Here is a 57,113-nt window from a genome sequence, read left to right on the forward strand (position 1 = left end):
GTGGGTGGGGAATCCGCGTGGGTGGGGAATCCGCGTGGGTGGGGAATCCGCGTGGGTGGGGAATCCGCGTGGGTGGGGAATCCGCGTGGGTGGGGAATCCGCGTGGGTGGGGAATCCGCGTGGGTGGGGAATCCGCGTGGGTGGGGGCTGAGGGTGGCTGGGGTTTGTTGTTGGGTGCGGGTTTCCCCGTTCCCTGCCGCTTGATGGTGGCCGTCTCCGCTGCGCGCGTCAAGGTCGTCGCCATCGAGCGCTTCGCGCGTCGGTGGCGCTCCACCTTGACCCGCTTCGCTGCGACGGCGGGTCGGCGGCAGTCAGGAAACGGGGGACGTGTGGTCGGGGCCCCAAGGGGCCCTTCGGGCCCCGGGCCTTCGGCCCGAAGGGCCGGGCTTCGCCCGGTCCGGCCGTGACCGGCCGGATCCCTGCCCATCCGCCCGGCTTCATCGGCCAGCGCGTCCCAATCCAGTGACCAGCCAGCGACGAAGGACCCGAACAGGCCGGGCGCATGGCCGGGCGCGTCCCACCGGACTTTCGGTCAGGGGTGGGCCCCCTTTCCAACGATGATCTTGCCCCTGTCTCAACCCTCGACGGCCGAGGGTGGAGCTGGGGGCAAGATCATCGGGGATGAACCGGTTTCGGACGCAGCGGTCATCTTCGCCGGGCCGGTTTCGGACAGCGGGGCTGCCTCCGTGTGGGGCGCCCACCGGGGGCGCCCGCTACCCCCCCCCCACATGGGGGCGCCTGGGGCGCCGAGCCCCCGCCCAGAAGCACCCGGGCCAGTGAACCCCCTCCCTGGAGGCAATCTCGGCGCCCAAAATGACTCCAACAGGGGGGTTCGATGCCCTGGAACCCACACCCGACCGGTCCAACAGCACCACCCGCACCCGTATAGGCCACCCACCACCGAGCCGCCAGACCGGTGGGACGCGCCCAGCCACCCAAGCACCTGTTCGGGCCCTTCGTCGCCCACCGGCCACTGGATTGCGACGCGCCTGCCGACACAACCAGACCCACGGGAAGGAATCCGGCCGGCCACGGCCGGACCGGGCCGCAGGCTCGGAGCAGTTCCCGGCCGAAGGCCGGGGCATCCACGGCCCCGACCACACGTCCCCCGTTTCCTGACTGCCGCCGACCCGCCGTCGCAGCGAAGCGGGTCAAGGTGGAGCGCCAATGATGCGCGAAGCGCTCGATGGCGACGACCTTGACGCGCGCAGCGGAGACGGCCACCATCAAGCGGCAGGAAACGGGGAAACCCGCACCAGCGGGGAACCCCAGCCACCCTCAGCCCCCACCCACGCGGACTCCCCACGCGGGCTCCCCACCCACGCGGAAAGCGGCCCAGCCCAAGGGCTGGGCAACCAAACCCCCTTTGCCACCAGGCTCTACGACGGTGTTGGTCGCCCGGCCCGGCCCCGCCCCTTCCTCCGATACGTCTGATCCCGCCCCTTCCTCCGATACGTCTGGCCCCGGCCCTCCCGCTGCCCGGCCCTCCCGCTTCCCGACCGGGTCCACAGGCGAGGAAAAACACGTTGCGCCCACTTTCGCCCCTTGTCTAACGTCAAGGGGACGGATTCGAACACGCACGCGGGGCTGGGACGCCCCTTGGAAACGGACAGGTGAGTATGCCCCGGAACGCGCCGAGCGCGCCTCACAGCCGCGCGGGCCTCCGCCTGCCCCGAATCCCTTCGGACGCCTGACCGGACCCCGCCCACGTCGAGACCCGCTCGGCGCTCTTGCTGTTGATCTGTTCTCACTCTCCAGCAAGGAGTTTCCGGGTGTCCAACACCGAACCCAGCCAAACCTTCACCTGTCTTCTCTGCGGCCTCGGCGTGCACGCCCTCGACGGCGAACCGCGCGACCACTGTCCGAGCTGCCTGCACTCGCGCCACGTCCACGACCAGATCGACGGCGGCCGCTCCGACTGCGACGGACGCATGACACCCATCTCCGTCGTCGTTCCACGCGACGGCAAGTGGCGACTCGTCCACCGTTGCGTCCGCTGTGACGAACTGTCCGAGAGCGCCGTGGCCACCGACGACAACCCGCTCGTCCTGATGCGGATCGCAGTACGCCCGCTCGCCGAACCGCCGTTCCCGCTCGAGATGCTCGGGGAGGTGTGAGCGTGGGCCGACTCAACAACGACCGCCGCCACAGCGACCGGAACGGCTCGCGTGGCCGGCGCGGACGGCGCCGACAGCAGCGCCCCAAGGCCGCCCTACGGGCCAGGGGCGAACAGGGCCGCCGGTCCGGACCGGTCGCGGAGTCCTTCCGCTGCGCCCACTGCCGGCTCGACGTGCCGCTACGGGCACTGGGCACCGCACACCGCAACCACTGCCCGCACTGCCTCACCAGCCTGCACGTGGACGGTCGTGTCCCGGGTGACCGGGTCGCCGACTGCCACGGCCGGATGGCGGCGACCAGTGTCAGCGCCCGCCCCGACGGCGAGTGGCTGATCATCCACCGCTGCCTCTCGTGCGGAGAACTGAGCGCCAACCGGGTCGCGGGCGACGACAACGCCCGTGCCCTGGTCCGCCTGGCGGTACGCCCCCTGGCCGTGTCCGAAACGGCCCACCGGGCGCTGGTCCGCCTGTGAGCGGTGGCCGCGGGCCCGGCCCTGCCGGACCCGCGGCCCCGCACAGCCCCACGTGCCACCGGCCCCTCACCGATCCGTCACCGCCGCCTTTACCGCCTGTGGGACTCGTTCCGCCAGGGCGCGATTCCTTTAGTCTTGCTGGCGTGAGTGAGGACGTATCCCCCGCCCGAATGAGGGCCTCGAACAGCGACCGCGAACGAGTCAGCGAAGTCCTGCGCTCCGCTGTGACCGACGGCCGCCTCGACATGGACGAGTTCGAGGAGCGCCTGAACCAGGCGCAGGAGGCGAAGACCCTCGGCGAACTCCCGAAGATCACCGCCGACCTCATGTCCGCGGAGGAACAACCCATCCAGCTGGATCCCGAGCCGATGGTCAGCTGGTTCACCACCCTCACCCGCAAGGGACGGTGGGTGGCGCTCCCCGACGAACCAGCCGGGGCGGTCGCCGGACGCGCCGAGATCGACATGCGCGAGGCCCTGCTCACACACAACCACCACCGGATGTCGGCCAGCGTGTTCTTCGGCCGCGTCATCATCGACGTCCCCGAAGGCGTGGAGGTGCGGCTCACCGGCTGGTCCTTCTTCGGCAGGCGCAGCACCAACGCACGCCGCCCCACCCTGTCCAACCCCCCGGTCCTGGAGGTCGGCGGGTTCAGCATCTTCGGCAGCGTGCGGGTACGCGCCCCTAAGCGCCGACGCTTCCTGCCCCGACGGCGCAACCGGCCCCAGCTCAACTCTTAGGGCCATGACCTGGGACGACGTCAACATGACACGTGTAACAGCGGGAAGCCCGGGTGAGGTGCGATCTGCTCCGCCGCGTCTGGCAGGCTTTAGGTCACAGGTTTTCCCAGGAGAGATGGGTTGCAATGAGTGAGTTCCGTATCGAGCACGACTCGATGGGCGAGGTCAGGGTCCCGGCCGAGGCCAAATGGCGGGCCCAGACCCAGCGTGCCGTCGAGAACTTCCCGATCTCGGGCCAGGGGCTGGAGAACGCGAACATCGCCGCGCTCGGCGAGGTCAAGGCCGCTGCCGCCAAGGTGAACGCCGAGCTGGGCGTCATCGCCGACGACCTCGGCAAGGCCATCCGTTCGGCCGCCCTCGAGGTCGCCGAAGGGAAGTGGAACGACGAGTTCCCGATCGACGTCTTCCAGACCGGCTCTGGCACCTCCAGCAACATGAACACCAACGAGGTCGTGGCGAGCATCGCCAAGGAGCGCACCGGCCTCGACGTTCACCCCAACGACCACGTGAACGCCTCGCAGTCGTCCAACGACGTGTACCCGTCCTCCATCCATATCGCCGCCACCTCGGCCGTGCAGAACGAGCTGATCCCGGCGCTGCGCCACCTGGAGGGTGAACTCACCCGCAAGTCCACCGAGTTCGCGTCCGTCGTCAAGAGCGGCCGCACCCACCTCATGGACGCCACCCCGGTCACCCTGGGCCAGGAGTTCGCCGGTTTCGCCGCGCAGGTCCGCTACGGCGTCGAGCGCATCGAGGCCGTGCTCCCGCGCGTGGCCGAGCTGCCCCTGGGCGGTACCGCCGTCGGCACCGGCATCAACACCCCCGAGGGCTTCGCCCCCCGCGTCATCGCCGAGATCGCCGCCAACACCGGTCTGCCCCTGACCGAGGCCCGCGACCACTTCGAGGCACAGGGCGCCCGCGACGGCCTGGTCGAGCTCTCCGGCCAGCTGCGGGCGATCGCGATCGGCTACTGCAAGATCGCCAACGACATCCGCTGGATGGGCTCCGGTCCGACCACCGGCCTGTCCGAGGTCTTCCTCCCCGACCTGCAGCCGGGCTCGTCGATCATGCCGGGCAAGGTCAACCCGGTCCTGTGCGAGGCCATGCTCCAGGTCTCCTCGCAGGTCGTCGGCAACGACGCCGCGGTGGCCTTCGGCGGCGCCTCCGGCAACTTCGAGCTGAACGTCCAGCTGCCGATGATGGCCCGCAACGTGCTCGAGTCGATCCGCCTCCTCGCCAACATCTCCACGGTCTTCGCCGACCGCTGCGTGGCCGGTATCGAGGCCAACGAGGACCAGTGCCGCACCTACGCGGAGTCCTCCCCGTCGATCGTCACGCCGCTCAACCGGTACATCGGCTACGAGGAGGCCGCAAAGGTCGCCAAGCAGTCGCTGGCCGAGAAGAAGACCATCCGCGAGGTCGTACTGGAGCGCGGCTACCTCGAGTCCGGCAAGCTGACGGAAGCTCAGCTCGACGCCGCCCTCGACGTCCTCAAGATGACCAACTCCCAGTAGTTCCGGTCACCGGTCATACCCGCACGGGGCACCTCGCGCACGCGAGGTGCCCCGTGGTGTGGTCCCGACCGGCCCGGGCGACCGCCCGGGCCACCGCTCCCGCATACCGATGCGATACCTCTCCTCCACCACCACGAACCTTTCCTCTGCGGGGCACGTCGGACATTCTTGTCAGAGCACCCCGTATGGAGCCCGCTTCGAGAGGGCGATAGATGTCGAGTAACAGCGAACGCGCCATCGCGAACCGCTACGTCCTGCGCCGTGAGCTCGGCCGCGGCGGTATGGGCATTGTGTGGGAGGCACACGACACCGCCCTGGACCGCGTCGTCGCGATCAAACAGGTCCTCCTCCCCGGACACTTCACCGACGCGGAGCGCGACGACGCCCACGCCCGGGTGCGCCGGGAGGCGCAGTCGGCCGCGCGGATCGCCCACCCCACGGTCATCACCATCCACGACGTCTTCGAGTACGAGCACAACCCGTGGGTGGTCATGGAGCTCGTCGAGGGCGGTTCCCTCCAGGACATGCTGGGCGAGGCCGGTTCCCTGCCTCCCGAGCGGGTCGCGGACATCGCCGAGTCCCTCCTGCAGGCCGTGCGCGCGGCGGACGGGGCGGGTGTCCTGCACCGGGACATCAAGCCGGGCAACATCATGATGTCCTCGGACGGCCGGGTCATCCTCACGGACTTCGGTATCGCCACCATGGAAGGCGGTCCGAGCATCACCCGGACCGGGGCGCTGATCGGCTCGCCCGAGTACATGCCGCCCGAGCGCTTGGAGGGCGGCCCGGCCGAGCACCGGGGAGACCTGTGGGCGATCGGCGTCACCCTGTACGCGGCCGTCGAGGGGACGTCCCCGTTCCGGCGCGACAACATCACCGCCGCGATCGCCGCGGTCATCTCCGCCCCGCTGCCCCCGATGGAGCGGGCCGGGTGGCTGGAGCCGGTGATCACGGGCCTGTTGGACCGCGATCCTGCCCGTCGGCTCACCGTCGACCAGGCCCTGGACCTTCTGCGCCAGTGCCGCGAAGGCGGCGGCCCGTCCGGCGGCTCGTCCGGCGGCCCGGGTGCCGTCGGGATGATGGGCGCGGCCGCGGCCGGCGGCGCCCTGGGCGCAGCGGCTGCGGGCGGGCTGTCCGACAGCGACCCCCAGGAGGCGCGTGGAGGCCACAGCGGCGGCTACCCGGGGCACGGCCGCGGAAGCGGGGGCTACCCGGCACAGCAGTACGCCAGCGGCCCGCAGACGCCGCACCCGGGCGGGCACGGCGGTGGCGGTTACTACGGCCAGGGCCCCTACCCGGGCGGGCACGGCGGTGGCGGTTACTACGGCCAGGGCCCCTACCCGGGCCAGCACGACTACGGGCACGGTCCGGAGTACGGACAGGGGCACTACAGCGGCCCCGGCGGCCCCGGTGGCGGGATGTACGCGGCCGGCGGCCCCGAGGGTCCGAAACGGCGCGGGGGCTCCGGGAAGTCCATGGTGGCGCTCGGCGCGACCGCGCTGGCGATTCTGGTCGTCGGGGCGATCGTGGTCGTGGTGTCGCTGAACCCCGGGAGCGGCTCGGACACCGACCAGCGCGCCGACCAGGGCCAGGAACGCGGTCAGGAGCGGGACCAGGAGCCGGGCGGCGGTGACCGGGACGAGGACGCCCAGGTCGACGGCGTCCCGCCCGAGTACGACGATGACGACCTGCAGCCGTTCGCGTCCGACTGGTTCTCGATGGACTATCCGGGCGGCTGGACCGTGGACGACAGCGAGGTCGACGACGCCTTCGTCTCCTTCGTCGCGCCGGGCATGGAGCACCAGATCACGGTGGAGAGCTGGGAGGAGACCCAGCACACCGGCACCGCCGCCGAGTTCCTGGAACAGACCGACGGCGGCACCGACATCGACGGCGACGCCACCAGCGGCTACGTGGTCGAGGACGAGGAGGACTTCGACCGGGACGACTTCGACACCGGCCTCGAAGGGCTGGACGTGGCGATGGTCGAGGCCGACCTCGTGAACACCAGCTGGGCCAACCAGGAGCGCACGTTCTGGGTCTACGCGGTGATCGCGGAGCGGGGCGACCACCGGCAGTTCTACCTCGTGAACGTGAACGTGCCCCGCGAGGAGGCCGGGGACTACGACAACATCCACGAGGACGTCATCGAGACCTTCGAGCCCCTCGGCTGACGCACCGTCGGCCCGCGCACGAGAAACCGCGTACCAAGAAACGGCCCCACGCACGTGCGTGGGGCCGTTCTCGTGACCCTGGGGGATTTGGTCGACCTTCGGGCCTTAGCGGCCTTGGCGGCTTCGGGAGGCCGCAGCAGGTTTGGGGGCCTTGGCGGCCGTAGAGACTCTGGCAGCCGTGGGCGGTACTAGTACCAGCCGACGGACTCGGAGTGGGCCCAGGCCTCACAAGGGGTGCCGTAGCGGTCCTTGATGTAGCCGATGCCCCAGGCGATCTGGGTGGCCGGGTTGGTCTGCCAGTCGTCGCCCTCGGTGGCCATCTTGTTGCCGGGCAGGGACTGCGGGATGCCGTACGCACCGGAACTGGGGTTCTCGGCCGTGTGGTCCCAGTTGCTCTCCCGCTCCCACAGGGGCTCGAGGCAGCTGTCGAACTCGTTGTCGCCCCAGCCCTCCGCGGACACCATCTCGCGGGCGATGCTCTTGGGGTCGCCCGTGAACTCGGGCGTCTCCTCGGCTTCCTCCTCCTCTTCCTCTTCCTCTTCCTCCTCCTCGATGTCGCTGCCGGTGGCCTGGGTGCTGAGCACCCCTTCGCCGCTGGCAGCGTCACGCTGGTCCTGCGCGTCCTCGCGCAGGGCCCGGAGGTCGTCCTCGGACAGCTGCTCCGACGACGCGAAGAACTCCTCGTCCTGGGTTTCGTCGGTGTCGGCCGCGGGTTCGTCGGACTGCGGCACAGCGGCGCTGGCGGCCACGTCCGGGTCCACACCGTCGTCCGCGAAGGCGGAGACGGCGAACGTCGCGCCGGCGACCAGGGTCGCCGCACCGACGGCCGCGGTACTCCGCAGCGACATTCGGTTGAGTAGCACGATTGCCTTTCCCAAAAGGGGGTTTAGGGCAGGGAAAAACCTATTAATACCAGTTGTTGGCCTGTGAGTGGGACCAGGCGCCGCACGGATTTCCGTAGCGGTCCTTGATGTAGCTGAGGCCCCAGGCGATCTGGGTGGCCGGGTTGGTCTGCCAGTCGTCGCCCTCGCTGGCCATCTTGTTGCCGGGCAGGGACTGCGGGATGCCGTACGCACCGGAACTGGGGTTCTCGGCCGTGTGGTCCCAGTTGCTCTCCTTCTCCCACAGGGGCTCGAGGCAGCTGTGGAACTCGTCGGCACCCCAGCCCTCGTCGAGCACCATCTGGAGAGCGATGTCCTTGGCCGAACCGGAGGGGACCGAAGCGGACCCGGAAGACTCGTCGGAGGAGCCGCCGGAGGGGGTCTCCTCCGCTTCGGGCTCGGGCTCGGGTTCCGGCTCCTGGATCTCCGCCCCGGTGCCGCTGGCGGCCTGGACGGCCTCGTCGGCCGCGGCCTGCGCCTCGCCCCGGGTCGCCTCGCGCCGGTTGTCGCGCTCGGCTTCGTCGGAGTCGGGCGAGGCTGCGAAGAAGTCCTCGGCCGGCTCCTCGGGCTGTTCGGGAACGCTTGCCTCGGAAGCGGCCTGCCGCGGGTCGAGTTCGTCGGTCTCGGCGAAGGCCGAGACGCTGAACATGCCGCCCGCGACCAGCGCGGCGGCTCCGACCGCGCTCATCTGGCGCAGTGAGATCCGGTTGAGTAGCAAAATCGCCCTTTCACTTCGGCACACGCGTGACCTCGGGGACGTTCGCGTGGTGTGGTTCGCCGCTGTTGGACCGCGTGGCCCGCCGACCTGCCGTGATGGGGACGGATTCGCCGTGCGACCGACCACGGGGTGGGGCTCCCACGCGGGAGGGGGATTCACTGTGCAGCGACCTCAGCCTGCACTACCGTCACGGCAAAGTAACGCCAGTTTTACTGTGTCCTGACTCACATCACGGAATGTGCCCCTATGCCAGGCCCCTGACCTGCCCTTCACCACGAAGAGTCAAGGCCGAGTCAATCGGGCAGGCCTGTGGCGATCGTCTCGCGGGGGCCGAATCGAGACCCACCTCACCGGGACGGCGCCGTCCGGACCGGCGCGGCACTGTCCGAGGAGTCTTGGCTGAGTAGCGCGCACAGTGGCCGTTTGAGTATCCGTACTGATGTGCCCCGAGGCCGCCGCGAGGAGCATGGGCACCATGAACGCCCAAGGACTGCCACCGCCTCCGCCTGGAGCGCCGCGCCACTGCCCCGACTGCAGCGCGTCGCTGGCCGACGCCGTGTACGTGTGCCCGACCTGCGGCCTCAGTCTCAGTGGGCCGACCGCGCACCGCCTGTGGTGGATCGACACCGAACTGACCTCCCTGCGCGAACGCGAGCAGACCCTGGTCCGGGAACGCCCCGGTGTCCTGGCCCGGCTGCGCTGGGAGTCCGAGATGCGGCGCTCCCCGGCTGAGCCCCGGGACGCGTCTCCCCAGGCCGCCCCTGAGGCGGCACCGCAGGCGGCCCGTGGCGCAGCCCAGCAGGCCGGCCCCGAATCAGCCGCGGCCCCGGCCGCCGCCGTCCCGGCACCCGCAGAGTCCCCCGCCGAAGATCCCGCCGAGCCCTCCGCGCCCGAACCGGCGCTCCCCACCCCCGCGGTCGAGCCCACCTCCGCGGTCGAGCCGACCCCCGCGGCCGCACACGGAACCGCGCACCGGACCGGTCACCCCGCATCCACCGGACCGGGCGGCGAGGTCAGCGGACGCTCAGCCCAGAACATCATCCTCGGCCTCGGCGGCCTCCTCGTCGGCATCGCCGCCCTGGTCTTCGCCATCTGGACGTGGAGCGACATGAGCACCGGTGCGCGCACCGCCGTGCTCGGCGCCACCACCCTGGCATTCGCCGGGCTGGCCCACCCGCTGTACAAGCGCGGTCTGAACGCCACCGCCGAGACCTTCGGGGCACTGGCCGCCGGGCTGCTCTGCGTGGACGCGCTCGCCCTGTGGCTCCTGGCCGACCAGATCACCAACGGCCCCGGGTACACCGCCGCGGCCCTCGCGGTGATGAGCGCGCTCCTGGTGATCTATCCGGCGCTGGTGCCGCTGCGCTCGCCCTGGGTCCTGGCGGCCCTGTTCACGCAGTTGATCCCGCTGCTACTGGTTATCTCACTCCCGACCGACGGCTCCCCCGTGTGGCTGCTGCCCGTGCTCGCCGCCACCGCGCTCGCCGACGTCCTGGTCGTGCGCCGCCTCGGCCTCATACGGGTGGACGGCCCGGTCCGGACCCTGCACGCCGCAGCACTCGTCCTCGGCGCGCTCGCACTCGGCGGCACCGCCGTGGCGGTGTTCGCCGACTTCGGCTCCACCGGACGCATGCCCGACGACCGGTGGGCACTCGCCGCCGTCCTTTTCCTGGCCGGGGTGACCGGCCTGCTGCTGGACCGCTGGCGGCGCCCCGCGACGGCCTCCTCCGAGTACTTCACCGGATACACCGTCGTCGGACTCGGCGCCCTGGCACTGATGCCGCTGGTCGCGGGCCCCGCGCACCTGCCCGTACTCCCCCGCTTGGCGTCGCTGTGGGGCCACACCCCGGCGGAGATGACCGCCCCCGCCATGGAGCTGATGGGCTTGGAGCAGACGGCCACCCAGCCGCCGCAGAACCTCGCCTTCCTGGCCGGGGTCCTGGTCGCGGCCGGGCTGGCCGCGGGCGCGGTCCTGCTGCTGCGCCGCTCCGCCCTGCCCGGCACGCTGGCCTGCCTCGCCCCGGTCACGCTCCTGGCCGTCCCGCTGCTCCTCGGCCTGCCGCAGACTGTGGCGGTCGGAACGGCCCTGGTGGCCGGCGGCGGACTGGTCCTGGGCTCCGCGCTCCTACCGGGCCGGCTGAACGCGGTCCCGGTGATCACCGGAGCACTGACCCTCGTGACCGGGCTGGCCTGGGCGCTGCCCGAGCGCTACACGACCCTCGCCGCCCTGCTGTTCCTGGCCGTCACCGCGGTGGTCTGCGCGGCCGGGGCGCGCCGGGCCGCGGTCCCGGGCCGACGCCCGCGGCCGGGCGACCGGGCCGCAATCCTGTACATGGGCAGCGCCCTCCTGTGGGGCCTGGCCCTGCTCATCGGCGCCTTCTTCCTGGCCGTCAACCGGGGTGAGGACGGCACCGTCCAGGCCCAGTGGTGGATGCTGACCGCCGTCGCGCTGCTGAGCGGGGCGACCGCCCTGTTGCTGAGCCGGGTGCCGACCCCGTCCTCCCTGCCCGAACCCGCCAAGAGGCACGGCGCCGGTGCGGCGAACGGCGCTTCAAGAGCGCACGGGGCCGCCGGGCACGGAGCCGCCGAAGAGCGCTCCGAGCCCACCGACCTGGGTGCGCTGTTCACCCTGGTGGGGCTGCTTCTGCTCCCGATCGCACCGCTGCTGGCCCTGCCCGCACGCACACCGGCGCTCACCCTGTTCTCCGCACAGGAGTCCTGGTCGGCCCCGGCGGAGGCGATGTGGGCCCCGGCGCACTCCGCGCTCGGCCTTCCGGCGCAGACCGACTTCCTCTCCGCCGTGGGCTACTCCCTCGCACTGCTTCTCGTGGGTGCTCTGGCGTTGGGCGTCGTGGCCCTGACCGAACGCCACTGGCTGTCGGCCGGGCTGGCCCTGACCGTTCCGCCCGTCCTGGTGCCGCTGCCGGTACTGCTGGGCGCACCGCTCGCCGCCGCGGTCGTGTGGACCCTCTTGGTGGGCGCCGCCCTGTTCCTGTGGGTCACCCGTCTCCGGCCCACCGTCGGCTGGCTGCCCGGCCTGACCGGACTGGCCACCATGCTGCTCGCCCTGTCCTGGTCGCTGCCACAACAGCACCTCACCCTGGTCGCACTGCTCCTAGCCGCCGCGACCGTCCTGCCCTCCGCCCTGGCCCACCGCGGCATCTCCCCCGCCACCGAGGAGTCCAAAGCACTGCTCGTGTACGGGCTGACGGGCATCGCGTGGGGCGTGGCCCTCGCCTTCGGCTGTGGCGCCCTGATCGCCTCCGCGGCCCTCGGCGCCGGGGGCCAGATGCCGTGGTGGCTGCTCGGCGCCATCACGCTCCTCCTCGGAGCGACCGCGCTGGTCCTCGGCCACACGGACCGCACGAAGGCACCCGAGCCGAAGGATCAGGCCGCGGCGGGCGTACCGGGCCCGTTCAGCGTGATGGGCCTGCTCCTGCTGGCGGCCGCCCCGGCGGTGGTCGGGCGCGGCCTTCCCGCACCCGTTTCGGCCTCGGGCCACACCGGGTTCACGGCGCCGGCGTCGGTCCTGTGGGACCCCGCGCACGGGCTGATCGGCATCCCGGTCCCGGTGGACACCGCGAGCGCGATCGGTGTCGTCCTCGGGATCGTGGTCGCCGGGGCGCTGGCCCTGGGAACCGTGTGGCTGCTGGATCGCGGACTGTCCGTTCCCGGCCTCGCGCTGGTCGCCCCGCTCACCCTGGTGCCGCTGCCGGTACTGCTGGGCGCGCCGTTCTCCGTGGCGGTCCTGTGGACGCTCCTGATCGGTGCCGCCCTGTTCCTGTGGGCCACCCGCCTGCCGTCCACCGTCGGCTGGCTACCCGGCCTGACCGGACTGGCCACCATGGTGCTCGCCCTGATCTGGGCGCTGCCGCAGCAACACCTCACCCTGGTCGTGCTGCTCTTGGCCGCCACCGCTGTCCTGCTCTCCGCTCTGGCCCACCACCGCAAGGTGCCCGGTACCGAAGCCCGGCTCGTGTACGGACTGACGGTCTTCACGGGGACCGGGGTCTTCATCGCCGGGTTCGCCACGCTGGTCGCCACCGCGACCCTCGGGACCCCCGACCAGGGCCACACCCCTTGGTGGCTCCTCGGCGGGATCACCCTGCTCCTCGGCGCGGCCGCACTGGTCCTCGGCCGCACGGAACGCGAGAGGTCGAGCGCACCGGCTGGGCCGACGGAGGCCGCTGAGCACTCAGCTGCGGCTGAGTCGGCGGAAGCAACCGGCTCGGCCCCGCCGGCCGCACCGCTCCCGTACAGCGTGTTGGGGCTGCTCCTGCTGGCCGCCGCCCCGCTGGTGGTGGGACCGCGCGGGATCCCGGCGCTGTCCTTCTTCTCTTGGACGCACGGCACCTACGCGGCTCCGCTCGAGGCACTCCTGGACCCCGCGCACACGTTCATCGGGATCCAAGGGCCGCCCGACACCCTCAGCGCGGTGACCGTCCCCATCGGCCTCCTCGTCGCCGGGGTGCTGGCCCTAGGCGCCGTGTGGCTCCTGGACCGCGAAAAATCGGTCCCGGCCCTCGCTCTGGTCACGCCGCTGACCCTCGTGCCGCTTCCGGTGGCTGTGGGAGCGACCTTCCTCTCGGCCATGGTGTGGACCCTGGCTGTGGGTGCCCTGCTCCTGACCGGGTCCGCGTTGGTCCGCGACGGCCGATTCTCCTGGATGCCGTGGCTGACCGGTCTGGCCACCATGCTGCTCGCGCTGAGCTGGGCGCTCTCGGAGCGCTACAGCACCGTGGGGGTCCTGCTGGTGGCCGCGGTGACCGCGTCGGTCGTCAGCGCCATGGGCCGCACCCGGTTCGCCGCAGTGGCCTCCACCGCGACGGCCACGACGGCCACGGGCGGCTTCGCCCTCACCCTGCTGCTGGCCCTGAACGCCCCGACCGAGTACGCGGCCTTCGGCCCCATCGCCGTGGTAGCCGCTGTGGCGGCGGTCGCCCCGCGCCTGAGCGGCCCGCTCCTGGAGGCCACCGAGATCCCCGCGGCGTTCTGGGCGGTCAGCGCCCTCATGCTCACGGTGATGGCGGGGGCCCGCCTGGAACTGGTCGCGGTCGCCCTGGCCGTGGTCGGCGTGGTGAGCCTGGCCAGCGGGGTGCGGCCCCACCGCGAAGCGCTCTCGGTCGTCGGCGGCGTGCTGATGTTCTGCGCCCTGTGGACCGCTCTCGCGTCCTGGAACGTGACCGTCCCCGAGGCCTACACGGCACCGCCCGCGATCGCCTTCCTGGTGATCGGCTGGGAGTGGTCGCGCAAGGCCGTCGAGACCCCGTCGAGCTGGCTCGCCTACGGCGGCGGACTGGCGCTGCTGCTCGGGCCCACCGTGTGGCTCGTGCTCATGACCGACGACATGGCCTGGCGCGTCCCCGCCGTGCTCGCCGTCGGCCTGGCCATCACGGTGTGGGGGCTGCGCCAGCGCCTCCAGGCGGTGCTGGTCATCGGTGGCGCGGCCCTGCTCGTCACCTCGCTGCGCGCCTTCGGGCCGCCCCTGTGGGACCTCACCCTGTTGCTGCCCAACTGGCTGCCCTTCGCGGTCGTCGGTGTGGTGCTGCTGGTCATCGGGGCCCGATACGAAGCCAGCCTCGAGCGCCTGCGCCGGGCGGGAAGGTTCGTCGCCACGATGCACTGACCGACTACGGCGACCGCATCCGCGAACACGGGCGCCCTCCCGGCCAAGCGGCCGGGAGGGCGCGGGCGTGCGGGTCAGGGCGTGCGGGTCAGTTCTCCAGCATCTCGGTGACGAGGGCCGCGATGGGCGAACGCTCGGACCTGTTCAGGGTGATGTGCGAGAAGAGGGGGTGCCCCTTGAGCTTCTCGATCACCGCGACGACCCCGTCGTGGCGGCCCACCCGGAGGTTGTCCCGCTGGCCGATGTCGTGCGTGAGGACCACCCGCGAGTTCTCGCCCAGGCGGGACAGCACGGTCAGCAGCACGCCGCGCTCCAGGGACTGGGCCTCGTCGACGATCACGAAGGCGTCGTGCAGCGAACGGCCCCGGATGTGCGTGAGGGGCAGGACCTCGAGCATCCCCCGGTCCGCGATCTCCTCGATGACGTCCTCGTTGGTCACCGCGGACAGGGTGTCGTGCACCGCCTGGCCCCAGGGCGTCATCTTGTCGTTCTCGGTCCCCGGGAGGTAGCCGAGCTCCTGACCACCCACCGCGTACAGCGGTCGGAAGACCATCACCTTGCGGTGCTGGGCCCTCTCCAGAACGGCCTCCAGGCCGGCGCAGAGCGCCAGCGCGGACTTGCCGGTGCCGGCGCGCCCGCCGAGGGAGACGATGCCGACCTCGGGGTCGGTGAGCAGGTCCAAGGCGACGCGCTGCTCGGCGCTGCGCCCCTTCAGACCGAACACGTCCCGGTCTCCGCGCACCACCTTCACGGACTTGTCCGCCTGGACCCGGCCCAGAGCCTTGCCCTGGTCGGAGACCAGCACCAGACCGGTGTGGCAGGGCAGGTCCCTGGCCTCCTCGATCTCGCTCTCACCGGCGGAGAACAGCTCGCCGATGTTGTGGGCGGGGACATCGAGCTCCGCCATCCCGGTCCACCCGTGTTCGATGGCGAGCTCGGCCCGGTACTCGTCCGCCGAGAGGCCGATCGACGAGGCCTTGATCCGCATCGGCAGATCCTTGCTCACCAGGACGACCGCGTCTTCCTCCTCGTATCCCTCCTGGAGGTTGCGGGCCACCGTCAGGATCCGGGTGTCGTTGTCGCCGAGCCGAAAGCCCGCCGGGAGGATCGTCGGATCGCTGTGGTTGAGCTCTACCCTCAGCGTGCCGCCCTGCTCGTTCACCGGTACGGCGACGTCCAGGCGGCCGTGTGCGACCCGGAGGTCGTCCAGACGGCGCAGCGCGTTACGAGCGAAGTACCCGAGTTCCGGGTGGTGCCTCTTGCTCTCCAGCTCGGTGATCACCACCACGGGGATGATGACCTGGTGCTCGGCGAACCGGGTCATGGCCATCGGGTCGGCGAGCAGGACGCTGGTGTCGAGCACGTAGACGCGCGAGCCCTCTCCTACCTCCGCGCCGGGGGCGGTGGGGGGCTGGATGTCACGGCGATCGATCGAGGAACTAGCCACTCGTTCTCCCCTTGGGTGCCGCTGGGGCACCCTGCTGTCACGGGATCTTGGAGGACCGGGACCAGGCCCACGAGGGCCGGGTCCGGCCCTCCTCTTCGACAACCCGCGAGCGCGGAGAAGATCAATGAGACGGGGCCTCCCGAACGGGTGGACGAACACCACCCGCTGGCTCCGACGCTACGCGCCCGAGAGCCCGTTTTCCAGTGCCCGAACCCAGCACCCGGTGAACTCCGCGTTACGGGCGGACCGTCGACAGACACGGACCGCCACACGGGACGGGTGCGGGAAGGGAGTGAGGAGCGGGGGTCAGGAGCCGAAGCGCCGGTTGCGCGCACCGTAGGCACGCAGCGCACGCAGGAAGTCCACTCTGCGGAAGGCAGGCCAGAAGACCTCGCAGAAGTAGAACTCCGAATGCACGCTCTGCCACAGCATGAAGCCCGAGAGACGCTGTTCCCCCGAGGTACGGATGAGTAGATCGGGGTCGGGCTGTCCACGCGTGTAGAGATGCTGGGCGATATCTTCGATATCCAGGCGCTCTGCCAGCTCCTGGATCTCGGTGCCCTTGGCCGCCTCCTCGTGCAGGAGGGACCGAACCGCATCAGCGATCTCACGTCTACCCCCATACCCGACAGCGACGTTGACAACCAGACCCGGGTTGCCGGATGTGGCCTCTTCCGCCTCTTTCAGGGCACGAGCGGTCGAATCGGGCAGAACGTCGAGTGCGCCGACGGGCCGTGTGTTCCAACCCTCCTGGCGCAACCGCGCGATGGTCTCCTCGATGATGCGCACCAAGGGGCCGAGCTCGGTCTCGTCGCGCGTGAGATTGTCGGTGGACAGCAACCACAGGGTGACGACCTGCACACCGACCTCGTTGCACCAGCCGAGCACCTCGAAGATCTTGTTCGCGCCGGCCTGGTGACCTTGCTCGGCTCCCGGAAGACCACTGCTCTTCGCCCACCGCCGGTTGCCGTCCATCGCGACACCGACGTGACGAGGAATCTCCTGGCTGGTCAGCCGGCGCTCGAGACGCCTTTCGTACAGCCAGTACAGGGGGTTACGGAGCCCCATTGGCGGAACCTCTCAGAGCTGGATCGAAAGACGGCGCACTCCTGTGGCGGATGTGCCGACGGGGATACTTCCAGAGTAGTTCGCCCGGGGACACTACGTCACGGCCAACGACTTTCGCACGTGCTTGCGGCCCTGGTGGATGCGGGACTTCACGGTGCCGAGGGCGAGATCCAGCTCAGCGGCGATCTCGTTGTAGTCCATCTGGCACAGGTCCCGCAGGACCAGCGGAGCGACCAGGTTGGGGCGGTCCTTCTCCAACTGCTCGAGCGCCTCCAGCAGGTCGATCCGCGAACCGGCGATGACGCTGGTCGTGCGCGGGTCCCGCTGGTGCGGCATCCGCTCGGCCTCGGTGGGGAACTCGTTGGAGCGGCGCTTCATGGAACGGTAGGTCTGCCGGGCGGAGTTGGACACCACGGTGTACAGCCACGTGGTGAAGAGGGAGTCGCCCTTGAAGCTGTCGATCTTGCGGGCCACACGCAGGAGCGCGTCCTGGCAGGCCTCCTCGGCGTCCTGGCGGTAGGGGAGGAACCGGGCGCACCGGCGCAGCACCTCGGGCTGGATACGGCGCAGCAGGTCGTCCAGCGCGACCGCGTCGCCGTCCCTGGCGCGGAGCGCGAGCTCCTCCAGCTCCTCGTCGACATTGCTCGCCACCCGGCGGCGGGGGGCGGGGGTCTCCCCGCGTTCTGCGTGATCACTACTGCTCATGGCTGATCTCTTCCTGGCTTGCGTCAGACGTCCGGCCGTCCATACGGACACTTCCACGTCCACCTTGCAGGACGCTTTCGCGCCCACCATCTATTAGGGCATGTTCGGCGGACACGCCCTAGGACGCGCGAGCGCCCTCTTTGTAGTGCGTGCGGGCGGCCCGGGCCGTAGGGCACCTACACCCGCCTTGTAGAGGGTCACACGTCAATTGGACGTCTACGGGTCCCGTCCGGCTCCGACCAACTCCACATTCTCCGATCCGCCATTCACATGGCGCACAGAACCCGAACGGGCTCCCCACCCAAAGGGACCTTCCTCCCTGGAAGGCTTCCTCCCTGGAAGGCTTCCTCCCTGGAAGGCTTCCTCCCTGGAAGGCTTCCTCCCTGGAAGGCTTCCTCCCTGGAAGGCTTCCTCCCTGGAAGGCTTCCTCCCTGGAAGGGGCACCACCAGTTTCCATGCCCCGAAGGCGTCAGCGCTACCCGGGGAGGGGATCATATCCACGGAAGCCAACGTGAGGGCGCAGATGGTGTATTAGTGGGCAACGAACGCGTTTTTACCCCCAACAGACCGAGGCGGAAATGAGCCAACCGGAGGCTTTCGGACGTTACCGCGTCATCCGGCGCCTGGGTTCCGGTTCCTTCGCCACAGTCTGGCTGGCGCAGGACGATCTGCTCAACTACCCGGTCGCCATCAAGGTACTCGCCGAGAACTGGGCGCACCAGATGGACATCCAGCACCGGTTCCTGGAGGAAGCGCGCATCCTGCGCCAGACCGACTCCACATGGCTGGTGGCGGTGCACGACGTGGACGTGCTGCCCGACGGGCGGCCGTACATGGTGATGACCTACGCCGACCAGGGCAGCGTCGCCGACCTCATCCAGCGCGGCCAGCTGCCCTTGGACGAGGCACTCCGCCTGCTCACGGAGATCGGCCAGGGCATCACCGTGCTGCACGGGCACGGCACGATCCACCGGGACATCAAACCGTCGAACGTGCTCCTCCAGTCCTCCCCGGTCGGCCAGCGCGTCCTGGTCGCCGACCTCGGTTTCGCCAAGGCGATCGACGAGGCCTCCGGCTTCACCGCCGCCGCCGGAACCCCCGGCTACATGTCCCCCGAACAGAGCATGCCCGGCGGTGACCTGGACGTTCGCTCGGACGTGTACTCACTGGGCGCGGTCGCCTACGAACTCATCACCGGCCGACCCCCGGCACGCCCCCCGGTCCGAGTCGCACCTGGCCGGATCCGGCCAGGTTTGCCGCCCGCGCTTGACGAGCTGATCCTGTCCGCGCTTTCCGTGGACCGTGAGAGCCGACCCGGCGACGCCAAGACCTTCACCGACCGGGTCCGGGCCATCCGTATGGCGCCCAACCTGCCCGAGGCGACCCCCTGGTGGCACCGGTTCCGGATGCCGTGGCAGCGCACCGGGGCCATCGTCCTGACCTGCGTACTCCTCGCGGTCGGGATGACCGCCTCCTTCGGCGAGCCCGGTATGTCCCTGACCACGGTCCGGCACGCCGCCCAGGACGTGCACGTCGACGTCCCGTCGGCGTGGGCCCAAGAGTTCCACACCGACCTCGACGCCCGACCGGCCGCGATGGACGCCGGGGCAGGCCCGGGGCTGCTCGCGGCCACCGACGCCGACGACTGGCACGAGACCGGGAAACCCGCGTACGGGGTGTACGCCACGGTGCTGCCCGGCTCCCCCAGCCTGGGCAAGGTTGCCGACACCGACCCCTGCGCGGGCGCCCCGGAGGAGCGCGAGGTCAGTTTGGACGGGTGGGAAGGCCGGGCCTGGGAGTGGCCCGAGTGCAATGACAACGGGTCCTTCACCACCGTCGCCATGCAGCCGCCCGGCACCGCCACCACGGTGTACCTGGAGATCCGCCAGCCCGACTACCGGCCCGACATGGTCGACAAGATCATCGACGAAGTCGAACTCCACTAGCCGCCTCTGACGATGATCTTGCCCCAGCTCCACTCTCGGCGGGCGAGGGTGGAGACAGGGGCAAGATCATCGCTGGCTTCGGCGGGCGGTCAGCCCTGGGACAGTTGGGACTTCAGGGCCTCCGGGGTGGTGACCGGGAGCTGGCAGACGAAGCCCTCACACACGTAGGCCGTCGCCTTCCCCGCCAGGGCGGTGCGTTGCTCCAGCAGGGGCACTCCCCCGCTGTCGCTGCCGTCGCCGCGGGACAGGACCGTACCCAGCGGGGCCCAGCGCAGCACCGTCCGAACCAGCTCCTCGGTCTCCGGCGCACCCGGTTCACCGACCACGGCGACCGCGCGCGGTCCGGTGAGCAGAGCCTCACCGGTGGCCATCCCCCAACCGGCGAAGCGGGGCGCCTTCTCGGCCAGCAGCGGGACGACGGCCAGCGCCCCTTCGGCGGCGGCGCGGTGGCGCTCGCTTCCGGTCAGTGCCGCGTACGTGAGCAGCGCGGAGGCGGCGGCGAAGCGCCCGGAGGGGGTGACGTTGTCCGTGGGGTCCTGGGGGCGGCTGAACAGCTTCTCGGCATCGTCCGCGGTGTCGAAGAACCCCCCGTCCTCGTCACCGAAGTGGTCCAGGACGGTGTCCAGGAGCTTCCCGGCCTCGTGTACGTAGCGGGCCTCACCGGTGACGCCGTGCAGGGCGAACAACCCCTCTGCGAGGTCCGCGTAGTCCTCCAGGACACCGGCGCTGGGGCCGGGGCGGCCGTCCCTCGAAGTACGGACCAGGCGCCCGTCCCGCAGGTGCACGGACAGGACCAAGTCGGCGGCCTCTCGGGCAGCGGTGATCCAGGCGGGGCGTTCCAGGAGCGCGCCCGCCTCGGCGAGAGCGGCGATCGCCAGACCGTTCCACGCCGCGACGACCTTGTCGTCGCGGTCTGGCGGGACCCGGCCCTCCCGGGAGGTGAGCAGGGCCGCGCGCACGCGGTCGTAGCGCTCGGCGGAGCCGGGGTCGGCACGGAGCTGGAGCACGGACGAACCGCGTTCGAAGGTGCCCCCTTCGGTCACCCCGAACAGCTCCGCCGCCCAAGCGCCGTCCTCCTCGCCCAAGACCTCGCGCAGCTGGCCGGGGGTCCACACGTAGTACGTGCCCTCCTCGCCCTCACTGTCAGCGTCCAGTGCCGAGGCGAAACCGCCCTCCGGAGTGCGCAGGTCCCGGAGCAGCCAGTCCCCGGTCTCCTGGACCACGCGCAACAGGAGGGCGTGGGCGGCGGCCGCCGCAGCGTCGCCGCCCGCGGGCTGGCGCGCCATCCGGGTGTAGGCGCGCAACAGCAGGGCGTTGTCGTAAAGCATCTTCTCGAAGTGCGGAACCACCCACTCGGCATCCACCGAGTAGCGCGCGAAACCGCCGCCGATCTGGTCGTAGATACCGCCTCTGGCCATGGCCTCGGCGGTTCCGCTCGCCATCAGGGCCGCTGGGGTGGGCTCGTCAGCGGTCTGGAAGGGGAAGGTGCGCTCGTGCTGCGCCATCAGGAAGGAGAGCAGCATCGACGGCGGGAACTTCGGCGCATCGCCGTAACCCCCGTTGGCGGCGTCGTAGTCGCGGATCAGCGCCTGGACGGCCAGGTCCAGGTCGGCCGCGGTGGGGGGCGGGGACGCAGCCAGACGGCGCGGGGCCCCGAGCGCCTCCACCACCCGGTCGCCTTGGTCCAGCAGGTCAGCGCGCTTGTCCCGCCAAGCGGTGGCCACCCCCTCGAGCAGACGCTGGAAGTGGTCACGGGGGAAGTAGGTACCGCAGTAGAACGGGGCACCGTCCGGGGTGGCGAACACCGTCATGGGCCAACCGCCCTGGCCGGTCATGGCCTGGGTGGCCTCCATGTACACGGCGTCGACGTCGGGACGTTCCTCGCGGTCGACCTTGATGTTGACGAACAGGGCGTTCATCAGGCTCGCGGTCGCCAGGTGCTCGAAGGACTCGTGTGCCATGACGTGGCACCAGTGGCAGGCCGCGTATCCCACGGAGATGAGCACGGGGACGTCGCGGCGGCGGGCCTCCGCGAAGGCCTCCTCACCCCAGGGCCACCACTCCACGGGGTTCTCGGCGTGCTGCAGGAGGTACGGGCTGGTCGCGTCGCTCAAGCGGTTGGACATGTCCCCACTCTGCCAGCCGATGTCCACGCGCCACTAACGCTCATCGAAAGCCTGCTGCTCGGCGGGAGGAGAGGTAGGCCCTCGGGGCCTCGCCCTTCCAGCGTTTGAAGGCGAGCGTGAAGCTCGGGGTGTTCCGGTAGCCGAGGTGCCGACCGACCGCCTCCACCGTGAGCCCGGTACTGAGCAGCTCCTCGGCCAGCCGCTCGCGCACCTCGTCCAAGAGGGCGCGGTAGGAGGTCCCCTCATCCTCGAGGCGCCTGCGCAGGGTGCGGGTGCTGACATGCATCCGGCCCGCCACGTCCTCGATACCGGCCACCCCCGGCAGCCCGGACATCAAGTGTCCGCGCACCAGTCCCGCGTATCCGCTCCTGCCGTACTTCTCCTCCAACAGCTGGCGGCACTGCTCCTCAGCGAGGGCGGCGGTGTGCGCGTCGGCGCGCGGGAGCGGCCGGTCCAGCTCGGCGGCGGCGACCACCAGGCAGTCCTCGCCGGCGCGGAAACCGACCCTCGGGCCGAGGAGGTTCTCGTAGGGCTTCGGGTCGGTCGGCCGGGGGTCGCGCAGGCGGACCTCGAGCAGCCGGTCGCTCTCGATCCCGAGTTCGCGGCCGAAAGCGATGATCGAGGCCAGTTCCCGCTGGACGTAGAAACGGCGCACGTCCCAGGGGAGATGCTCGGAGTGCAGGAGTAGGCGCAGGCGGTGGCCGTCCTCCTCCACCGATATTCCACAGAAAGCCCAGGTCAGGGCGATATAGCGGATCCCGAGAGCGATCGCCGACCGCAGGGTGGGGCTGCTGGCGATAGCGAAGCCCCAGATGCCGTGGGTGGTGAGGTGGTAACGCGCACCCGCCAGGGCGGGCAGGGCATCGACCCCGGGGACGGAGCGGAGGAGGTTCCGCACGACACGCGTCTCCTGCCCGGCGGTCACCAGGGCCCGGGGGTCGGCGAGGTCGGCGACGGTGAGCAGGGTGCCGTGCAGGGTCTCGTCCGCGGGCACGCCGTATTCCTCACCGAGGCGGACGAGCAGCAGTGCGCTGGCCGGACTGCGCGGCAGATCCCACTCGTGCACGGCATTCCTCCTCTCTGTCCGGAAATGTTAACTCTGCGGCCGGGCAGAGAGTGTTCCGGATCACGCTCTCTTCCTAAAGTGCCCACAACGGCGGACACCCCGAGGGAACGGGGCCGGAGTCCGAGCGGCCGACGACCGGAAAGGGACGGCGAGATGGCGGAACACCACGGTGAGAGCGCTCTGGCGGAGATCGGGGCGCGCGGTGTCCCCGAATTCGACGGCGTGCACGACGTCTGGCCGCGCGGGGAACGGCTGGCGGCGGTGCGTGCGGCGGCCAAGGAGTACAAGAAGCGGTTCAAGGAGCAGGGCGCGGTGCGCGCAGTGCGGTCGGTGGACATCGCCGCCGCGCCGTACCCGGTCGCGTTCGCGTTCAACAACGCCGTCTCGGTACCGACCCTGCCGATGATCTCGATGATCAACCGGATGATCGTGGTGCAGTACGACGACTGGAACGGCCGTCCGCGCACGCTGGTGTTCGAGCCGACCGTGCCGGCGGGTTCGGCGGAGGCGCCGTTCTACCACCACCTCCAGGAGCTGATGGGGAGGATTCCCGGCGGTACCCGCGCCGCCGAGGCCTTCATGCTGAAGTACTACAACGAGCCGGAGGACGTCCTGGCCAAGCTCCGGCTCACCCCCGACGACATCGACTTCTGCACGTTCGACCACCTGCACGTCCAGGACCCCAGGATGATCCTCGGTTCGAGCGAGGTGATCGAGGGCGAGGCGAAGCCGCGTCAGCCGCTGTTCGGTTCGGCGCGCATGCTGGTGCACTCCCGCGAACTGGCCACGCTGGATTCACTGCACCCGATGCAGTGGGCGTGGTACGTGGCGGACGGCCTGCGGGGCGTCGACCGGTCGCGGCTGGTCACCTTCGAGGGGGACGTCGAGCTCGGTCCCGGCGTCACCCTGCTGTGGACCCCGGGGCACACCGACGGCAACCACTCGCTGCTCCTCAACACACCGGACGGCGTGTGGGTCTCGTCGGAGAACGGCATCGCCCTGGACAACTGGCAGCCGGAGCGGTCCAGGATCCCCGGGGTGCGCGGCTACCACCGGCGCTACGGCCGGGAGATCTGCCCGAACTCCAACACCCTCGAGGACTCCCTGGACCAGTACGACTCCATGGTCAAGGAGAAGATCCTGGCCGATCCGTGCCGACGGGACCCGCGCTGGCTGCAGATCCTGCCCTCCACCGAACTCGCGCCGTGGAAGCGGTTCTGGCCGGTGGTACCGACGTTCGCGCACGGGGGCATCTCGTACGGGCGGCTCCGGAGCGGGCTGGCCGCGGAGGGAAGCGGGAGCGCGGAAGGCGTCCAGGCCCAGGAGACCGGAAAGGAAGGCGTGTGACCGGCCGGGAACGGCTACCCGCGGGTGCCGTGGTCACCGGGGCCGGGCGCGGCCTCGGCCGCGGGATCGCCGAGCTGCTCATCGAACGCGGATACACCGTGCTGGTCACCGACCTGGACGGGGAGGCCGCAGCGGCGACCGCTGCCGAACTGGGCCCGAAGGCACACGCCCTGCAGGTGGACGTCCGGGACGGAACCCGGACCGAAGCGGCCCGCGACGAGATCGTGGCCCGGGCCGGGCGCCTCGACGTGTGGATCAACAACGCGGGGGTCCTGGCGACCGGCCCCGCCTGGGACCAGGACGAGGCGACCCGCGCACTGCTGGTCGGGGTCAACACGCTCGGCACCGTCAACGGAACGGTGGCCGCGATCCGGGCCATGCGCGAACGGGGCGGCGGGCACATCGTCAACATCGTGTCGCTGGCCGGGCTCACCGCCGTTCCCGGGGAAGCGGTGTACGCCGCTTCCAAGCACGCCGCCATCGGGTTCAGTCTGAGCACGCTCGCGGACCTGCGGCTGGCCGGGCACGAAGGGATCGACATCTCGTGCGTCTGCCCGGACGGGATCTGGACCCCGATGCTGCACGACAAGGTCGACGACCCGGGCTCGGCGCTCTCGTTCTCCGGCACACTGTTGCGACCCGAGGAGGTGGTGCGCGCGGTGGAAAGGGTCCTCGACCGCCCCCGTCCGGTGACCGCGCTCCCCCGCTGGCGCGGCCTGCAGGCGAGGCTTGCGGACGCCGCGCCGCGGTTCGGCCTGTGGGCCACGGCGTTCGTGGTCGCGTCCGGGCGGCGCGCACAGCGGAGACTGCTCCGTGCCCGAGAGCGGGCGGGGAAGGAGACGGGGTGACCGGAACCACCTGACCGGAACCGACTCACCGCACCGGTCCAATGCAGGCACCACCTGGGCAGGGGCCCATGAAAAGGGACCGTCCCCGCCGGCACACGGCGGGGACGGTCCCCGGTCGGCTCCCGCCGACGCTCAGCTCTTCGCGGAGGTGTCCTCAGCGGCGCTGCCCGCCACGGATCCGCCGCCGGCGGCGTCCACCCCGGACGCCCCAGCCCCCTCGGCCCCCTTCTCGGAGGACTCCGCGTCCTCAGCCGTGTCAGCCTCGCCAACCTGAGCTTCCGCCTCCTCGGCGGCCTCCTGCTCCTCGGCCCGCGCAGAGACACCGCGCAGCTTGACGAGCAGGCTGCGCATCAGGAAGTACAGGGCGACGCCGATCGCGAAGATGGCGAGAAAGCCCAGTACACCAGGGGTGACGGTGTCGGAGTCCAAGTCGAAGTCGCTGGCGAGCACCGCGGAGGACACGAGAAGGGTGTTCATGCCACTCATACTCTCATTGCCTCGCGGACACCCGCGAAGAGGTCCTTCTCCGGGACCTCGGTGTCCACGATGGAGCGGACGAGGTGGTAGTCCTCGGTCGGCCAGGCCTCGGCCACGACCTCGTTGGGCACGGCGAACCAGAACCCGTTCGGGTCCACCTGGGTCGCGTGGGCCTTGAGCGCAGCGTGCGCCGTGTCGAAGTACTCACTGCAGTGCACGCTGGTGGTGATCTCCCAGCGAGGCCGGTCCCGCTTCTTGATCCGGTCGATCCACTCCGCGAAGGGGTTCTCCAAGCCGCGCTCGGCGAGGGTCTCGGCGAGGGCCTCGAAACGCTCCGGTGGGAACGAGACGAAGTAGTACAGCTTGAGGGGCTGCCACGGGTCTCCCGAGTCGGGGTAGGCGTCCGGCTCGGCGGCCGCGTCGAAGGCGTGCATCGAGACCTTGTGGGTCATGATGTGGTCCGGATGCGGGTAGCCGCCGTTCTCGTCATAGGTGAGGATGACGTGCGGCCGGAACCGGCGGATCGCCGCCACGAGCGGTTCGGCGGCCTCCTCCACCGGCAGGTCCGCGAAGCAGCCCTCGGGCAGGGGCGGCAGGGGGTCCCCCTCGGGCAGGCCGGAATCGACGAAACCGGCGAACTCCTGGTCCACACCGAGGATCTCGCGGGCACGGTCCATCTCCTGGCGGCGGACCTCCGTGATGTTCTCGCGGATCTCGGGACGCTCCATCGCGGGGTTGAGAATGTCACCGCGTTCGCCACCGGTCATGGTGACGACCAGCACTTCCGCGCCCTCCTCCACGTAGCGGGCCATCGTGGCCGCGCCCTTGCTGGACTCGTCATCGGGATGGGCATGAACGGCCATAAGCCGCAGGCGCTCGGACAACGAAGGCTTCTCCTTGACTCGGTCGACGGCCGTTTGGCACAGCCGTCCGCTTGACACGGCCACCACTGGACACAGGTGTCCGCTCGGCCGTCCGCCGCCACCCCGGTTTCGCGGCGTGTCTCACAGCTTGGACGGCTCACGTGGCCGACCGCGGGCGACTCACGTGCGGGCCGCGTAGGGGGGCTGTCAGGTCGGGGATATCTTAGACAACACCGTCCCCTTGCTCGGAGATTCCCAATGTCAGCGACCCCGGAAGATGATGCCGTGAACAGTGCCGACACCGCGCCAGCGCTACGCAAGCGCCACGGCAACGGGCCCGTCTTCTTCGTGGTCGGGACGATCTTCGCGGTCCTGGTCACCATCGGGTGGGGATACGCCGTGTCGAGTTACGGCGGATTCGCGGGTGGGGTACACCACCAGGTGGTCACCGCCTCCGCCCCCTCCGAGACCGAGGCACGGATCTCCTTCGAAGTGAACAGTCCGGACGGAGCCGAATGCCTCATCCGCGCACTCGACAACCAGATGGTCGAGGTCGGTACTGAACGGGTCAATGTGGAGGGCGGGAACCGAACGGTCAACCAATCCGTTGAAACGGTTCGTCAGGCTTCCACGGTAGAAGTGGCCTCATGCAGGGAACAAGGTTCGCAAGACTGATCAAGCAAGACCGGTCAGGGCACACCGATCAACCGAACCTTCCCCCTGTCTGGAACCAGGGCTAGGAGAGGAACCCCCGAGAACACCGAGTGCGAACACGTGCCGACCGAGCGTGCAGAGGCCGGCCGCGGCTGACCGGGGCCGCCGGATGCTGTTCGTGAAGGCGGATGCGCGATCGCACACGGTGATATTCTCGTAAGTTCAGCTCTGGCCGCCTGGTGGCCTTAGCTACTAGTACACAAGGAGTTCCCGTGACCCAGACCCGCGATGAAAACGTCACCTGGCTCACCCAGGAGGCGTACGACCGGCTCAAGGGAGAGCTGGACCACCTGTCGGGGCCCGGGCGCATCGAGATCGCGGAGAAGATCGAGGCTGCCCGGGAAGAGGGCGACCTCAAGGAGAACGGTGGCTACCACGCCGCCAAGGAGGAACAGGGCAAGATGGAGGCCCGCATCCTCCAGCTCACCGAGATCCTGCGTACCGCGCGGGTCGGCGAAGCGCCCCGCACCGAGGGCGTGGTCGGCCCCGGCATGACCATCACCGTCAAGTTCGACGGTGACGAGGAGGAGGTCACCTTCCTGCTCGCCTCACGCGAGGAGAGCGGCTCCCCCATCGACGTGTACTCCCCCAAGTCGCCGCTCGGCGCCGCCATCAACGGCAAGAGGGTGGGCGAGGACGTCAGCTACGAACTGCCCAACGGCAAGCGCCTCGGGGTCGAGATCATCGAGGCGGTTCCGTACAGCGGTATGTGACACACCGCTGCGCGTTGGACCAGGTACCAGACGGAACGGATTCCAGGCAGGCCAAGGGCCAGACGGAACGGGTGCCGGACGGACCGGATGCCAGACGGCACACAGGGGCGGCTTCGGCCGCCCCTCGTTATTTCCGGGAGGGCCGGACGGACGGGTGTCCGGGGTTGTCCTGCCAGCAGCGGCCGGTGCGGCGCGGACCGACCGCATCGGCGTCCCGTGCCGGTCCCGGTGTGGTCCGAGTATGGCGGACACACGGCTCCTGGGTAACCTGCCTTCTGTCCCCGTGTATCCACCCGCGTGGCTCGCCCCGCTCGCTGAGACCTCCTCGACTCTAGGAACTGGCGGCTGTATGTCCTCGCCTTACTGGAACCCCCAGCAGCCCGACCGGGGCGGCCAGCCGCCGCAGCCCGGAGGGTGGTCGTACGGTCCCCCGCCACCGGGCCACGGCACCCCGCGCATGCCGGGGCAGGGGGTTCCCGGGCAGGACGTTCCCGGGCAGGGGGCCCGGCAGGATCCAGAGCTGCGTACTGCCGGTTTCGGCCCCCGGCTCGCCGCCCGCGCCATCGACTACGTACTCGCGGTCATCGCGGCGACGGCCTTCTTCGTCGTCATGGTGATCCTCCAGATGATCCTTACCGGCAACGACACCAGCAACGATGCTGAGGGGGCGCTCTGGGGCTCCCTGTTCCTCTTCGGTTGGGGCGTGCTCCTGTTCTTCTACGACTGGCTCTACCTGATCACCTGGGGCCGCACCCTCGGCAAGATGATGGTGGGGATCAAGGTGGTCAGCGCGGTGGACGGCGGCCGCCTCACCCAGGGCCAGGCGGCGGGGCGCTCGGCCTTCTTCTGCCTGCCGCAGTCCCTGCCGTGTCTCGGCCACCTGTTCGCCGGGGCGGAGTCGATGGCGATGCTCGGCGACACCAAGGAGCGGGCCCTGCACGACCGGGTGGCGGGGACCCTGGTCATCAGCACCCGCCCGTAGGGCCGGGAGCGGGTCGGCGGAACCGGGACCGGCGGAGTGCGTCCCGCCGGTACGGCTCCCACCGGTCTTCGCCCGGTCAGTCACAGTCCGGGGCATCGGCCCCCTCGGTGAAGGCCTCGGGGATGTAGTGGTCCTCTCCGATGCGGTACCAGGTGTCGGTGGTGCCGAAAGGACCCGTGGCCTCGTCTCCCGGGGTCCGGCAGACGACGTCGACGTTGGCCTTGTAGGCGGCCAGGCCCACGGTTGCGTGGCTGCTTCCGGGGCCGTCGCGGATGATGACCGGATCGGACTGGGTCTCGGTCACCACTTCGGTGCGTGCTTGGTAGGGGGCGGTCCAGAGGTAGTCGACCTGCACCCAGGCGTTGGTGGGCAGTTGGAGCCCCTGGTTGAAGGCGCCGTCGGCGAGGTCGATCCCGGCGGGGTTCTGCACCCGTCGTCCGGAGCCGTCCAAGCCGCTGTTGTGGCCCTCCGTGTAGGCCGCCTGCGCCTGCGGCCTGCCGCGGTCGAGGCCGTCCCAGCCCTCCCGGTCGTCGTTCCAGTGGTCGTCGTTGATGTTCCACGGGCCCACGTCCCAGACCGGAAGGTAGGCACAGCGCTGCACGTGGTCCTCGTCGCGGTTGGCCTCGGGCCCGAGGTCACCGGTACTGCAGACCCGGACCGTGTACTCGCCGCCGCCCCGGTTGGCGAGCCCCCGCCGTGAGGGCAGGGCCACGAAGTGGTCGTCGGGGCGGACCGTGTGGCCGTTGGCGGTCGAGTTGCCGACCAAACCGATCCGGGTCGCGAAGAGCCGCGCGGAGAACGGTTCGATGTCGTCGCCACCGGCCTCTTCCGCGGGTTCCGGGCCGTCGTCCGCGCGGTCCGCTCCCTCCTCCGGCCCCTCTGCCGGTTCTGCGGCCGAACTCTCCACGGGGCGGACCCGAGCACCGGTCACCGAGCTCTCGGCGTCGGAGAGTTCGACGCGGAGCTGCACCGCGCTGACGGGTTCGGACAGGCTCACCCTCCCGCCGCCGGGCTCGGTGGGGTGCCACTCGGTCCACATACCGTCGGCGCGTACACCCCGCGCCTCCGTGAGCGCCTCACCGGTGATGTCGACGTCGACGGTGTCGGTCTCCTCGAGCTGCTGCTCGGGGAAGGTGGCGAGCCCTCGAGGCTGGCCCGCCAGGCGTGCGGAGTGTTCGGGTTCCAGCCGGAGTCCCTCGGAGTCGAGTGCCAGGCCGATCCGGTCGGTCGAGGACAGGTCCAGGTCCAGCCAGGCTGAGTCGGCGTGGGCGGGTACGGCGGGTGTCACCAGCAGGGCGCACACCCCGAGGACGGCCAAAGGCCTTGTTGTCGCCATCGTTCCTTCTCACAGAGTGATGAATTTAGTCACTCTTAGTAATCACCCCGGTGTGGGCACACTCAAGGAACTTGTGGCGAGTGTTGGTAAAAGTCCGTTTGGGGCGTGAGGACCGAAACTGGCCCTCGGACGCGCCCGAAGGGACGCCCTAGGGCGCGAAGGCCAGGAAACAGGCGGTGAAGCCGTGAACGTGGTTCACACCGGCAACCGGGCCGATCTCCCCCGCGGCGAAGAAGCCCGCCACCGGGGCCGCACCGAGGATGCGGCGGACCGCGAGGACGTCGTGGTCGGCCTGGGGGAACAGCGTCTCCCCTCGGCCGTTGCAGGAGAAGAGCAGCCCCGCGCCCACAGCGGTCTCGGCACCGAAGTCGGTGAGCCGACGGGCCAGGTCCTCGTCCGCTGTGCCCGCGTCACGAACCTGGAACCGGACGGTCTGGCCGACCTCGACCATGTCGCCGATGGTGAGCGCCCCCAGTTCGGGATCGGCGCCGTGCAGGGTCCGGATGAGGAAGTCGCCCTGCTCGTGGCGCTCGGCGTACTCGTCCATGGCGATGCCGATGTGGAGCCCCCGCGCGGCCAGTTCGCGGTCCTCGTCGGAGAGCTCGTCGACCAGCTGCTCGAGTTTCTCGTAAGCGTTCCCACCCGCCAGTTCCAGCACGAGGTTGCCCTCGGCCTTGGTGATGGTCATGCTCGGCCCCACGGGACGGCAACCCTGGCTCACGACCGTGCCCAGGACACCGTCACCCCCGATCAGGACCCCGATGGCCCCGTTGGGCGCCACCTCGCCGTCACAGAAGAGCCGCACGGAGTCCTCACCCCGTATCCCGTCGGCCATCCCGCCGACCAGCGGCAACCCGCCGAGAGCCTCGGTGGTCTCGCGGACGAAGGCCTGGGTGGGGAACTCGTAGGGGTTGGTCAGCAGGATGCCCGCCCGGTCACGCGGGGTCGGCTCGCGCATGCCGACCACCGCCAAGTGGTCGCCCTCCACCACCGTGTCCAGATGGAAGGGGGTCAACTCGACCCCGGGAAGCCGGGCACCCCACACGCTGACCGCGCCCTGGCCCTCCACTCCGCGGCCGCCGCCGAGCACACCGGTGGCGCTGCACCCCAAGGTGAGCGCCTCACCCGTAAGTTCCATGACCCGCTTGCCCGCGAGCGTGACCTCGTCCGGGTCCGACCCGCTGACGAAGAAGCAGACCAGGTCGGCCGGACCGTCCATCTGCTCCAGGGCCTGCAGGACGGCTCGCTCGGCCGCGTTCACGAGGTCGGCCCCTGTCGTCAGAGCATCGCCGAACCTAGCCACCAGCTGCCACCCCCGCCTTCGTGGGAACCTTGCCGTCCCATTCTTCCATCCGTACTCCAGACAGGAGCTTTCCTCCTGCTGGCCACTCAAACGCCCGTAGCCCTACACTCCGACTCGTGACCCCTTTTCCCCGTACGCGCGACGCGCTGCGCGAGTCCGGCCACGTCCTCCGGTCCACGGCCGAGGAGGTTCGGGAGAACCTCTTGGCGAGGATGGGATCCGGACAGGCCCGCTTCCCCGGGTTGCACGGTTTCGACGCCACCGTGCTGCCCCAGCTGGAGCGCGCCCTGCTCGCCGGACACGACCTGGTTCTGCTGGGTGAGCGCGGCCAGGGCAAGACACGGCTGATCCGCACGATCGCCGGGCTGCTCGACGAGTGGTCACCAGCCGTCGCGGGGTGCGCGGTCAACGACCACCCCTTCGCCCCGGTCTGCCCCACCTGTGTGCGCCGTTCGGAGCACGAGGACCTACCGGTGGTCTGGCGTCACCGGGACGACCGCTACGGGGAGAAGCTCGCCACGCCCGACACCGGTACCGCGGAGCTGGTCGGGGACGTGGATCCGGCCAAGCTCGCCGAAGGACGGTCCCTCGGCGACCCGGAGACCGTGCACTACGGCCTGCTCCCCCGGGCCAACCGGGGCGTGTTCTGTGTGAACGAGCTCCCCGACCTGCCCGCCCGCGCCCAGGTGGCGCTGTTCAACGTGCTGGAGGAGCGCGACCTCCAGGTACGCGGATACACCCTGCGGCTTCCGCTGGACCTGCTGCTGGTGGCCAGCGCCAACCCCGAGGACTACACGAGCCGGGGCCGCATCGTCACACCGCTCAAGGACCGCTTCGGCGCCCAGGTACGCACCCACTACCCGCCCGAGCTCGACGACGAGCTCGCCCTGATCAAGCAGGAGGCGGTCCTGCCCGCGGGCACGACCGTACCCTCGCACCTGTTGGAGACCGTCGCCCGGTTCACCCGGCTCGTACGGGCCTCCAACAAGGTCGACCAGCGCTCGGGGGTGTCCGTGCGCTTCGCCGTGGCCGCAGCCGAGACCGTGGCCGCCTCGGCGCTGCGCCGTGCCGCACTGGCCGGGGAGGAGATCCCCGTCGCGCGCGTCTGCGACCTGGTGGGGGTGGCCGAACCCCTCCTGGGCAAGGTCGAGTTCGAGACCGGAGCGGCCGGGCGGGAGGGGTCCATCCTCGAGATCCTGCTGCGCCGGTCGGTCGCCGAGACCTTCCGGGGCCGTCTCGGCGGGGCCGACCTGGAGGCGCTCACCGACCGGTTCTCCGGCGGCGGCACGGTGGAGACCGGCGACCTGGTGGGCGCGGCCGAACTGCTGCACCGGGTCGGCACGGTCCCAGGGCTTTCAGGGCTGATCGAACGGGCGGCGCCCGAGGCGGTCGACGGTCCCCCCACCCCGGGGCTGGCCGCCGCGGTGGTCGAGTTCGCCTTGGAGGGCCTGTACCTGGAACGGCGCTTGGGCAAGGACTCTGCGCCCGACGGGGGTGTCTACCGCTTCTGATGCGCTTCCGGTACCGGGCGTACACGGGTGGCCCCGACCCGCTGGCGGATCCGCACGCGGACGCCGTGCCCGTCACTGAGCTCACGGAGGCGCCCGCTGGGACCTCGGGGACGGACGGGACGTCCGGTACCGGCGGGTCCCGCGGTACCGGCGGGGACGTGGGGCTGTGGGAGCCCTTGGCTGCCGAGGACCACGGGCTGTCCCCGGGCGAACTGCGCCGGTTGGGCGAGGCGGCGCTGGGCGAGATCGAGGCGGCACGCAGGACCGCCCCAGGAGACCACTGGGGCGGCACCGGGACCGGAGGCGACCCCACTGGGGCGGGCGTGCCCCACGACGGCCTCGACCGGCCCCTGGACGCCGTCGCGACCCTGCGCGAGGCGGCGCTGCGCCGGGCCGCGGCCGGGGCGGGCGCCGACGAGGCGTTCGGGGCGAACACCGGCGGGGCGTTCGGGGCGGCCGCGCTGCGGGCGGAGGACGTTCGGTACGCGGAGACCGAACCCTCGGGAGCGGCCGCCGTGTGCCTGCTCGTAGACCTGTCCCACTCGATGGTGGCCCAACGCCTGCACGAGGCGGCGACCCGCACCGCGCTGGCACTGCACTCCCTGGTACGGACCCGCCATCCCGAGGACCGGGTGCTGGTGATCGGATTCGGTGACCGCGCCCGCGAGATGACCCCCGCGGACCTGGTCGAACACGACTGGCGGCCGGTCCCCGGCACCAACCTCCAGCACGCGCTGCTGCTGGCCAGGCGGTACTTGCGCCGCCACCGCGGGCTGCGGCCGGTGGTCCTGGCGGTCACCGACGGCGAACCCACTGCGCACCTGGACGAGGAGGGCGAGGCCCGGTTCTCCTGGCCTCCCCTGCCGCGCACGGCCGAGGTGACCGCCGCCGAACTCGACTCCGCGGTGGCTGAGGGCGCGGAGGTGACGTTCTTCCTGCTCGCGGAGGCTCCCCGCTTCCAAGAGCTGCTGGAGGGACGCCGGGGTGTGCGCGTGCTGGGCGCCGACGCCGAGGCACTGGGGCCGCTGGTCGTCGAGCGCTACCTGCGGCGGCGGGACTGAGCGGCAGCAGGGCTCGGACAGGGCGGCGCCGGTTCCGGGCGGTGCCGCGGCTGGGCGCTCAGCGCTCGAAGATGTTGACGTCCGAGGCCAACAGCATCAGTTCCTCCGGAGCGTCTCCGCCCGAGTAGAGGAGCTGGTGGCGGTTGGCGGGCATGAGCGTCTCGGTGAAGCGCAGCGGGCGCTCACCGTCGTAGGACACCCGTTCCTGGACCAGGAGAGGGATACCGGGGCCCAGCCCGAACGAGTCGGCCTCGTCCTGCGAGGGCATCCGCGCCCCCACGATGTCCCAGTTCCACCGCTCTCGGAAGCCGAGCTCGCGCATGGCCGCGCTGACACCGCCCTCCAGGTGGTCGGGGGACATGAGCGCCGTGTTCTTGGCGATGCTGAAGGGGAAGTAGGTGACTTGGGACTGCCAGAGGCTGTTGTCGACGAAGCGGTCCGAGGAGCGGATCACGACCAAGCCGCCGTGCGGGCCCTCCTCGTCGGAGTCGTGGCGCAGCCGCTTGGCCACTTTCGGCCGCATGGTGTCCAGGCTGACTTTGATCTTCTCGTCGCTGTTGGGGTAGCCGGCCATCTCGAGCCTGGGCTGGTAGCCCGCTTCGAAGCGCTCGGAGTCGGTGCCGCCGGAGATCGGCGTGGCCAGGTGGATGATCGGCTGGTGGTCGGCGACGTAGGCGCCCCGGCCGACCTGGATGACGATGCGGCCCTCGTCCTGGAGGATGCGCATCCCCAGGCGCGCGGTGGCACGCGACACCCGGAGATCCCCGGCGAGCTCCTCCTCGCCCGGCAGTTTCTCGCCCGGCTGGTACTGGCCCTTGGCGAGCGCCTCGCGCAGGTAGTCGGCTACCACGGTCTTCTTCGTCGTACTCATGCGCTGTTTCAGTCCCGGTAGTAGGCCTGGAGGTTGCCGTGCTCGAACTGATAGCGGATGCTGTGCCCGGCATAGACAGTGTGCACCAAACGGATGGGCCGGTCCTCCGAGTAGTCGGTGCGGTTGACGTTCAGCACCGGCACCCCCGGCGGTAGTTCGAGTTGGGACGCCTCCTGCGGCGTGGGCATCCGGGTCTCCAGCTCGTCCACGTACCCGACCTGGCGGTGGCCGTGCTCCATGAGCTCCACCAGCGCGCTCTCCACGTCCTCTGGCAGCATGAGCAGGGTCCCCTGGACCAGGTCCATCGGGTAGTACGCGGAGCTGATCGAACCCGAGCGCTCCCCGGAGAACCGGTGCATGCGCCGGACCACCGTCATGTCGCCCTCCGGTACCCGCAGTCGGCTGGCGATGTCCGGGGTGGCGCTGAGCAGCTGGAGCTCCTCCAGAGTCAACCCGCTCATGTTGGATTCGTTGAGCCCGCCGGGTCCGCCCTTGCTACGGGTCGCGTAGAAGATCTCGGGGACCACGTCCTGCACGAAGTGCCCGCGCCCGGGCCTGCTGACGATCAGCCCTTGGTTACGCAACATGCCCAGGGCCAGGCGGATCGTGTTGCGGGAGGCTTCGAACCGCTCCTCCAGCTGCTTTTCCGAGGGGAGCTGACCGCCAAGGGGCAGGCTGCGCTCGTGGATCTCCCGACTCAGCGCTCGAGCAATCTGTCGGTATCTGCTTTCCGCCCGCATAAGTCCGCCCTCGTGGGGGTAAAAGACCAACAAGCTAGCTTGTTGGTACAAGCTGAGTGGTTCACCAGCAAAACAGGTACAACTGGTTCCGTTGGACCCATCTTAGAGGAAGGCCACCCTCAGTACATGGTGGATCTGCCGTTGAGACACCGAAAACGGAGAACATGAGACCCCGACGATCACCAGCGCCCCACCAGGAACAGCAGCACGAAAGAGCAAGGACCAAGTGAGACCGATTCCACCACCCCCTCGGTTCGCAAGGGGGCCGACCAAGACCTGACGGACATACCCCCGAGGGAGCACGACATGGAGACCACGTTCATGATCCTCACGTTCGCCGGACTCGCCCTGATGGGCCTCGCGGCGGGGTTCTTCCTCGCCATCTCCATCGGCATCCGCCGACAGGACAACCGCGGCCGCTACCGCTCGCTGCGGGAGGACGACAACGACAGCGCTCTCTCCCACACCGGCCGACTCGTCTGCGGACTGCGCTTCCGCACCGACGAGGACGACGACGGGCTCCCGGCCCAGGACCGCACGCCCACCGCGGCCTGATCCACCGGGACCGAAGACCCGCTCACCACGCAGTACACGCAACACAGTGGCAGTGCGCCGCGACGGGCCCGGCAACGAGGCCGGAAGACCCGCGCGGCCAGGGCACGCCAGCACGGAGACCCCGCGCTCGCGGCGGATCGGCAGTACCGACCAGACGAACGCACACGGGGACTCCCCCGGCACAGGCCCCATGCCGCACGGGCTCCCTTTCGAAGGGCTCAGCCCTCCAGGGCTTGCAACAGGTCCGCGACCAGGTCGTCACCGGACTCGATACCCACGGAGATCCGCACCAGATCGGACGGAACCTCCAGCGCGGACCCGGCGGTGGACGCGTGCGTCATCCGCCCGGGGTGCTCGATGAGGGACTCCACCCCGCCCAAGGACTCGCCCAGGGTGAACACCTTGGTCCGCTCGCACAGCTCGAGTGCCGCCTTCTCCCCGTCGTGCAGAGCGAAGGAGACCATTCCGCCGAAGGAACGCATCTGCCGCTCGGCGATCTTGTGCCCCGGGTGGCCGTCCAGCCCGGGGTAGTAGACGCGCCGCACGGCAGGGTGCCCGGTCAGCGCGGCCACGACGCGCTCGGCGTTCTCGCTGTGGCGGTCCATCCGCACCCCCAGGGTCTTGGCCCCGCGCAGGGTCAGCCAGGAGTCGAAGGGACCCGGAACAGCACCCATGGTGTTCTGGTGGAAGGCCAGCCGCTCGCCCAGCTCGGCGTCGGCCACGACCAGCGCTCCCCCGACCACGTCGGAGTGGCCGCCGACGTACTTGGTGGTGGAGTGCACGACCACGTCGGCGCCCAGCGTGAGCGGCTGCTGGAGGTAGGGCGAGGCGAACGTGTTGTCGACGACGTGGAGGGCGCCCGCGTCGTGGGCGATCTGGGCGACCATCTCGATGTCGGTGATCCCGAGCAGCGGATTGGTGGGCGTCTCCGTCCACACCACCTTGGTGTTGGGGCGCACCGCGTCGCGGACGGCGTCGGTGTCGGTCTGGTCGACCGCGTCCCAGCTGACGCCCCAGCGCTCGACCACCTTCGAGATCAGGCGGAAGGTGCCCCCGTAGGCGTCACCGGGGATGAGGATGTGGTCGCCAGGGGCGAGCACCGTGCGCAGCAGGGTGTCCTCGGCCGCCATGCCGGAGGCGAAGGCCAGCCCGCGCGACCCGGCCTCCAGGGCTGCCAGGCACTCCTCGAGCGCCGTGCGCGTGGGGTTGGCGGTGCGGGAGTACTCGTACCCCTGCCGCATCCCGCCCACGCCGTCCTGGGCGTAGGTACTCGTCTGGTAGATCGGCACAACCACGGCTCCGGTGCCGGCGTCCGGCTCCTGCCCCGCGTGGATGGCCAGCGTCTCGAACCCGTCGAACTTCTTCCCGTCGAACTTCATGTGGCCACAATAGCCCCCGGAATCCTCCCGGGACCCGCTGTCAACTGGGAGGTCTCACACCTTGGGCAGGGGTCGGGGCCGCACCGCGGGCCACCTCGGCGGCCGGCTATGCGGGCGGGAAGTGCCGGCGCGAACCCGGCTCCGGCGGATCGGCGGGTACCCCGGAGGGCAGGCCGTTCACCGGGGTGGGCACCCGGGTGGGTGTCCCGGTCTCGCGCATCGGCGGGTCCCAGCCCATTTCGGGGTCGTACCCGCGGACCACCTTGCCGGGGATGCCCGCGATGACGGCGTGGTCGGGGTAGCGGCCCGGACGGACCACGGTCCCCGCGGCGACCACGGAGTTCCTGCCCAGGTGGACCCCCGGCAGGATCACGCAGTTGGCGCCGAGCCAGGAGCCGTCGCCGACGCTCACCGGGTCGTCCACGGGCCACTGGAGGCCGACGGGGATATCGGTGTTCGCGTAGGCGTGGTTCTGGTCGGTGATGTAGACGTAGGGGCCGGTGTAGACGTGGTCCCCGAGGTCGACGGAGCGGTGGGCCACGATGTGCGAGCCGCGGCCGATGGCGCAGCCGGAGCCGATCCGCACCACGGTCTCGTCGCCGAGGTCGTAGTCGGGCCCCATTCCTGCGGCCAGGGTGATGTCGCCGCCCAGGACGGTGTGCACCCCGATCTCGATCCACGGCTCCCCGTAGAGCGTGGCCGTCGGAAAGGAGATCGCCGATCCCTCGCCGAAGCGCGCGAACTTCCGGGCGGCCTTGGAATCGGATCGGATCGTCGCGTGGCTCCGTGCGTACGACCAGACGGAACGGATGATCCAGGACAGCAGCCGTGACACGCGTGCACCCACTTATTACCCGGCAGTAATACTGACGCGAACAGTAACAGTGTCCGAGTATGCGCCATAGTGTCCGGTGCTTGAACACCGGGGCCCGAACGGCGCTCGGTATGAGCGGAGTCCGGGCCCCGGAGGTTCGGATCAGCCCGACAGGTGGGCCAGCAGGTCCTGCCTGGTGAGAATCCCCACCGGCTTGCCGTCGCGCAGCACCACCAGCGCCCCGGAGGTGCGCAGCAGACGGACGCAGTCGCTGACCGGGGTGCCCGTACCCACCGTGGCCAGCGGCTTGCCCATGTGGGTCTCCACCAGGTCGTCCAGCTCGGCGCGGCCGTCGAAGAGCGCGTCCAGGAGGTTGCGCTCGGCGATGGAGCCCACGACCTCGGCCGCCATGACCGGCGGCTCCTCCTTCATCACCGGAAGCTGGGAGACGCTGTACTCGCGCATGATGGCCACGGCGGTGCCGACCGTCTCGTCGGGGTGGCTGTGCACGAAGTCGGGCATCTCGCCCTCCTTGTCCCCCAGCACCTGACCGGCCGTGGCCTCCTCCGTCTCGGCGGACAGGAAGCCGTAGTCGGCCATCCACTCGTCGTTGAAGATCTTGCCCAGGTAGCCGCGGCCGCCGTCGGGCAACAGGACCACCATGACGTCGTCGGGGCCCAGGTCCTTGGCCACGTGCAGGGCCGCCTCGACCGCCAGGCCGCAGGAACCGCCGACCAGGAGGCCCTCCTCCTTGGCCAGGCGGCGGGTCATCAGGAACGAGTCCTTGTCGCTGATCGGCACGATCTCGTCGCAGATCGCCGTGTCGTAGGTGCCGGGCCAGATGTCCTCACCGACACCCTCCACCAGGTACGGGCGCCCGCTGCCGCCCGAGTACACGGAGCCCTCGGGGTCGGCCCCGACGATCTGCACGCCGCCTTCGGAAGCCTCCTTGAGGTACTTGCCGGTGCCGCTGATGGTCCCGCCGGTACCGATGCCCGCCACGAAGTGCGTGATCCGCCCCTCGGTCTGGTCCCAGATCTCCGGGCCGGTGGCGTGGTAGTGCGACTCCGGGTTGTTCTCGTTCTCGTACTGGTTGGGCTTCCAGGCGCCGGGAATCTCCGCGGCCATCCGGTCCGAGACCGAGTAGTAGGAATCGGGGTGGTCGGGAGCGACCGTCGTCGGACAGACCACGACCTCGGCCCCGTACGCGCGCAGCACCGAAAGCTTGTCCGGCCCGACCTTGTCCGGGCAGACGAAGATGCAGCGGTAGCCCTTCTCCTGCGCGACGAGGGCCAGGCCGATACCGGTGTTGCCCGAAGTCGGTTCGACGATGGTGCCGCCCGGCTTGAGTTCACCGCTCTTCTCCGCGGCCTCGACCATGCGCAGCGCGATGCGGTCCTTCACCGAGCCGCCCGGGTTGAAGTACTCGACCTTCGCCAGGATCGTCGGGGCCAAGCCCTCCGTGACTTTCCGGAGGCGGACCAGCGGAGTGTCCCCGACCAGGTCGATCAGTGAGTCGTGTACCCGCAACTTTGCTCCTTTGCATAGTGGCGACCGGGTCTTCGGCCCGCCGGTATCGCTTCCCCGGTGGGGCCCGGGGCGGGTGGGACCGGTCCGGTCCCCCACCCCATGACTCTAACCTCACCAACCAGCGCGTTCGGCGCGCCAACAGGCGGTGTGGACCGGTCCGGGACGGCGCAACCCGGCGGGCGGAAACGGCCCCTGCGTGCGGATCCGGACCCTTCCGCCCACGCGTGTCTTGGGTGACCCGGGAGCGCGGATTGTGTCCCGCCGGGCTACGTGACCACGGGGTTCCCCGCCGGTAACGTCGACAGGGAGTGTTCCGGCGCCATCACCGGCCCGCCGCCCTTGGGCAGCCGCCACCGGACGGACGGATCCGACGCTTCGGGGGAGTACCGATGCTGCGAGCCGCACGAGCGCGACGCATCGCGGCCGCAACCGCGTTCGGCGGGGGCGGGCTCACACTCGTGGGCGGGGGCACCCTGGCCCTGCTCTACCTCCAGGCGCGACTCGCCAGACGCGCCGTGGGCAGGACCGACTGGCAGCGGCCCGAGGCCGACGGCACCTACGGGGACGGTGACGGCCCTCCCCTGAGCTTCCTCATGCTCGGCGACTCCACTGCGGCCGGGTTCGCGGTGGAGCTGGCCCAGCAGACCCCCGGCGCGCTCGTGGCCGCGGGGCTCGCCGCCGCCACCGACCGGCCGGTCCGCATGCGCTGCACCGCCACGCCCGGAGCCACCTCCGCGAACTTGAAGGGCCAGGTGGAGCGGGCGGGGGTCGGCCTCCCGGGGGTCGGCTACGACATCGCGGTGCTCTTCATCGGCGCCAACGACGTCATCCGCCGGGTCCGGCCCAACGACGCCGTCGCCGCGCTGCGGGAGGTCACCGGGGACCTCGTCGGCCGGGGCACCCCGGTCGTGGTGGCCACCTGCCCCGACCTCGGCACAGTCCGCCCCATCGGCTGGCCCCTGCGCTCGGTGGCCCGGCGCGCCTCGCGGCAGCTGGCCGCCGCCCAGACGATCGCCGTCACGGAGGCCGGCGGCCGGACGGTCTCACTGAGCGACATCCTCTCCGACGATTTCCGATCCGACCCGATATCCATGTTCGGGCCCGACCGATTTCATCCGTCAGCCCGCGGGTACGCGCAGGCCGCGTTCGCCGTCCTCCCCTCCGCCTGCGCCGCTCTGGGACTGCTCCCCGAGCTCGACGAGGCCGAGCGGACCAAGGGCGTCCTGCCCGTCGACCGCGCCGCCGTCGTGGCCGCCGAGACACCGGGCACGGAGGTGTCGCGCGCCGCTGACCAGGCACCGGCCGACCACCGGGCCAGCTGGGCCGCGCTCGTCCGGGGCCCCTTCCGGTCCCGCGGAACCCCGCCGACGACACCCTCGGACGGCCCTGAGGAGACCGGCGACCACGCGGACGCGCCAAGGCCGACCCCGGGTGGCGCGCGGGAGCGCCCGACAGGTTAACTGGTCAGTAACAAGACTTGCCGTGACCCGAACAAGGACGAAGAACATGCCCGAAGCAGTCATCGTCGCCACCGCGCGCTCCCCGATCGGCCGAGCCTTCAAGGGCTCCCTCAAGGACCTGCGCCCGGACGACCTCACCACCCAGATCGTCAGCTCCGCCCTGGCCAAGGTGCCCGAGCTCGACCCCAAGAGCATCGACGACCTCATGCTCGGCTGCGGTCTCCCCGGCGGTGACCAGGGCTTCAACATGGCCCGCATCATCGCCGTGCAGCTCGGTCTCGACACCGTCCCGGGCACCACCGTCACCCGCTACTGCTCCTCCTCCCTCCAGACCACCCGGATGGCCTACCACGCCATCAAGGCGGGCGAGGGCGACGTGTTCGTCTCCGCGGGCGTGGAGACCGTCAGCCGCTTCGTCAACGGCAGCAGCGACAACCCGCAGAACGAGAACCCGCTCTTCGCCGACGCCAAGGCGCGCACCGAAAAGCGCAAGGAGGGCGGCCAGGGCACCTGGACCGACCCCCGGGACAACGGCGACCTGCCCGACGCCTACATCGAGATGGGCCAGACCGCGGAGAACGTCGCCGAGATCACCGGCATCTCCCGCCAGCGCCAGGACGAGTTCGCCGTCCGCTCGCAGAACCTCGCCGAGAAGTCGATCGACAACGGCTTCTGGGAGCGCGAGATCACGCCGGTGACCCTGCCCGACGGCACCGTGGTCAGCACCGACGACGGCATCCGCCGCGGCACCACCTACGAGAAGGTCTCGCAGCTCAAGCCGGTTTTCCGCCCCGACGGCAGCGTCACCGCCGGCAACGCCTGCCCGCTCAACGACGGCGCCTCCGCGCTCGTCATCATGAGCGACACCAAGGCCAAGCAGCTGGGCATCACCCCGCTGGCCCGCATCGTCTCCACCGGCGTGACGGGTCTGAACCCCGAGATCATGGGACTCGGCCCGGTCGAGGCCTCCAAGCAGGCCCTGGCCCGCGCCAACATGGCCATCGGCGACATCGACCTGGCCGAGATCAACGAGGCTTTCGCCGCGCAGGTGCTGCCCTCCGCCGACCAGCTGGGCATCGACGTCGACAGCCAGCTGAACGTCAACGGCGGCGCCATCGCCGTCGGCCACCCGTTCGGCAGCACCGGCGCCCGCATCACCGGCACCCTGCTCAACGGCCTCCAGTTCCACGACAAGACCTTCGGGCTGGAGACCATGTGCGTCGGCGGCGGCCAGGGCATGGCCGCCGTCTTCGAGCGCCTCAGCTAGTCCACTGCCACACGCGGGGCGGAGACCGGCTCGGAGGGGCCTCGGACCGTGGGTTCGGGGCCCCTTTCGTCATGCCTCGACCCGGTTGCGGACCTTGCCCGGACCCACCGGAACACGCGCACCGGCGCGCTTTGCCGTCCCCGTATCGGCTATGGGTGTTCGCCGGGGAAACGTTCTCGCACTGGCAAGGTAAAAGCTGGTGACCGGGGCTTGTCCAAACCGTGATCCTGATGCAGGGTCGCAGGTAAGTGCCATAAGCCGAACGCACTGCGGAGGTGCCTATGTCGGTAATCCACTCGCCGGAGATCCACGCAAAGCTCATCGAACGTATCCCGGTCGTCACCGGCCGAGGACTCCACGAGTGGTTCGACTCGCTCGACCAGGGACCCGGCCTCGTGCGCCCCGCCGACCGGACGCGCTGGCTGGCTGACGAGTACGACCTCACCCACGGCTACGCACAGGCCATCGTCACCGAATACGACCGCCGCCGCAGGAACCGCAACATCCCCGCGCCGCGCCGCGGGATCGCCTGACCGGACCATCCTTCGCCTGCAAGGGCCGACGCGCACCCCACACCCGGAACCGGGACCGCCGACCGCACGGCAGGTGCGAGGGCGCGCGGCGACATAGCCCGGCCACGACACGACGGAGGGGCCGCCCCCGGAACAACCCGGGTGACGGCCCCTCGACTCGCGAAGGTGTACCTGAGGAGGTACTGCCCCTCGTCCGCTAGTCCGCGAACATCGTCTTGATGATCCAGAGCAGGCGCAGGATCTCGATGTACAGCCAGACCAGGGAGACGGTCAGGCCGAAGGCGAACTGCCAGGCGAACTTGTTGGGGACACCGGCCGCGATGCCCTCCTCGATGCCGCGGAACTCGATCGCCAGGGTCAGGGCGGCAAGGACCACGAACACGATGCCGATTCCCAGACCCAGCCAGGTGGGCTCGCGCAGGCCGATGCCGCCGGCCATGAAGAAGCTGGCCACGAAGTTGATCAGCATCAGCGCCGCGGCGCCCATGACGGCGTACATGACGGCCTTCATAAAGCCGTCGGTCACCTTGATGATGCGGTACTTGTACAGCGCCAGCATCACGGCGAAGACCGCGACGGTACCGATGACGGCCTGGGTGACCAGGGTCAGACCGGCGTCCGCGTCACCCAGGGTGGCCGAGAGGGAGGTGCCCAGGACGGCGGAGAGACCACCGACGAGGAGACCCTGCAAAGCCGCGTAGACGAGGATCGCGACCGGGTTGGTGATCTGCTTGAACGCGATGACCAGGCCGAGCACGAGCCCGCCCAGCGCACCGACGATCATCAGCATCATGGCCATGCCCGCGTTGGCGAAGTCATTGGCCGTGTAGAGGAGGTAGTTGATGACGCCGAAGAGGGCGACGACGCCCAGGGTCATGCCGGTGCGCATGACGACGTCGTCGATGGTCATCGGCTGTTCGCCCGAGGCCTGCTGGGGGTAGCCGGGCTGGGGGTAGCCCTGCTGGCCGTAGGGCTGCTGCGGGTACGGCTGTCCGTAACCCTGCTGCCCGTAACCCTGCTGACCGTAACCGGGCTGTCCATAGCCCTGTTGAGGGCCGGACTGCTGTTGAAGCGCCCGCTTGAGGACGGGGTTGGAACTCCGCATCCGCATGTCTAGTAAAGGCCTTTCACGCGTGGATTGCTGCCCACAAGTTAACGTACCGGCCCCGGCGCGGGTTCCTGGGCCAAGGTCACCGTTGTGAAACGGCCCCAGAATCGCTCGGGATAAGCCCTCAGAAATGGCTCAGGTCACAATGCCGGGAGCGGAAAAGCCCGCACCCGTGTCACCGGTGCGGGCCGTTCGGACCGAATCCGCTCCCGGATCCCTTGATCATGTCAGTTGCGGCTCACTAGGGAACGCGCGAGGAACAGCATGTTGGCCGGACGCTCCGCGAGGCGGCGCATGTAGTAGCCGTACCACTCGTCGCCGTAGGGAACGTAGACGCGCACGCGCTTGCCCTCGGCGGCCAGCCGGACCTGCTCACCGTCCCGGATGCCGTACAGCATCTGGTACTCGTAGTCGTCCGGGCCGCGGCCGTTGGCGGCGGCCAGCTCACCGGCGATGGAGACCATGCGCGGGTCGTGCGAGGCGACCATCGGATAGCCCTCGCCCTCCATCAGGATGCGCAGGGAGCGGACGTAGGCCCGGTCCACCTCGTGCTTGTCCCGGAAAGCCACGGACTCGGGTTCGTCATAGGCGCCCTTGCACAGGCGCACACGCGAACCGGCCCCGCTGAGGTCGCGGCAGTCGGCCTCGGTACGGCGCAGATAGGCCTGGAGCACGGCCCCCACGAACGGGAAGTCCTCGCGCAGCTCCCGCAGGATCCCCAGCGTGGAGTCGGTGGTGGTGTGGTCCTCCATGTCCAGCGTCACCGTGGTACCGATCGCCTTGGCGGACCCGGCGATCAAGCGCGCGTTGTCCAGCGCGATCTTCTCGCCGTCCCGGTTCAGGAACTGGCCCACTGCGGAGAGCTTGACCGACACCTCAGCACGGTCGCCGAGACCGGCCTCGCCCAGGGCAGCGAGCAGGTCCCGGTAGGCGTTCACCGTGTCCGTGGCCTGGGACAGGTCCGTGGTGTCCTCACCGAGGAAGTCCAGGGTGATGTGGCGGTCCGTGGCCAGCTCCCCCACGGCGGGCAGGGCCTCCTCCAGGTTGGCGCCGGCGACGAAACGGCTGACCATGGCCCGTGTCATGGGAGTGCGCTCGATGACCTCCCGGCAGGTTGCGGACCTGGCGGCGAGCAGCAAGGGCTTGCGAAGCATGGTGACCTCGGAGAAGACGTGCGCGAGCCGACGGGCTGGCGCGGACGAAGAGTGCGGCCGGTCGGTGCCGCCGACCGCTTCAGTGGGTTCCTCGGGGGGTCGGGGCCGCTGGAACGCGGCCCCGGGTGGCTCGCGCACCCCCTCAGGACGGAGGAGGGGGTACGCGGCCGGGCTACCCCGGACGGGGCGGCGGAACTACCCCTGGTGGGGGTAGGAGGACTCGGTCGGCGCGACGAAGGTCTCCTTGATGGCGCGCGGGCTGGCCCAACGGGACAGGTTCTGAGCGGAACCGGCCTTGTCGTTGGTACCGGAGGCACGGGCGCCGCCGAAGGGCTGCTGGCCGACGATGGAGCCGGTCGGACGGTCGTTGATGTAGAAGTTGCCGGCGGTGAAGCGCAGGGCCTCGGTCGCCTTGGCCACCGCCGCGCGGTCATTGCCGAGGACGGCGCCGGTCAGCGCGTACGCGGAGCCCTCGTCGACGATCTTGAGGACCTCGTCGAACTTGTCGTCCTCGTAGACGTGGACGGCGACGACCGGACCGAAGTACTCGGTGCGGAACACGTCGTTGGACGGGTCCGTGCCCTCGATGATGGTCGGGCGCACGAAGTAGCCCACAGAGTCGTCGGCGGTACCGCCCGCGATGATGTCCAGGGTCGGGTCGGACTTGGCGTCCTCGAGGACCTTGGACAGCTTGTCGAAGGAGCGGCGGTCGATGACGGCGCCGATGAAGTTCGACAGGTCGGAGACGTCGCCCATGGTCAGGGCCTCGGTCTCAGCGACCAGGTCGTCGCGCATCCGCTCCCACACGGAGCGGGCCACGAAGGCGCGCGACGCGGCGGAGCACTTCTGGCCCTGGTACTCGAAGGCGCCGCGCACGATGGCGGTGCGCAGGACCTCCGGGTCGGCGGAGGAGTGGGCGACGATGAAGTCCTTGCCACCGGTCTCGCCCACGATGCGCGGGTAGGAGCGGTAGTTGGAGATGTTCTCGCCGACGCTCTTCCACAGGTGCTGGAAGGTCTGGGTCGAACCGGTGAAGTGCACACCGGCCAGCTCCGGGTCGTTCAGGGCGATGTCGGAGACGGCGAGGCCGTCACCGGTGACCATGTTGATGACGCCCGGGGGCATCCCGGCCTCCTCCAGGAGGCGCATGGTCAGCTCCGCGGCGAACTGCTGCGTCGGGGACGGCTTCCACACGACCACGTTGCCCATGAGGGCCGGGGCGGTGGGCAGATTGCCCGCGATGGCGGTGAAGTTGAAGGGGGTGATCGCGTAGACGAACCCCTCCAGCGGACGCTGCTCCATCCGGTTCCACACGCCGCGCACGCTCAGGGGCTGCTGCGCCATGAGCTGGCGCGCGTAGGAGACGTTGAAGCGCCAGAAGTCGATGAGCTCACAGGCCGCGTCGATCTCCGCCTGCTGGATGGTCTTCGACTGGCCGAGCATGGTGGCCGCGTTGATCGTGGCGCGCCAAGGACCGGCGAGCAGGTCGGCAGCGCGGAGGATGATCGCGGCGCGGTCGTCGAAGGACATGGCCCGCCAAGCGGGGGCGGCGGCCTTCGCGGCGGCGACGGCGTCGCGGGCGTCCTGGTGGGTGGCGTTGCGCATCGTGCCCAGGACGGATGCGTGGTTGTGCGGCTGGACGGCGTCGATCGGGTCACCGCCGCCCATACGGCTCTCGCCGTTGATCCGCATCGGCAGGTCGATGCTCTCCCGGCCGGGCTCCTCGAGCTTGGCGACGAGTTCGGCGCGCTCCGCACTCCCGGGCGCGTAGGAGAGGACGGGTTCGTTCACCGGCAGCGGGACGTTGGTCACGGCGTCCATGGGCACCTCCCTGGAAAGAATGTCCCTGAACGAGCAGGGTTGGCTGATTCAACCGTCCCAGAACAGCCCCCCTCGAACCTTGTGGGCAGGGCCACTCTTTGCCAGCCTTATTTGTCCGCTAGGACAAGTCGAGGCATTCATGGACGCATGGCCCCCCGCACCCCGACCTCGCCGTTCCAGTAGTGTCATGCACCATAAGCAAACGGTGAAGGACACCATCATGCCTGGTCAACAGGGATCAGAAAGCTCAGAGAGCACAGGACTCCCCCTGCGTCGCCTGCTCCTCGCCCTCGGCGACCCCATCGTGGACGTCGCCGCGGCACCCGACGGGCTTGATGTCCAGGTGGACAACGTGGTCATCCTCGACCCCGAGGACCGGGGCGAGGCCCGCGAGGGCGACCTGGTCCTGCTCATCGGTGTCCGCGGCGGTGCCGCCCGGCGCCTGGTGCGCGCTCTGGCCGAACAGGGCGCGACGGCGGTCGCGGTCAAGACCAGCGGGCACGTCCAGCCCGAGGAGGTACTCCCGCCCCCCAGCGACGCCCGGGTTCCCCGCCCCTCCCGCGCCGGCGGGTACGACGAGCTGCGCGGGCTCCGCGCCCAGGCCCAGGAGAGCGGTATCGCCCTGCTCGCGGTCCGACCCGAGGTCCGCTGGGACCAGTTGCAGTCGGTGTGCCAGAGCATCGTGGACGATGCCCGGTTGACGGCGGCCGAAGACCTGGGGGAGGCCACCGGCGACCTGTTCTCCATGGCGCAGACCATCGCCCAGCTCACCGGCGGCCTGGTGAGCATCGAGGACTCCGCGAGCCGGGTCCTGGCCTATTCCAGCGGAGCCGAGGTCGACGAGCTGCGTCGGCTCTCGGTCCTCGGCAGACAGGGCCCCGAGTCCTACCTGGCCCTGCTGCGCGAGTGGGGCGTGTTCACCAAACTGCGTGCGGGCGAGGAGGTCGTACGGGTCGAAGAACACCCGGAACTGGGCATCCGCCGACGCTTGGCGGTCGGGATCCACGCCGGACGCCGACCCTTGGGCAGCATCTGGGTCCAGGAGGGCTCCCACCCCTTGGCCCAGCACGCCGAGGAGGCTCTGTTGGGCGCGGCCCGCACCACCGCGCTCCAGATGATCCGCCAGCGCACCCAGACCAGTGCCGGGCTGCGGTTGCGCGAGGACCTGCTGTCCAGCCTGTTGGAGGGGCGGATCGACGCGAGCGCGCTCGCCGACACGGTCGAGGTGCACACCGACCGGGCCGCGCTGGTGGTCGCCTTCTCCCTCAGCCAGCCCGCCGGAGGGGGCCCGGCGGGGGCCGCCGGCGAGGTCGCGGAACCCGAGGGCAGTGAGGCCCCGGAGCGACCCGACCGGCCGGAGCGGGAACTGCGGCGCCGCCAGCTGATCGACCTGGTCTCGGTGCACACCGCCGCCTACCGGCGCAGTTCCCTGGTGACCGAACTCGACGGGCGGGTGTACGTGCTGCTGCCGGACCTCGCCCGGGCACCGGGCAAGGACGGTTGGCGCGGGGTCGAGCAGTCGGTTCTGGCCCTGACCCGTAAGACGGTGGGCGCGGCCCGGGCCGCGCTGGGGCTGTACGTCCAGGCGGCCGTGGGCTCACTGGTGGAACGGCTGGGCCACGTACCCGACTCCCGTGCCGAGGCCGACCGGGTGCTCGACGCGATGAGCCGCGACCTGGACCGGGAGACCGACTGGGAGGTGGCCACCATCTCCGACGTGCGCTCCCGGGTACTGATCAGCGAGACCCTCGCGTACCTGCGCGCCGACCCGTCGCTCCGCGACCCCCGGGTCATCAGCCTGATCGAGTACGACCGTGCCGGCGGCGCCGACCTGGTGCACTCGCTGCTGGCGTACCTGGAGGCCTTCGGCGACGCCCGGGCGGCAGCCGAGCGCCTGCACATCCACCCGAACACCCTCCGCTACCGCGTCCGCCGGGCCGCCTCTGTGAGCGGTATCGACCTGGGAGACCCGGGCGAACGGCTGTTCACCCAGCTCCAGCTCCTGATGGAGCAGCAGGGACCGGACCCCGAAGAGGTCTAGCCGGCCGGTGTCACGTCGCAGGCGGCCGGACCGTCAGAACGGTAAGGAGACCGGGACCAGGCCAATCACGTGAGCGGGGAAGCGCCGACATGAGCCTACAGATCACCGTGCTCGAGGGCGGCTTGCTCGAGGGCGCACTCCTCGTCACCACTGTCCTCTGCGTCCTCGTCAACGGGATCGAGGTGGCGGCCAAGGCGGTGCGGGCCCGCTTCGTCATGGCGAACTCGGCCGAGGTCGGGATCGCGCCGCGCTGGATCCCGTACCTCGCGGTGGTCGAGGGGGCCGGTACAGCGGGGCTCGTTGCCGGACTCTTCGGGCTACCCCTCATCGGCCTGGCGGCCGCGGCGGGACTCGTCGTGTTCTTCGTCGTCGCGGTGCTCGTCCACGTCCGCGCCCGGGTATTCCACAACATCGCCTTTCCCGGGCTCTTCCTGCTCCTCGCCGCGGGTTCAGCGGCGTACTTCGCCTTAGTCCCCACCTGAACCGTCAGAGGGTCACCGCGTTCTCCAGCTCGTCCAGTGCCGCCCCCAGTTCCGCACCCAAGTCGTGGGCAGGGTCCCGGGACCAGGACCGGAGCGTACTCAGACAGACCCCGACCACCGCGCCGGCCAGGGCCCGCACGGCCGGGTGGTCCGCATCCAGACCGGTACGTTCGGCCACCATCGCGTTGACCAGGTCCATCCCCTTGGTGAACAGGCCGAGGTTGGCCGCCCACAGTTCCGGCACGAGCAGCATCCCGGCGTCCCGTTCCGCGCGCGCGGCCCGCTCCTCTGGGGCCAATGAGTCGAACAACGACACCAGCGTGCCGCGCAGCGCCCGGAGCGCGCTCAGGTCGGTCGGCTGTTCCCGGAAGGTGCTGACGAAGCGCTCCTCGAAGGAGTGGAAGCCGTCCAGCACCAACAAGTCCTCCTTGACCGGGAAGTAACGGAAGACCGTGCTCGGCGCGACCTCGGCCGCTTCAGCGACCTCTTCCACGGTCGTGCGCTGGAAACCCCGCTCTCGGAACAGCCGCAGCGCCCGCTCTTGGATCAGGGCCCTGGTTCTGGCCTTCTTGCGTTCCCGGAGTCCCGCCATGCCGTGGGCACCTCGAAAAAATAGGAGTCAACTTTCATTTGACAGTGTACTTTTACTTTCACCGAGATTCTAGGAAGGCAAGCATGGACTCCACACCCTTCCCGTCCGCCGCGACCCGGCACACCGCCGTCACCGGCCTGCACCACGTGGGGCACGTGGTCCACGACATGGACACCGCCAGGGAGGTCTATCAACGGCTGGGCTTCCGCACCCCGCCCGCCGCCTTTCCGGCGCTGCCCCCGGAACCCGGGGCTCGCCCCCGTGCCTTCGGCGCGGGGAACACGCACGCCTACCTGCGGAGCGGGTTCGTCGAACTGGTCACCGTGCTCGACGAGGGCGCTGAACTCCCCGACGGCGCACAGGCGCACACGTTGACCGCCGAACCCGGGAAGCTGGAACACCTGACCCGCGCGGTCAGCGACGCCTCGGGGCGCATTCGCGGTGCGCTGGAGCGATTCGAGGGGATGCACATCCTCGCTTTCGAGGCGGACGACGTCGACGCCGCCGCGGCCGGGCTCTCGGCCGCCGGAGTGGCCCATGGCGGGGTGAACCGGCTCCAACGGCCCGTGGAGTCCGCGGAGGGAACGGTGATGGAACCGGTGGCCTTCCTGGAAGTCGACACCCCCGAGCGCGCCCCCGAGGGCCGGCTCGCGCTGGCGGAGGGGGTCGGGGCGCGCTCCGTGGCACACCCCAACGGCGCGGTCGCGCTGTTGGAGGCGGTACTGGCGGTCCCGGACACCGAACTCGGACAGTACGCGCGACGCTACGAGGCCTACACGGGTCGCACCGCACGGCGTTCGGAGGAGGGTCTGGAAATCGACCTGGTGGGAGCACGGCTGGTGCTGGTCGGCGGCTCGGCCCTGGACTCGGTGGTGCCCGGCGCGGCGGTCCCGCCCTGCCCGGTTTCGCCGCCTACACGGTCGAGGTCGAGGACCTGGCCGTGACCGAGGCCCACCTGCGCGCGAACGGGGTGCCGTTCGGGCGGACCCTCGACGGGATGGTGGTGCCCGCGGAGGCGGCGCTCGGCACCGCCGTGGCCTTCCGGGCCGCTGACGCGGTGGTCTGAGTACCCCCGGTCGGACTCGAACCGACACTTGTGACCCTTTTAGGGGGCCTGCCTCTTCCATTGGGCTACGAGGGCGTGCCCATCATACCGGCCGGGACGATTGCCCACTTTGGTTCGCCTTGGCCGGATGGGGACACGAAACGACCGGCTTCCTCAGGAAACCGGTCGTTTCGTACATCCCGAAAGGACGTGCGGGCCGTCCGCCCGCGTGTCGGGTCAGCTCACCCGGCGCAGGTGACCGTCCTCGACCTGCGGGTAGCTGGCCTCTTCGAAGGCCTGGCGCGGGTCCGACATCTCCGGGAGCGCGGCGAAGTCGCGGCGCAGGAAGAGCGCGAGCGTCCAGTCCGAGAGGACACGCAGCTTGCGGTTGAAGGTCGGCACCGCGAGCAGGTGGTAGGCGCGGTGGGCGTACCAGGCCAGGCGGCCGTTCAGCTTGATCTTGCCGAACAGCTGGGCAGCGCCCTTGTGCAGGCCGAGCCCGGCGACCGCGCCCAGGTTCTTGTGCTGGTAGGCCTTGAGCTTGCCGTTGCGCAGCGTCGCGATGACGTTGTCGGCGAGCACCGGCGCCTGGCGGACCGCGTTCTGGGCGTTGGGCGGGTAGAAGCCGCCGTCGCCGTCGGGCACCTGCGCGTTGTCACCACCGGCGAACACGTTGTCCGTGCCGTTGACGGTGAGGAACTCGCTCGTGTCGACGTGGCCCTTGGGCCCCAAGGGCAGGTCGCTGGCGGCGACGACCGGGCTGGGCTTGACGCCCGCGGTCCACACCAGGGTGCCCGCGTCGAACTCGGCGCCGTCGCTGAGCTTGATGCGCTGGTCGACGGCGGACTCGAGGAAGGTCTCGAGCCGGACGTCGATGCCGCGGCGGCGGAGCTGGTTGAGCGCCTTGCCGCCGACCTCCGGGCCGACCTCGGGCAGGATCTTGTCCGCGGCCTCGATGAGGTAGAAGTTCACGTCCTCGAGGTCGATCGAGGGGTGGAGGCGGACCGCGTCGCGGACCATGTCCTCCAGTTCGGCGACGGCCTCGGCCCCGGCGAACCCGCCGCCGACGAACACGAAGTTCAGCGCCTTGGCGCGAACCTCCTTGTCGTCGGTGGAATCGGCGATGGTCAGCTGGTTGAGCACGTGGTTGCGCAGGTAGGCCGCCTCTTCGACGGTCTTGATCCCGATGCCCGACTCGGCCAGGCCCGGGATGGGCAGGGTGCGCGAGACCGCGCCGGCCGCCATCACGAGGTAGTCGTAGTGGAGCGTCTCCGGCTCACCGACGTTGGGCTCGTAGCGGACCGTGTTGTCGGCGTGGTCGATGCGCGCCACGCGGCCGCCCAGCACGCGGACCCGGCTGAAGGCCTTCCGCAGCGGGACCACGACGTGGCGCGGGGAGATGTTGCCCGCGGCCGTCTCGGGCAGGAACGGCTGGTAGGTCATGTAGGAGTTCGGGTCGATGACGGTGATACGGGCTTCACCGGACCCCAGCTTCTTCTCCAGCCGCCTCGCGGTGTACATCCCGAGGTAACCGCCGCCGACGATGAGGATGTGCGGGATCTCCGCCTCGTCCCCGCCGCCGTGTACCAGCCGGTAGTTCCTGCTCTCGGTCATCGCATTTCCGCCCTAACGGTTCTTCTGTGGCGCCCTTTCCCAAGGGCCGCGAAGGTTTTCACGGTCTTCGGTGACCCGCGCCGGTCGGCGCCGGTCCCCTCTGAGCCGTGGTTCTTACCCCGGCTCCTGCTGGAAGGTGCTTGTGCATCCTTTCACAAGCCCTTACCTACAGGAAGGTTCACATCCGCCTACCTTCAGACCACCCCTCAGCTCAGGCGAAGGGTGTTTTCGCAGGTCAGATGGGTTGTGAATGCTTTCACAAGAGTCACGCGGGTGATGCGTCTCACCGAAGGACCCCGGTGCGGCCCTCCCGAAAGACCCTTCGGTCAGGCACGAAGTCCCCTACCGGGAGGTCGCACGGTCGTCGAGCCCGTCTTACCCCGGCCCGATGAGACTCCACGCAACACCGTCGAGGATGTCCTGTTCACTCGCGGTGAAGTGGCCTGCGCCCGTGCGCGCCAGCACACGGGACAGCACCAAAGCGCCCGCGCCGATGACGTCCACCCGGCCCGGGTGCATCACACCGATCTCCGCCCGCTCAGCATGCCGCGAGGACAGCAGGTCGCGGGTGATCCGGTCCAGTTCCCGCGCGCTCACCCTCGTGTGGTGGATGCGCTCGGAGTCGTAGTCGGGCAGGTCCAGGGCGATCCCGGCGACCGTGGTCGCGGTCCCGGCCACACACACCACCGAACCGGCCTCCCGCAGCGGGACGACCTTCTCCACCTCGTCCAGAGCCGAGTCGATATCGGCTGTGGCCGCCTCGACCTGCTCCTCGGTGGGCGGGTCGTCGCGCAGGTGGCGCTCGCTCATCCGCACGCAGCCGATGTCCACCGACAGGGACGCCCGGACCAGGTCCCCGTCCTCGCCGCCCAGCACGAACTCCGTGGAGCCGCCGCCGATGTCGACCACGAGGAAGGGCGGCGGGAAGTCCCCGTTGGCTTCGCCGTCGGCCGCCGCGGCCTCAAGCTCGGCCGTGGCGCCCACGAAGGACAGCTCGGCCTCGTCCAGGCCGGTGACCACCTCGGGCTCCACACCCAGGATCCCGCGGACACCGTCCACGAACTCCTGCCGGTTGCTGGCGTCCCGGGTCGCGCTGGTGGCGACCATCCGCACCGAATCCGGGCCCAGCTCGATCCCGTGCGCCTCAATCGCCTCCGCGAACTCCCGCAGCGCCGCGAAGGTCCGCTCCAGGGCCTGGGGCGCGAACGCGCCGGTCTCGTCGACGCCCTCGCCCAGCCGGACGATCTCCATACGCCGGTCGGCATCGACCACCTGCACCTCGTCACCATCCACAGCGACGACGTCGGCGATCAACAGCCTGATCGAGTTGGTTCCGCAGTCGATCGACGCGACACCGCTCATGAACCGTCCGTCCCTTCAGCGCCCTCGGGGGCGTCCTCGTCCACGCACACGCACGGACCCTTCTCCCACCACTTCGGGAGCTCCTCCAGGGCCTGGGCACCGAAGGGGTTGGCCCCCGGCGCGGCCAGCTCATGACCGACCAGCGCATGCAGGCACTTGACCCGGGTGGGCATGCCACCGGTGCTCTGCATCCCCTCGGGCAGCGGCTCCAGTCCGTCCACACGCGCCTGCTCGGCCCGCTCCGCGAGGTAGGACTCGTGGGCCTTGGTGTAGGCGGCCTGGAGTTCCGGGTCCTCACCCAGACGCTCCTGCATCTCACGCATCCGGCCGTCGTTCTCCATCCGGCCGATGGCGGAGGCGGCGCGCGGGCACGTCAAGTAGTACAACGTCGGGAAGGGGGTGCCGTCTTCCAGGCGGGGAGCGGTCTTCACCACGTCGGGAAGGCCACACGGGCAGCGGTGCGCTACGGCGCGCACGCCGCGCGGTTGACGGCCCAGCTGGAGTTCGATCGCGGCGAGGTCCCGGTCGGAGGCGGGACCGCCGTCGGTGTGCCCCGGAACGGGCTGATGTGCGGAAGTCATGACCCACACAGCATAGGCGCTGCGCAGGGCGGAGCGGCCACCGGGCAAGCGCCCGAGAGGCAGGTCAGAGGCCGTCGTCCACCTGGGGGCTGTCGGCCTCCTCCACCGAGCGCCACAGCTGCGCGAACCACGGTTCGGCGGGCTCCTCCAGGTCCGCGTCCGCCTCGCTCTCCGTATCGGGGCGGATGACGATGTAGGCGGTCTCGTCCGGGTACTGGTAGTGGAGCCGGGAGCGGGCCTCGCGCTCCACGTACTCGTCCTCGCGGAGTACCTCCTGGCGCTCCTCCAGGTAGGCGACGTTCTCCTCCATGCGGGCGCGCTCGTCCTGGAGTTCCGAGATCTGGGACCGCTGCATGATGTACTCCCGCAGCGGATAGGCCAGGCTCAGCGCGATGGCGCAGACGACGAGGGCGAGGATCGCCGCCCGGCTGGTGAGCATGGGCCGCACCTTTCCGGTGCGGCCCATGCCGGAGTCCTTCGTGCCCGACCGCACAGCGCCCGTGGCGCCGCGCTTCCTCGCAGGGCCCTTGGCGGACCTGTCGGATTTGGTCGCCTTCTCGGCCTTTGTGGGCTGCTGCTTGGATTCGCGGGACACTGGGGCAGACTAGCCGCGCTTGGCGAACCTCGGGAAGGCCGACACGCCCGCGTAGACGGCCGCGTCGTCCAGCTCCTCCTCGATCCGCAGAAGCTGGTTGTACTTGGCGACCCGCTCGCTCCGCGCCGGGGCACCGGTCTTGATCTGACCGGCGTTGGTGGCCACCGCGATGTCCGCGATGGTCGTGTCCTCGGTCTCGCCGGAACGGTGGCTGATCATCGCCGTGTAACCGCTGCGCTGGGCGAGGGAGACCGCGTCCAGCGTCTCGGTCAGGGTGCCGATCTGGTTGACCTTCACCAGGAGCGAGTTCGCGGTGTCGGAGAGGATGCCGCGCTGGAGCCGCTCGGGGTTGGTGACGAACAGGTCGTCACCCACGAGCTGGACCTTGGCGCCGATCTGGTCGGTGAGCTTCTTCCAGCCGTCCCAGTCGTCCTCGTCGAGGGGGTCCTCGATGGAGACCAGCGGGTAGGCGTCGACGAGCTCCGCGTAGTAGGCGGCCATCTCCTCGGCGGTGCGGGTCTTGCCCTCGAAGGTGTAGACACCGTCGGCGAACAGCTCGCTGGCGGCCACGTCCAGGGCCAGCGCGATGTCGGTGCCGACCTTGTAACCCGCCTTCTCGATCGCCTCGACGATCAGGTCCAGTGCGGCGCGGTTGCTGTCCAGGTTGGGTGCGAAACCGCCCTCGTCGCCGACGCCGGTGCCCAGGCCGTGCGCCTTGAGGACCGACTTCAGCGAGTGGTAGACCTCGGTGCCCCAACGAAGGGCCTCGCTGAAGCTCGCGGCGCCCACAGGAGCGACCATGAACTCCTGGATGTCGACGTTGCTGTCGGCGTGCGCGCCACCGTTGAGGATGTTCATCATCGGCACGGGCAGGACGTGCGCGTTGGGGCCGCCCATGTAACGGAACAGCGGCAGGCCGGCCTCGTCGGCGGCGGCCTTGGCCACGGCCAGGGAGGTTCCCAGGATGGCGTTGGCGCCGATCCGGGACTTGTCCGGGGTGCCGTCCAGGTCGATGAGCGCGCGGTCGATGATGCGCTGCTCGTCGGGGCTGTGGCCGAGCAGCTCGTCCGCGATCTCGTCGTTGACGGCGGTGACGGCCTTGGTCACGCCCTTTCCGCCGTAGCGTTCGCCGCCGTCACGCAGCTCGACGGCCTCGAACTGGCCGGTGGAGGCGCCGCTGGGGACACCCGCGCGGGTGATGGTCCCGTCGTCGAGCAGAACCTCGACCTCGACTGTCGGGTTACCCCGGGAATCAAGGATCTCCCGCGCCTGTACTGACTCGATGGACGCCACGATCTCTCCGTCTCTTCGGTGTTCGGGCCCACGCTCTCCGGACCCGACACGAGCCTAGCGACCCCGACCGCCCCTACGGGAGCCCACCCCGCCACATTGGTCTAGTCCTTATCGGCCATTCCGGCTTCCAGGGCGGAGAGGGCGATCCCCACGGCGGCCGCGCGGTGGGCGGCGCACTCGTCCGGGGGAAGCATGACCGCGATGTCCTGGATGCCGCCCAAAGCGGTCACGGCACCCATCTTGGCGGGGGTCGCGGGCTCCGGGCCGACCAGCGCCCGGTCCAGGCGCTGGCGCCAGGCGACGACGGACTCGACGAACCCCATTTCCGCCAGGGCACCCATGTCGTTCAGCAGGGCGAGCAGCAGAGTGCTGTGGCGTACACAGAGGTCGAAGTAGCCCCCCAGGATTTCGCGGGGGTCCTTTACCGACCCGCCCTCGATCCACTCGAGCATCTCCTCGGTGTCGTCGCGCAAGGGATCGATCAGCGCCCGCAGCAGGTCCTTCTTGGACGGGAAGTGGT

Annotated in this window: 48 protein-coding genes and 1 tRNA gene (1 of these 49 cut by a window edge); 22 read left to right on the forward strand and 27 right to left on the reverse strand. The window is 70.2% G+C overall.

Annotated elements, in window-relative coordinates:
* The first annotated feature begins 1,772 nt into the window (after positions 1-1,772).
* The 5 genes from ACYVDG_RS00825 to ACYVDG_RS00845 all read left to right on the forward strand — a co-directional run bounded on the left by ACYVDG_RS00825 (position 1,773) and on the right by ACYVDG_RS00845 (position 7,018).
* Positions 1,773-2,117, forward strand: a complete 345-nt coding sequence (locus tag ACYVDG_RS00825; RefSeq protein ID WP_460745706.1) for an RNHCP domain-containing protein — start codon at positions 1,773-1,775, stop codon at positions 2,115-2,117.
* Positions 2,114-2,590 (forward strand): RNHCP domain-containing protein, encoded by a 477-nt coding sequence (locus ACYVDG_RS00830; RefSeq protein ID WP_460745709.1) that lies wholly within the window; start codon positions 2,114-2,116, stop codon positions 2,588-2,590. The genes ACYVDG_RS00825 and ACYVDG_RS00830 overlap by 4 nt, the downstream gene beginning before the upstream one ends.
* Before the next feature lie 170 nt (positions 2,591-2,760).
* Positions 2,761-3,330 carry a DUF1707 domain-containing protein gene (locus tag ACYVDG_RS00835; RefSeq protein WP_460745844.1) on the forward strand — a complete coding sequence of 190 codons (570 nt, stop codon included), beginning with the start codon at positions 2,761-2,763 and terminating at the stop codon, positions 3,328-3,330.
* 125 nt (positions 3,331-3,455) lie between these two features.
* Positions 3,456-4,844: a class II fumarate hydratase gene (locus tag ACYVDG_RS00840; protein WP_460745711.1), complete on the forward strand. Its 1,389-nt coding sequence runs from the start codon at positions 3,456-3,458 to the stop codon at positions 4,842-4,844.
* Between the two features lie 212 nt (positions 4,845-5,056).
* Positions 5,057-7,018, forward strand: coding sequence for a serine/threonine-protein kinase (locus ACYVDG_RS00845; RefSeq protein WP_460745713.1), 1,962 nt, complete (start codon positions 5,057-5,059; stop codon positions 7,016-7,018).
* 188 nt (positions 7,019-7,206) lie between these two features.
* Here the strand turns inward: ACYVDG_RS00845 and ACYVDG_RS00850 are convergent, their stop codons facing one another.
* Together ACYVDG_RS00850 and ACYVDG_RS00855 are read right to left on the reverse strand one after the other, a co-directional pair.
* Positions 7,207-7,866, reverse strand: a complete 660-nt coding sequence (locus ACYVDG_RS00850; protein ID WP_460745846.1) for an aggregation-promoting factor C-terminal-like domain-containing protein — start codon at positions 7,864-7,866, stop codon at positions 7,207-7,209.
* A 58-nt stretch (positions 7,867-7,924) separates the two neighbouring features.
* Complete coding sequence (locus tag ACYVDG_RS00855; protein ID WP_460745716.1) at positions 7,925-8,617, reverse strand: aggregation-promoting factor C-terminal-like domain-containing protein; 693 nt, start codon at positions 8,615-8,617, stop codon at positions 7,925-7,927.
* Positions 8,618-9,083: 466 nt separating this feature from the next.
* Here ACYVDG_RS00855 and ACYVDG_RS00860 point away from each other — a divergent pair, with 466 nt between their 5' ends.
* Positions 9,084-14,243, forward strand: a complete 5,160-nt coding sequence (locus ACYVDG_RS00860; protein WP_460745718.1) for an SCO7613 C-terminal domain-containing membrane protein — start codon at positions 9,084-9,086, stop codon at positions 14,241-14,243.
* Positions 14,244-14,331: 88 nt separating this feature from the next.
* Here ACYVDG_RS00860 and ACYVDG_RS00865 read toward each other — a convergent pair whose 3' ends face one another.
* The 3 genes from ACYVDG_RS00865 to ACYVDG_RS00875 all read right to left on the reverse strand — a co-directional run bounded on the left by ACYVDG_RS00865 (position 14,332) and on the right by ACYVDG_RS00875 (position 17,463).
* Positions 14,332-15,690, reverse strand: coding sequence for a PhoH family protein (locus tag ACYVDG_RS00865; RefSeq protein WP_460745723.1), 1,359 nt, complete (start codon positions 15,688-15,690; stop codon positions 14,332-14,334).
* Between the two features lie 306 nt (positions 15,691-15,996).
* Complete coding sequence (locus tag ACYVDG_RS00870; protein WP_460745727.1) at positions 15,997-16,758, reverse strand: isoprenyl transferase; 762 nt, start codon at positions 16,756-16,758, stop codon at positions 15,997-15,999.
* Between the two features lie 93 nt (positions 16,759-16,851).
* The gene (locus tag ACYVDG_RS00875) at positions 16,852-17,463 is read right to left on the reverse strand and encodes an RNA polymerase sigma factor (protein ID WP_460745729.1); all 612 of its coding nucleotides are present in this window, start codon (positions 17,461-17,463) and stop codon (positions 16,852-16,854) included.
* A 578-nt stretch (positions 17,464-18,041) separates the two neighbouring features.
* On the opposite strand from ACYVDG_RS00875, the gene ACYVDG_RS00880 reads away from it, so the two are divergent.
* Positions 18,042-19,409: a serine/threonine-protein kinase gene (locus tag ACYVDG_RS00880; protein WP_460745730.1), complete on the forward strand. Its 1,368-nt coding sequence runs from the start codon at positions 18,042-18,044 to the stop codon at positions 19,407-19,409.
* Between the two features lie 89 nt (positions 19,410-19,498).
* Here ACYVDG_RS00880 and ACYVDG_RS00885 read toward each other — a convergent pair whose 3' ends face one another.
* Together ACYVDG_RS00885 and ACYVDG_RS00890 are read right to left on the reverse strand one after the other, a co-directional pair.
* On the reverse strand, positions 19,499-21,535 hold the full coding sequence (locus ACYVDG_RS00885; RefSeq protein WP_460745733.1) for a thioredoxin domain-containing protein: 2,037 nt from the start codon (positions 21,533-21,535) through the stop codon (positions 19,499-19,501).
* A gap of 40 nt (positions 21,536-21,575) precedes the next feature.
* Entirely contained in the window at positions 21,576-22,601 is a 1,026-nt protein-coding gene (locus ACYVDG_RS00890; RefSeq protein WP_460745735.1) for an AraC family transcriptional regulator, read from the reverse strand.
* A gap of 153 nt (positions 22,602-22,754) precedes the next feature.
* Here ACYVDG_RS00890 and ACYVDG_RS00895 point away from each other — a divergent pair, with 153 nt between their 5' ends.
* Positions 22,755-23,948, forward strand: coding sequence for an MBL fold metallo-hydrolase (locus tag ACYVDG_RS00895; protein WP_460745737.1), 1,194 nt, complete (start codon positions 22,755-22,757; stop codon positions 23,946-23,948).
* Entirely contained in the window at positions 23,945-24,796 is an 852-nt protein-coding gene (locus tag ACYVDG_RS00900; protein WP_460745739.1) for an SDR family oxidoreductase, read from the forward strand. Before ACYVDG_RS00895 ends, ACYVDG_RS00900 begins: the two co-directional genes overlap by 4 nt.
* A 132-nt stretch (positions 24,797-24,928) precedes the next feature.
* On the opposite strand, the gene ACYVDG_RS00905 is transcribed toward ACYVDG_RS00900, so the two are convergent.
* Both ACYVDG_RS00905 and mca read right to left on the reverse strand, forming a co-directional pair.
* Positions 24,929-25,273 (reverse strand): hypothetical protein, encoded by a 345-nt coding sequence (locus ACYVDG_RS00905; RefSeq protein ID WP_460745741.1) that lies wholly within the window; start codon positions 25,271-25,273, stop codon positions 24,929-24,931.
* A gap of 5 nt (positions 25,274-25,278) precedes the next feature.
* On the reverse strand, positions 25,279-26,157 hold the full coding sequence (gene mca / locus ACYVDG_RS00910; protein WP_460745745.1) for a mycothiol conjugate amidase Mca: 879 nt from the start codon (positions 26,155-26,157) through the stop codon (positions 25,279-25,281).
* 237 nt (positions 26,158-26,394) lie between these two features.
* Here mca and ACYVDG_RS00915 point away from each other — a divergent pair, with 237 nt between their 5' ends.
* The 3 genes from ACYVDG_RS00915 (at position 26,395) to ACYVDG_RS00925 (ending at position 28,545) form a co-directional block, all read left to right on the forward strand.
* Positions 26,395-26,811, forward strand: a complete 417-nt coding sequence (locus tag ACYVDG_RS00915) for a DUF4307 domain-containing protein (RefSeq protein WP_460745748.1) — start codon at positions 26,395-26,397, stop codon at positions 26,809-26,811.
* A 251-nt stretch (positions 26,812-27,062) separates the two neighbouring features.
* Positions 27,063-27,563, forward strand: coding sequence for a transcription elongation factor GreA (gene greA / locus ACYVDG_RS00920; RefSeq protein WP_460745751.1), 501 nt, complete (start codon positions 27,063-27,065; stop codon positions 27,561-27,563).
* A 349-nt stretch (positions 27,564-27,912) separates the two neighbouring features.
* Entirely contained in the window at positions 27,913-28,545 is a 633-nt protein-coding gene (locus ACYVDG_RS00925; protein ID WP_460745754.1) for an RDD family protein, read from the forward strand.
* A 76-nt stretch (positions 28,546-28,621) separates the two neighbouring features.
* Here the strand turns inward: ACYVDG_RS00925 and ACYVDG_RS00930 are convergent, their stop codons facing one another.
* Together ACYVDG_RS00930 and ACYVDG_RS00935 are read right to left on the reverse strand one after the other, a co-directional pair.
* Positions 28,622-29,881 (reverse strand): hypothetical protein, encoded by a 1,260-nt coding sequence (locus ACYVDG_RS00930; RefSeq protein ID WP_460745756.1) that lies wholly within the window; start codon positions 29,879-29,881, stop codon positions 28,622-28,624.
* Positions 29,882-30,029: 148 nt separating this feature from the next.
* Complete coding sequence (locus ACYVDG_RS00935; protein ID WP_460745758.1) at positions 30,030-31,184, reverse strand: FIST signal transduction protein; 1,155 nt, start codon at positions 31,182-31,184, stop codon at positions 30,030-30,032.
* A 116-nt stretch (positions 31,185-31,300) separates the two neighbouring features.
* Here ACYVDG_RS00935 and ACYVDG_RS00940 point away from each other — a divergent pair, with 116 nt between their 5' ends.
* The gene (locus ACYVDG_RS00940) at positions 31,301-32,695 is read left to right on the forward strand and encodes a sigma 54-interacting transcriptional regulator (RefSeq protein ID WP_460745759.1); all 1,395 of its coding nucleotides are present in this window, start codon (positions 31,301-31,303) and stop codon (positions 32,693-32,695) included.
* The gene (locus ACYVDG_RS00945; protein WP_460745762.1) at positions 32,695-33,756 is read left to right on the forward strand and encodes a VWA domain-containing protein; all 1,062 of its coding nucleotides are present in this window, start codon (positions 32,695-32,697) and stop codon (positions 33,754-33,756) included. Before ACYVDG_RS00940 ends, ACYVDG_RS00945 begins: the two co-directional genes overlap by 1 nt.
* A gap of 58 nt (positions 33,757-33,814) precedes the next feature.
* Here ACYVDG_RS00945 and ACYVDG_RS00950 read toward each other — a convergent pair whose 3' ends face one another.
* Both ACYVDG_RS00950 and ACYVDG_RS00955 read right to left on the reverse strand, forming a co-directional pair.
* A complete protein-coding gene (locus ACYVDG_RS00950; RefSeq protein WP_460745766.1) occupies positions 33,815-34,627 on the reverse strand; it encodes a GntR family transcriptional regulator in 813 nt (270 codons plus the stop codon).
* An 8-nt stretch (positions 34,628-34,635) separates the two neighbouring features.
* Positions 34,636-35,367: a GntR family transcriptional regulator gene (locus ACYVDG_RS00955; RefSeq protein ID WP_460745848.1), complete on the reverse strand. Its 732-nt coding sequence runs from the start codon at positions 35,365-35,367 to the stop codon at positions 34,636-34,638.
* Between the two features lie 306 nt (positions 35,368-35,673).
* On the opposite strand from ACYVDG_RS00955, the gene ACYVDG_RS00960 reads away from it, so the two are divergent.
* Positions 35,674-35,922: a hypothetical protein gene (locus ACYVDG_RS00960; RefSeq protein ID WP_460745769.1), complete on the forward strand. Its 249-nt coding sequence runs from the start codon at positions 35,674-35,676 to the stop codon at positions 35,920-35,922.
* A 218-nt stretch (positions 35,923-36,140) separates the two neighbouring features.
* Here the strand turns inward: ACYVDG_RS00960 and ACYVDG_RS00965 are convergent, their stop codons facing one another.
* The 3 genes from ACYVDG_RS00965 to ACYVDG_RS00975 form a co-directional block, all read right to left on the reverse strand.
* Positions 36,141-37,301, reverse strand: a complete 1,161-nt coding sequence (locus ACYVDG_RS00965; protein WP_460745774.1) for a cystathionine gamma-synthase — start codon at positions 37,299-37,301, stop codon at positions 36,141-36,143.
* A gap of 106 nt (positions 37,302-37,407) precedes the next feature.
* Entirely contained in the window at positions 37,408-38,136 is a 729-nt protein-coding gene (locus tag ACYVDG_RS00970; protein WP_460745777.1) for an acyltransferase, read from the reverse strand.
* 141 nt (positions 38,137-38,277) lie between these two features.
* The gene (locus ACYVDG_RS00975) at positions 38,278-39,645 is read right to left on the reverse strand and encodes a cystathionine beta-synthase (protein ID WP_460745780.1); all 1,368 of its coding nucleotides are present in this window, start codon (positions 39,643-39,645) and stop codon (positions 38,278-38,280) included.
* Between the two features lie 389 nt (positions 39,646-40,034).
* Here ACYVDG_RS00975 and ACYVDG_RS00980 point away from each other — a divergent pair, with 389 nt between their 5' ends.
* The 3 genes from ACYVDG_RS00980 to ACYVDG_RS00990 all read left to right on the forward strand — a co-directional run bounded on the left by ACYVDG_RS00980 (position 40,035) and on the right by ACYVDG_RS00990 (position 42,905).
* A complete protein-coding gene (locus tag ACYVDG_RS00980; RefSeq protein ID WP_460745783.1) occupies positions 40,035-41,105 on the forward strand; it encodes an SGNH/GDSL hydrolase family protein in 1,071 nt (356 codons plus the stop codon).
* Positions 41,106-41,151: 46 nt separating this feature from the next.
* Entirely contained in the window at positions 41,152-42,372 is a 1,221-nt protein-coding gene (locus tag ACYVDG_RS00985; protein WP_460745786.1) for an acetyl-CoA C-acetyltransferase, read from the forward strand.
* 281 nt (positions 42,373-42,653) lie between these two features.
* Positions 42,654-42,905, forward strand: a complete 252-nt coding sequence (locus ACYVDG_RS00990) for a DUF4287 domain-containing protein (protein WP_460745788.1) — start codon at positions 42,654-42,656, stop codon at positions 42,903-42,905.
* A gap of 196 nt (positions 42,906-43,101) precedes the next feature.
* On the opposite strand, the gene ACYVDG_RS00995 is transcribed toward ACYVDG_RS00990, so the two are convergent.
* From ACYVDG_RS00995 to pruA, 3 genes are all read right to left on the reverse strand, one after another.
* Positions 43,102-44,016 (reverse strand): Bax inhibitor-1/YccA family protein, encoded by a 915-nt coding sequence (locus ACYVDG_RS00995; protein WP_460745791.1) that lies wholly within the window; start codon positions 44,014-44,016, stop codon positions 43,102-43,104.
* Between the two features lie 224 nt (positions 44,017-44,240).
* On the reverse strand, positions 44,241-45,167 hold the full coding sequence (locus ACYVDG_RS01000) for a proline dehydrogenase family protein (protein WP_460745849.1): 927 nt from the start codon (positions 45,165-45,167) through the stop codon (positions 44,241-44,243).
* A gap of 195 nt (positions 45,168-45,362) precedes the next feature.
* Positions 45,363-46,988 carry an L-glutamate gamma-semialdehyde dehydrogenase gene (gene pruA / locus ACYVDG_RS01005; RefSeq protein WP_460745794.1) on the reverse strand — a complete coding sequence of 542 codons (1,626 nt, stop codon included), beginning with the start codon at positions 46,986-46,988 and terminating at the stop codon, positions 45,363-45,365.
* Positions 46,989-47,208: 220 nt separating this feature from the next.
* Here pruA and ACYVDG_RS01010 point away from each other — a divergent pair, with 220 nt between their 5' ends.
* Positions 47,209-49,029 carry a helix-turn-helix domain-containing protein gene (locus ACYVDG_RS01010; protein ID WP_460745796.1) on the forward strand — a complete coding sequence of 607 codons (1,821 nt, stop codon included), beginning with the start codon at positions 47,209-47,211 and terminating at the stop codon, positions 49,027-49,029.
* Between the two features lie 89 nt (positions 49,030-49,118).
* Entirely contained in the window at positions 49,119-49,511 is a 393-nt protein-coding gene (locus tag ACYVDG_RS01015; protein WP_460745797.1) for a DoxX family protein, read from the forward strand.
* Between the two features lie 4 nt (positions 49,512-49,515).
* On the opposite strand, the gene ACYVDG_RS01020 is transcribed toward ACYVDG_RS01015, so the two are convergent.
* Positions 49,516-50,103, reverse strand: coding sequence for an acyl-CoA-like ligand-binding transcription factor (locus ACYVDG_RS01020; RefSeq protein WP_460745798.1), 588 nt, complete (start codon positions 50,101-50,103; stop codon positions 49,516-49,518).
* An 83-nt stretch (positions 50,104-50,186) separates the two neighbouring features.
* On the opposite strand from ACYVDG_RS01020, the gene ACYVDG_RS01025 reads away from it, so the two are divergent.
* Both ACYVDG_RS01025 and ACYVDG_RS01030 read left to right on the forward strand, forming a co-directional pair.
* A complete protein-coding gene (locus ACYVDG_RS01025; protein ID WP_460745800.1) occupies positions 50,187-51,047 on the forward strand; it encodes a VOC family protein in 861 nt (286 codons plus the stop codon).
* Positions 51,044-51,169 (forward strand): hypothetical protein, encoded by a 126-nt coding sequence (locus tag ACYVDG_RS01030; RefSeq protein ID WP_460745802.1) that lies wholly within the window; start codon positions 51,044-51,046, stop codon positions 51,167-51,169. The genes ACYVDG_RS01025 and ACYVDG_RS01030 overlap by 4 nt, the downstream gene beginning before the upstream one ends.
* A 1-nt stretch (position 51,170) precedes the next feature.
* On the opposite strand, the gene ACYVDG_RS01035 is transcribed toward ACYVDG_RS01030, so the two are convergent.
* From ACYVDG_RS01035 to ACYVDG_RS01065, 7 genes are all read right to left on the reverse strand, one after another.
* Positions 51,171-51,244, reverse strand: a tRNA-Leu gene (locus ACYVDG_RS01035).
* A 141-nt stretch (positions 51,245-51,385) separates the two neighbouring features.
* Positions 51,386-52,762: an NAD(P)/FAD-dependent oxidoreductase gene (locus ACYVDG_RS01040; protein ID WP_460745805.1), complete on the reverse strand. Its 1,377-nt coding sequence runs from the start codon at positions 52,760-52,762 to the stop codon at positions 51,386-51,388.
* A 375-nt stretch (positions 52,763-53,137) separates the two neighbouring features.
* Complete coding sequence (locus ACYVDG_RS01045; RefSeq protein ID WP_460745807.1) at positions 53,138-54,124, reverse strand: Ppx/GppA phosphatase family protein; 987 nt, start codon at positions 54,122-54,124, stop codon at positions 53,138-53,140.
* Positions 54,121-54,705 carry a DUF501 domain-containing protein gene (locus tag ACYVDG_RS01050; RefSeq protein ID WP_460745810.1) on the reverse strand — a complete coding sequence of 195 codons (585 nt, stop codon included), beginning with the start codon at positions 54,703-54,705 and terminating at the stop codon, positions 54,121-54,123. Before ACYVDG_RS01050 ends, ACYVDG_RS01045 begins: the two co-directional genes overlap by 4 nt.
* A gap of 64 nt (positions 54,706-54,769) precedes the next feature.
* Positions 54,770-55,144, reverse strand: a complete 375-nt coding sequence (locus tag ACYVDG_RS01055; RefSeq protein WP_460745850.1) for an FtsB family cell division protein — start codon at positions 55,142-55,144, stop codon at positions 54,770-54,772.
* 165 nt (positions 55,145-55,309) lie between these two features.
* Positions 55,310-56,593: a phosphopyruvate hydratase gene (gene eno / locus ACYVDG_RS01060; RefSeq protein WP_460745813.1), complete on the reverse strand. Its 1,284-nt coding sequence runs from the start codon at positions 56,591-56,593 to the stop codon at positions 55,310-55,312.
* 101 nt (positions 56,594-56,694) lie between these two features.
* On the reverse strand, positions 56,695-57,113 hold the 3' portion of the coding sequence (locus ACYVDG_RS01065) for a TetR/AcrR family transcriptional regulator (protein ID WP_460745814.1). 136 nt of this gene lie beyond the right edge of the window; 419 of the gene's 555 nt are visible here — the last part of the coding sequence; its start codon lies off the right edge, out of view — the gene reads right to left on this strand; the stop codon is at positions 56,695-56,697.

The organism is Nocardiopsis oceani, from assembly GCF_054777395.1.

Bases quoted from the DNA above. Each gene is read 5' to 3' on its own strand.
- ACYVDG_RS00835 (WP_460745844.1), top strand. From the start codon at position 2,761: ATGAGGGCCTCGAACAGCGACCGCGAACGAGTCAGCGAAGTCCTGCGC.
- ACYVDG_RS00840 (WP_460745711.1), top strand. From the start codon at position 3,456: ATGAGTGAGTTCCGTATCGAGCACGACTCGATGGGCGAGGTCAGGGTC.
- ACYVDG_RS00845 (WP_460745713.1), top strand. From the start codon at position 5,057: ATGTCGAGTAACAGCGAACGCGCCATCGCGAACCGCTACGTCCTGCGC.
- ACYVDG_RS00850 (WP_460745846.1), bottom strand. From the start codon at position 7,866: ATGTCGCTGCGGAGTACCGCGGCCGTCGGTGCGGCGACCCTGGTCGCC.
- ACYVDG_RS00860 (WP_460745718.1), top strand. From the start codon at position 9,084: ATGGGCACCATGAACGCCCAAGGACTGCCACCGCCTCCGCCTGGAGCG.
- ACYVDG_RS00870 (WP_460745727.1), bottom strand. From the start codon at position 16,758: ATGGGGCTCCGTAACCCCCTGTACTGGCTGTACGAAAGGCGTCTCGAG.
- ACYVDG_RS00875 (WP_460745729.1), bottom strand. From the start codon at position 17,463: ATGAGCAGTAGTGATCACGCAGAACGCGGGGAGACCCCCGCCCCCCGC.
- ACYVDG_RS00880 (WP_460745730.1), top strand. From the start codon at position 18,042: ATGAGCCAACCGGAGGCTTTCGGACGTTACCGCGTCATCCGGCGCCTG.
- ACYVDG_RS00885 (WP_460745733.1), bottom strand. From the start codon at position 21,535: ATGTCCAACCGCTTGAGCGACGCGACCAGCCCGTACCTCCTGCAGCAC.
- ACYVDG_RS00895 (WP_460745737.1), top strand. From the start codon at position 22,755: ATGGCGGAACACCACGGTGAGAGCGCTCTGGCGGAGATCGGGGCGCGC.
- ACYVDG_RS00905 (WP_460745741.1), bottom strand. From the start codon at position 25,273: ATGAACACCCTTCTCGTGTCCTCCGCGGTGCTCGCCAGCGACTTCGAC.
- ACYVDG_RS00915 (WP_460745748.1), top strand. From the start codon at position 26,395: ATGTCAGCGACCCCGGAAGATGATGCCGTGAACAGTGCCGACACCGCG.
- ACYVDG_RS00925 (WP_460745754.1), top strand. From the start codon at position 27,913: ATGTCCTCGCCTTACTGGAACCCCCAGCAGCCCGACCGGGGCGGCCAG.
- ACYVDG_RS00930 (WP_460745756.1), bottom strand. From the start codon at position 29,881: ATGGCGACAACAAGGCCTTTGGCCGTCCTCGGGGTGTGCGCCCTGCTG.
- ACYVDG_RS00945 (WP_460745762.1), top strand. From the start codon at position 32,695: ATGCGCTTCCGGTACCGGGCGTACACGGGTGGCCCCGACCCGCTGGCG.
- ACYVDG_RS00950 (WP_460745766.1), bottom strand. From the start codon at position 34,627: ATGAGTACGACGAAGAAGACCGTGGTAGCCGACTACCTGCGCGAGGCG.
- ACYVDG_RS00955 (WP_460745848.1), bottom strand. From the start codon at position 35,367: ATGCGGGCGGAAAGCAGATACCGACAGATTGCTCGAGCGCTGAGTCGG.
- ACYVDG_RS00960 (WP_460745769.1), top strand. From the start codon at position 35,674: ATGGAGACCACGTTCATGATCCTCACGTTCGCCGGACTCGCCCTGATG.
- ACYVDG_RS00965 (WP_460745774.1), bottom strand. From the start codon at position 37,301: ATGAAGTTCGACGGGAAGAAGTTCGACGGGTTCGAGACGCTGGCCATC.
- ACYVDG_RS00980 (WP_460745783.1), top strand. From the start codon at position 40,035: ATGCTGCGAGCCGCACGAGCGCGACGCATCGCGGCCGCAACCGCGTTC.
- ACYVDG_RS00985 (WP_460745786.1), top strand. From the start codon at position 41,152: ATGCCCGAAGCAGTCATCGTCGCCACCGCGCGCTCCCCGATCGGCCGA.
- ACYVDG_RS00990 (WP_460745788.1), top strand. From the start codon at position 42,654: ATGTCGGTAATCCACTCGCCGGAGATCCACGCAAAGCTCATCGAACGT.
- ACYVDG_RS00995 (WP_460745791.1), bottom strand. From the start codon at position 44,016: ATGCGGATGCGGAGTTCCAACCCCGTCCTCAAGCGGGCGCTTCAACAG.
- ACYVDG_RS01000 (WP_460745849.1), bottom strand. From the start codon at position 45,167: ATGCTTCGCAAGCCCTTGCTGCTCGCCGCCAGGTCCGCAACCTGCCGG.
- pruA (WP_460745794.1), bottom strand. From the start codon at position 46,988: ATGGACGCCGTGACCAACGTCCCGCTGCCGGTGAACGAACCCGTCCTC.
- ACYVDG_RS01010 (WP_460745796.1), top strand. From the start codon at position 47,209: ATGCCTGGTCAACAGGGATCAGAAAGCTCAGAGAGCACAGGACTCCCC.
- ACYVDG_RS01015 (WP_460745797.1), top strand. From the start codon at position 49,119: ATGAGCCTACAGATCACCGTGCTCGAGGGCGGCTTGCTCGAGGGCGCA.
- ACYVDG_RS01020 (WP_460745798.1), bottom strand. From the start codon at position 50,103: ATGGCGGGACTCCGGGAACGCAAGAAGGCCAGAACCAGGGCCCTGATC.
- ACYVDG_RS01025 (WP_460745800.1), top strand. From the start codon at position 50,187: ATGGACTCCACACCCTTCCCGTCCGCCGCGACCCGGCACACCGCCGTC.
- ACYVDG_RS01040 (WP_460745805.1), bottom strand. From the start codon at position 52,762: ATGACCGAGAGCAGGAACTACCGGCTGGTACACGGCGGCGGGGACGAG.
- ACYVDG_RS01045 (WP_460745807.1), bottom strand. From the start codon at position 54,124: ATGAGCGGTGTCGCGTCGATCGACTGCGGAACCAACTCGATCAGGCTG.
- ACYVDG_RS01050 (WP_460745810.1), bottom strand. From the start codon at position 54,705: ATGACTTCCGCACATCAGCCCGTTCCGGGGCACACCGACGGCGGTCCC.
- ACYVDG_RS01055 (WP_460745850.1), bottom strand. From the start codon at position 55,144: ATGCTCACCAGCCGGGCGGCGATCCTCGCCCTCGTCGTCTGCGCCATC.